This is a genomic window from Methylobacterium sp. 001424705 (genome assembly GCF_059816145.1).
On sequence record NZ_JCBANU010000001.1, the window covers coordinates 1 to 56,794 of the forward strand.

The 56,794-nt window shown below is 67.0% G+C and carries 49 protein-coding genes and 2 tRNA genes (1 of these 51 cut by a window edge); 23 read left to right on the forward strand and 28 right to left on the reverse strand.

Features of this window, described 5'->3' with window-relative positions; genetic code table 11:
• Nucleotides 1–939 precede the first annotated feature (939 nt).
• Together AC6EUL_RS00005 and AC6EUL_RS00010 are read right to left on the reverse strand one after the other, a co-directional pair.
• Nucleotides 940–3,042 (reverse strand): L,D-transpeptidase family protein, encoded by a 2,103-nt coding sequence (locus tag AC6EUL_RS00005; protein ID WP_499868106.1) that lies wholly within the window; start codon nt 3,040–3,042, stop codon nt 940–942.
• A 98-nt stretch (nt 3,043–3,140) separates the two neighbouring features.
• Nucleotides 3,141–4,634 (reverse strand): sigma-54-dependent transcriptional regulator, encoded by a 1,494-nt coding sequence (locus AC6EUL_RS00010; RefSeq protein WP_499868108.1) that lies wholly within the window; start codon nt 4,632–4,634, stop codon nt 3,141–3,143.
• 295 nt (nt 4,635–4,929) lie between these two features.
• On the opposite strand from AC6EUL_RS00010, the gene AC6EUL_RS00015 reads away from it, so the two are divergent.
• The 12 genes from AC6EUL_RS00015 (at nt 4,930) to AC6EUL_RS00070 (ending at nt 18,718) form a co-directional block, all read left to right on the forward strand.
• On the forward strand, nt 4,930–6,807 hold the full coding sequence (locus tag AC6EUL_RS00015) for a M3 family oligoendopeptidase (protein WP_499868109.1): 1,878 nt from the start codon (nt 4,930–4,932) through the stop codon (nt 6,805–6,807).
• 343 nt (nt 6,808–7,150) lie between these two features.
• Complete coding sequence (locus tag AC6EUL_RS00020; protein ID WP_056353534.1) at nt 7,151–8,515, forward strand: ABC1 kinase family protein; 1,365 nt, start codon at nt 7,151–7,153, stop codon at nt 8,513–8,515.
• Between the two features lie 124 nt (nt 8,516–8,639).
• Entirely contained in the window at nt 8,640–8,933 is a 294-nt protein-coding gene (locus tag AC6EUL_RS00025) for an aa3-type cytochrome c oxidase subunit IV (RefSeq protein ID WP_056219345.1), read from the forward strand.
• 69 nt (nt 8,934–9,002) lie between these two features.
• On the forward strand, nt 9,003–10,142 hold the full coding sequence (locus AC6EUL_RS00030) for a Re/Si-specific NAD(P)(+) transhydrogenase subunit alpha (protein WP_056219340.1): 1,140 nt from the start codon (nt 9,003–9,005) through the stop codon (nt 10,140–10,142).
• A 17-nt stretch (nt 10,143–10,159) separates the two neighbouring features.
• Nucleotides 10,160–10,609: a proton-translocating transhydrogenase family protein gene (locus AC6EUL_RS00035; RefSeq protein ID WP_499868112.1), complete on the forward strand. Its 450-nt coding sequence runs from the start codon at nt 10,160–10,162 to the stop codon at nt 10,607–10,609.
• A 3-nt stretch (nt 10,610–10,612) separates the two neighbouring features.
• Nucleotides 10,613–12,013, forward strand: a complete 1,401-nt coding sequence (locus AC6EUL_RS00040; RefSeq protein ID WP_056219333.1) for an NAD(P)(+) transhydrogenase (Re/Si-specific) subunit beta — start codon at nt 10,613–10,615, stop codon at nt 12,011–12,013.
• A gap of 114 nt (nt 12,014–12,127) precedes the next feature.
• Nucleotides 12,128–13,936 (forward strand): single-stranded-DNA-specific exonuclease RecJ, encoded by a 1,809-nt coding sequence (gene recJ, locus AC6EUL_RS00045; RefSeq protein WP_499868114.1) that lies wholly within the window; start codon nt 12,128–12,130, stop codon nt 13,934–13,936.
• Between the two features lie 68 nt (nt 13,937–14,004).
• Nucleotides 14,005–14,088, forward strand: a tRNA-Tyr gene (locus AC6EUL_RS00050).
• A gap of 71 nt (nt 14,089–14,159) precedes the next feature.
• Nucleotides 14,160–14,233, forward strand: a tRNA-Gly gene (locus AC6EUL_RS00055).
• Nucleotides 14,234–14,794: 561 nt separating this feature from the next.
• A complete protein-coding gene (locus tag AC6EUL_RS00060) occupies nt 14,795–16,279 on the forward strand; it encodes a peptidoglycan L,D-endopeptidase MepK (protein WP_499868116.1) in 1,485 nt (494 codons plus the stop codon).
• A gap of 963 nt (nt 16,280–17,242) precedes the next feature.
• Nucleotides 17,243–18,415 (forward strand): YncE family protein, encoded by a 1,173-nt coding sequence (locus tag AC6EUL_RS00065; RefSeq protein ID WP_499868118.1) that lies wholly within the window; start codon nt 17,243–17,245, stop codon nt 18,413–18,415.
• Nucleotides 18,416–18,484: 69 nt separating this feature from the next.
• Entirely contained in the window at nt 18,485–18,718 is a 234-nt protein-coding gene (locus tag AC6EUL_RS00070; protein WP_499868120.1) for a hypothetical protein, read from the forward strand.
• 98 nt (nt 18,719–18,816) lie between these two features.
• Here AC6EUL_RS00070 and AC6EUL_RS00075 read toward each other — a convergent pair whose 3' ends face one another.
• The 5 genes from AC6EUL_RS00075 to AC6EUL_RS00095 form a co-directional block, all read right to left on the reverse strand.
• Entirely contained in the window at nt 18,817–19,290 is a 474-nt protein-coding gene (locus AC6EUL_RS00075) for a Ros/MucR family transcriptional regulator (RefSeq protein WP_056219319.1), read from the reverse strand.
• A 322-nt stretch (nt 19,291–19,612) separates the two neighbouring features.
• The gene (locus AC6EUL_RS00080; protein ID WP_499868593.1) at nt 19,613–20,896 is read right to left on the reverse strand and encodes an NTP/NDP exchange transporter; all 1,284 of its coding nucleotides are present in this window, start codon (nt 20,894–20,896) and stop codon (nt 19,613–19,615) included.
• 80 nt (nt 20,897–20,976) lie between these two features.
• Nucleotides 20,977–21,711, reverse strand: a complete 735-nt coding sequence (locus AC6EUL_RS00085; RefSeq protein ID WP_499868595.1) for an NADPH-dependent F420 reductase — start codon at nt 21,709–21,711, stop codon at nt 20,977–20,979.
• Nucleotides 21,701–22,630 (reverse strand): aldo/keto reductase, encoded by a 930-nt coding sequence (locus tag AC6EUL_RS00090; protein WP_499868122.1) that lies wholly within the window; start codon nt 22,628–22,630, stop codon nt 21,701–21,703. The genes AC6EUL_RS00085 and AC6EUL_RS00090 overlap by 11 nt, the downstream gene beginning before the upstream one ends.
• 157 nt (nt 22,631–22,787) lie before the next feature.
• Complete coding sequence (locus tag AC6EUL_RS00095; RefSeq protein ID WP_499868124.1) at nt 22,788–24,689, reverse strand: sigma-54 interaction domain-containing protein; 1,902 nt, start codon at nt 24,687–24,689, stop codon at nt 22,788–22,790.
• Between the two features lie 174 nt (nt 24,690–24,863).
• Between AC6EUL_RS00095 and AC6EUL_RS00100 the strand changes: the two genes are divergently transcribed.
• Genes AC6EUL_RS00100 through cynS form a run of 4 tightly spaced genes read left to right on the forward strand, consistent with a single transcriptional unit; the run spans nt 24,864 to nt 28,578 of the window.
• Entirely contained in the window at nt 24,864–26,225 is a 1,362-nt protein-coding gene (locus tag AC6EUL_RS00100) for a CmpA/NrtA family ABC transporter substrate-binding protein (RefSeq protein ID WP_499868126.1), read from the forward strand.
• A gap of 3 nt (nt 26,226–26,228) precedes the next feature.
• A complete protein-coding gene (gene ntrB / locus AC6EUL_RS00105; protein WP_499868128.1) occupies nt 26,229–27,068 on the forward strand; it encodes a nitrate ABC transporter permease in 840 nt (279 codons plus the stop codon).
• Between the two features lie 5 nt (nt 27,069–27,073).
• The gene (locus AC6EUL_RS00110; protein ID WP_056353508.1) at nt 27,074–28,054 is read left to right on the forward strand and encodes an ABC transporter ATP-binding protein; all 981 of its coding nucleotides are present in this window, start codon (nt 27,074–27,076) and stop codon (nt 28,052–28,054) included.
• Between the two features lie 35 nt (nt 28,055–28,089).
• Entirely contained in the window at nt 28,090–28,578 is a 489-nt protein-coding gene (gene cynS / locus AC6EUL_RS00115; RefSeq protein WP_056219292.1) for a cyanase, read from the forward strand.
• A 357-nt stretch (nt 28,579–28,935) separates the two neighbouring features.
• On the opposite strand, the gene AC6EUL_RS00120 is transcribed toward cynS, so the two are convergent.
• From AC6EUL_RS00120 to AC6EUL_RS00145, 6 genes are all read right to left on the reverse strand, one after another.
• Entirely contained in the window at nt 28,936–30,045 is a 1,110-nt protein-coding gene (locus AC6EUL_RS00120; RefSeq protein WP_499868132.1) for an aldo/keto reductase, read from the reverse strand.
• A gap of 48 nt (nt 30,046–30,093) precedes the next feature.
• Nucleotides 30,094–30,795: a nickel pincer cofactor biosynthesis protein LarB gene (larB, locus tag AC6EUL_RS00125; RefSeq protein WP_056353501.1), complete on the reverse strand. Its 702-nt coding sequence runs from the start codon at nt 30,793–30,795 to the stop codon at nt 30,094–30,096.
• Nucleotides 30,792–31,619 (reverse strand): ATP-dependent sacrificial sulfur transferase LarE, encoded by an 828-nt coding sequence (gene larE / locus AC6EUL_RS00130; RefSeq protein ID WP_499868133.1) that lies wholly within the window; start codon nt 31,617–31,619, stop codon nt 30,792–30,794. The genes larB and larE overlap by 4 nt, the downstream gene beginning before the upstream one ends.
• Nucleotides 31,616–32,899, reverse strand: a complete 1,284-nt coding sequence (gene larC, locus AC6EUL_RS00135) for a nickel pincer cofactor biosynthesis protein LarC (RefSeq protein ID WP_499868135.1) — start codon at nt 32,897–32,899, stop codon at nt 31,616–31,618. Before larC ends, larE begins: the two co-directional genes overlap by 4 nt.
• A 109-nt stretch (nt 32,900–33,008) precedes the next feature.
• Nucleotides 33,009–33,461, reverse strand: coding sequence for a response regulator (locus AC6EUL_RS00140; protein ID WP_499868137.1), 453 nt, complete (start codon nt 33,459–33,461; stop codon nt 33,009–33,011).
• Nucleotides 33,458–34,549, reverse strand: a complete 1,092-nt coding sequence (locus AC6EUL_RS00145) for a sensor histidine kinase (RefSeq protein ID WP_056353490.1) — start codon at nt 34,547–34,549, stop codon at nt 33,458–33,460. The genes AC6EUL_RS00140 and AC6EUL_RS00145 overlap by 4 nt, the downstream gene beginning before the upstream one ends.
• Before the next feature lie 495 nt (nt 34,550–35,044).
• Here AC6EUL_RS00145 and AC6EUL_RS00150 point away from each other — a divergent pair, with 495 nt between their 5' ends.
• Nucleotides 35,045–35,248 (forward strand): ribosome modulation factor, encoded by a 204-nt coding sequence (locus AC6EUL_RS00150; protein WP_056219272.1) that lies wholly within the window; start codon nt 35,045–35,047, stop codon nt 35,246–35,248.
• 84 nt (nt 35,249–35,332) lie between these two features.
• Here the strand turns inward: AC6EUL_RS00150 and AC6EUL_RS00155 are convergent, their stop codons facing one another.
• Nucleotides 35,333–36,121, reverse strand: coding sequence for a Crp/Fnr family transcriptional regulator (locus AC6EUL_RS00155; protein WP_499868139.1), 789 nt, complete (start codon nt 36,119–36,121; stop codon nt 35,333–35,335).
• Between the two features lie 870 nt (nt 36,122–36,991).
• On the opposite strand from AC6EUL_RS00155, the gene AC6EUL_RS00160 reads away from it, so the two are divergent.
• A complete protein-coding gene (locus AC6EUL_RS00160) occupies nt 36,992–37,465 on the forward strand; it encodes a cupin domain-containing protein (protein ID WP_056219264.1) in 474 nt (157 codons plus the stop codon).
• Nucleotides 37,466–37,479: 14 nt separating this feature from the next.
• Here the strand turns inward: AC6EUL_RS00160 and AC6EUL_RS00165 are convergent, their stop codons facing one another.
• On the reverse strand, nt 37,480–40,935 hold the full coding sequence (locus tag AC6EUL_RS00165) for an SbcC/MukB-like Walker B domain-containing protein (RefSeq protein WP_499868142.1): 3,456 nt from the start codon (nt 40,933–40,935) through the stop codon (nt 37,480–37,482).
• Between the two features lie 379 nt (nt 40,936–41,314).
• On the opposite strand from AC6EUL_RS00165, the gene AC6EUL_RS00170 reads away from it, so the two are divergent.
• Nucleotides 41,315–41,443 (forward strand): hypothetical protein, encoded by a 129-nt coding sequence (locus AC6EUL_RS00170; RefSeq protein ID WP_274534743.1) that lies wholly within the window; start codon nt 41,315–41,317, stop codon nt 41,441–41,443.
• 4 nt (nt 41,444–41,447) lie between these two features.
• Here AC6EUL_RS00170 and AC6EUL_RS00175 read toward each other — a convergent pair whose 3' ends face one another.
• From AC6EUL_RS00175 to AC6EUL_RS00185, 3 genes are all read right to left on the reverse strand, one after another.
• Nucleotides 41,448–42,083, reverse strand: a complete 636-nt coding sequence (locus AC6EUL_RS00175) for a DUF4194 domain-containing protein (protein WP_056219257.1) — start codon at nt 42,081–42,083, stop codon at nt 41,448–41,450.
• Nucleotides 42,084–42,210: 127 nt separating this feature from the next.
• Nucleotides 42,211–42,480 carry a hypothetical protein gene (locus tag AC6EUL_RS00180; RefSeq protein ID WP_056219253.1) on the reverse strand — a complete coding sequence of 90 codons (270 nt, stop codon included), beginning with the start codon at nt 42,478–42,480 and terminating at the stop codon, nt 42,211–42,213.
• Nucleotides 42,481–42,684: 204 nt separating this feature from the next.
• On the reverse strand, nt 42,685–44,073 hold the full coding sequence (locus AC6EUL_RS00185; protein ID WP_056383105.1) for a Wadjet anti-phage system protein JetA family protein: 1,389 nt from the start codon (nt 44,071–44,073) through the stop codon (nt 42,685–42,687).
• A gap of 152 nt (nt 44,074–44,225) precedes the next feature.
• On the opposite strand from AC6EUL_RS00185, the gene AC6EUL_RS00190 reads away from it, so the two are divergent.
• Together AC6EUL_RS00190 and AC6EUL_RS00195 are read left to right on the forward strand one after the other, a co-directional pair.
• Nucleotides 44,226–44,873 carry a PRC-barrel domain-containing protein gene (locus AC6EUL_RS00190; RefSeq protein WP_499868147.1) on the forward strand — a complete coding sequence of 216 codons (648 nt, stop codon included), beginning with the start codon at nt 44,226–44,228 and terminating at the stop codon, nt 44,871–44,873.
• A gap of 14 nt (nt 44,874–44,887) precedes the next feature.
• Nucleotides 44,888–45,133, forward strand: coding sequence for a hypothetical protein (locus AC6EUL_RS00195; protein WP_244472742.1), 246 nt, complete (start codon nt 44,888–44,890; stop codon nt 45,131–45,133).
• A gap of 201 nt (nt 45,134–45,334) precedes the next feature.
• Here AC6EUL_RS00195 and AC6EUL_RS00200 read toward each other — a convergent pair whose 3' ends face one another.
• The 5 genes from AC6EUL_RS00200 to AC6EUL_RS00220 all read right to left on the reverse strand — a co-directional run bounded on the left by AC6EUL_RS00200 (nt 45,335) and on the right by AC6EUL_RS00220 (nt 49,073).
• Nucleotides 45,335–45,682: a hypothetical protein gene (locus AC6EUL_RS00200; RefSeq protein WP_056219241.1), complete on the reverse strand. Its 348-nt coding sequence runs from the start codon at nt 45,680–45,682 to the stop codon at nt 45,335–45,337.
• Nucleotides 45,683–45,824: 142 nt separating this feature from the next.
• Nucleotides 45,825–46,595, reverse strand: a complete 771-nt coding sequence (locus AC6EUL_RS00205) for a polysaccharide lyase family protein (protein WP_056490440.1) — start codon at nt 46,593–46,595, stop codon at nt 45,825–45,827.
• 264 nt (nt 46,596–46,859) lie between these two features.
• Nucleotides 46,860–47,684 carry an ABC transporter substrate-binding protein gene (locus AC6EUL_RS00210; protein WP_056353467.1) on the reverse strand — a complete coding sequence of 275 codons (825 nt, stop codon included), beginning with the start codon at nt 47,682–47,684 and terminating at the stop codon, nt 46,860–46,862.
• Nucleotides 47,657–48,373, reverse strand: a complete 717-nt coding sequence (locus tag AC6EUL_RS00215) for an ABC transporter ATP-binding protein (protein WP_499868151.1) — start codon at nt 48,371–48,373, stop codon at nt 47,657–47,659. Before AC6EUL_RS00215 ends, AC6EUL_RS00210 begins: the two co-directional genes overlap by 28 nt.
• 4 nt (nt 48,374–48,377) lie before the next feature.
• Nucleotides 48,378–49,073, reverse strand: a complete 696-nt coding sequence (locus AC6EUL_RS00220; RefSeq protein ID WP_499868153.1) for an ABC transporter permease — start codon at nt 49,071–49,073, stop codon at nt 48,378–48,380.
• Nucleotides 49,074–49,146: 73 nt separating this feature from the next.
• Between AC6EUL_RS00220 and AC6EUL_RS00225 the strand changes: the two genes are divergently transcribed.
• Nucleotides 49,147–50,139 carry a substrate-binding domain-containing protein gene (locus AC6EUL_RS00225; protein WP_499868155.1) on the forward strand — a complete coding sequence of 331 codons (993 nt, stop codon included), beginning with the start codon at nt 49,147–49,149 and terminating at the stop codon, nt 50,137–50,139.
• On the opposite strand, the gene AC6EUL_RS00230 is transcribed toward AC6EUL_RS00225, so the two are convergent.
• Genes AC6EUL_RS00230 through AC6EUL_RS00245 form a run of 4 tightly spaced genes read right to left on the reverse strand, consistent with a single transcriptional unit; the run spans nt 50,115 to nt 55,043 of the window.
• Entirely contained in the window at nt 50,115–51,368 is a 1,254-nt protein-coding gene (locus AC6EUL_RS00230) for a molybdopterin molybdotransferase MoeA (RefSeq protein ID WP_499868157.1), read from the reverse strand. The genes AC6EUL_RS00225 and AC6EUL_RS00230 overlap by 25 nt on opposite strands.
• Nucleotides 51,356–51,901, reverse strand: a complete 546-nt coding sequence (mobB, locus tag AC6EUL_RS00235; protein WP_499868159.1) for a molybdopterin-guanine dinucleotide biosynthesis protein B — start codon at nt 51,899–51,901, stop codon at nt 51,356–51,358. The genes AC6EUL_RS00230 and mobB overlap by 13 nt, the downstream gene beginning before the upstream one ends.
• The gene (locus AC6EUL_RS00240; RefSeq protein WP_499868161.1) at nt 51,898–53,877 is read right to left on the reverse strand and encodes a molybdopterin biosynthesis protein; all 1,980 of its coding nucleotides are present in this window, start codon (nt 53,875–53,877) and stop codon (nt 51,898–51,900) included. Before AC6EUL_RS00240 ends, mobB begins: the two co-directional genes overlap by 4 nt.
• An 8-nt stretch (nt 53,878–53,885) precedes the next feature.
• Nucleotides 53,886–55,043 carry a molybdopterin-binding protein gene (locus AC6EUL_RS00245; protein ID WP_499868163.1) on the reverse strand — a complete coding sequence of 386 codons (1,158 nt, stop codon included), beginning with the start codon at nt 55,041–55,043 and terminating at the stop codon, nt 53,886–53,888.
• A 232-nt stretch (nt 55,044–55,275) separates the two neighbouring features.
• Here AC6EUL_RS00245 and AC6EUL_RS00250 point away from each other — a divergent pair, with 232 nt between their 5' ends.
• Nucleotides 55,276–56,526 carry a c-type cytochrome gene (locus tag AC6EUL_RS00250; RefSeq protein ID WP_499868598.1) on the forward strand — a complete coding sequence of 417 codons (1,251 nt, stop codon included), beginning with the start codon at nt 55,276–55,278 and terminating at the stop codon, nt 56,524–56,526.
• A 7-nt stretch (nt 56,527–56,533) separates the two neighbouring features.
• On the opposite strand, the gene AC6EUL_RS00255 is transcribed toward AC6EUL_RS00250, so the two are convergent.
• Nucleotides 56,534–56,794: the 3' portion of a GNAT family N-acetyltransferase gene (locus AC6EUL_RS00255; RefSeq protein WP_499868165.1), read on the reverse strand. The gene runs 243 nt beyond the window's last position; the window shows 261 of its 504 coding nt (coding positions 244–504); its start codon lies off the right edge, out of view; it ends in the stop codon at nt 56,534–56,536.

Consider the following 56,794-nt stretch of genomic DNA (forward strand, 5'->3'; position numbering starts at 1 on the left):
CAGAAGTGGTGTCCATCGTGACAGTGCCCTCAGAATAAGCAGACATCGATTCCCATCAGCCCGTGGCGCTGAAGCGATAAAGGCCAAGTCCACCCCGTCCTGCAGCGAACAATGACTACGGAAGGCGCCAATGGCACGAATTAAGCCAAATTACTTGTAAACCATATCCGTGAATTACGACAAACCGAAGGCAGCGGTATGCACGAAAATACAGGTTTGGCAGTATATTTGCCGGCATATTGAAACATATTTCAATTATTCAAAACGGTACTATCTGAAGTAGCCATCCATATTCGAATTTGCGCTCCCTGACCCCTGTACTGCACTAAGGAAGTGCATGTTGACGTCGATGATCCGCCAAATGCCTGGCCCATCAGGGTGGCAAAGCCGATGGTTGCACATGCCATGCAGAGCCCGGCGTCATTCGTGGTCGGTGCCCCCACGGGTCTATGGGCGCCTACTCGTCTCTCAGGCTTACCCACCAGGCCGACTCGACCGCTACTTTCGAGTGTCGTGTTCCTTCGGGATTGGCGCGGGGGGACAGGTCGATGTTCGTCATCTCATGTGACAGGCGACATCTACAGGATCGGTCAGACCTTTCCGAAATCCTGGCGTGCCATTACGGCACACAAGTCAACATTTGCAATCCGGTGCGTTGCTGCGCCGCTAGTTCTACAGGTTGATGCGCAATCGGATCCTGCGCCCTCAAGTGGGCACATCTGAGTGCATCCCCCAACACGTTTTCGAGCCTGCCGGCAGTCCTGAGCCGGCAGCGAACGGATATTTTCGGGCAGGGAAAAGCACGCTCAACTCATGCTTAGGTTGAGCCGAGCGTTATTCGCTTTCCGAACCTTCTTGCTCCCATCCATGAAACTTGGGGGAGAAACCTCCACCGACGATCCGTTCAGTTGGGTCGCTCAGTCGCGCCAAGGTCCAGTGCTACCACCAACCGTTCAGGGGCCGGCCGGCTCGGGGGGTCCATAGGTCGGGTTCGCCAAAACCGGCGGGCGGGCGTTCGGCCGTGGCGCGCAAGGCAGGACCTTCGGAATTCACCTCCCGGATCCGCGACCGCCGCCCTTCGTCCAGGGGTTTGGGTGCCGCCGTCAGGGCGGGCCCAGTTCGCGCCGTCACCGCGGGCTTCTTCTGCGCCGACCGCCGGGCTTCCGGGGTTTTGCCGTCCGCCCCGCGCGCAACCAATAGGTTTCCTGGGCTCAGGCCGAGGGCGATTTTCATACGGGAGTCGTACCCGTAGAGGTCGGGTAGGGTCCGCACCGTGCCGGCCTCGTCCACCGACATCGTGAAATAGGCGAGGTGTACCGGCAGCTTTTCACTCAGGCGGATCTGGCGCTCGCCCTTCCCGATCAGCTTCTTCAAGCGCTCACTCGACCAGGCTTCAGGCAAAACTGCGTCGGCGAACCGGAAGGGATCCTCCACGCGCACACAGCCATGGCTTAGGGCACGGTGAGCGGAGGAAAAGAGGGTTCGGTTCGGCGTATCGTGCAGATAGACGGCGTGGTTGTTCGGGAACATAAACTTGATGAAGCCAAGAGCGTTGCGCTCCCCGGGCGGCTGACGCACCGAGACGTTGCCGTTGCGGTAGACCACTTCGTAGCCCCGACGGGCCGCGTAGTTCGGGTCGCGGGCGAGACCCGGCAGGAACTCGTTCTTCAGGATCGAAGGCGGGACATTCCAAGAGGGATTGACGACGGCGTACTCCATCATCCCCGAGAAGATCGGTGTGGGCGATTCCGTTTTGCCGACGATCACGCGTGCTTCGTCGCGCTGACGCCCATCCCGGACGACCCGTAGGCGGAACTCCGGGATGTTGACCATGACGTAGTCGCGGCCGAGGTCGGAGGGCAACCAGCGCCAGCGCTCCATGTTCACGATGAGCGCGGCCTCCGCGTCGTCGGTGCGGGCTGCGGGCTCGGGCCGGGATAGAGCGGACACGGTTTGCAGGGTCAATGTGCCATTCGGGGCTAGACCTCGCGCGCGTTGGAACGCCGTCACGGCCGCGACCACGCCGGCATCGTAGAATTCTGGATTGCCCGGTCCGGCATCGAGGGTGCCGGCCGTCCGGGTTTCGAGTCCAAATCGCCTACGCAGGGCCGGAACGCGCGGGTCCGTCATGCCGAGCTTGAGCACTGGCCCCGGCGGCAGATGCACACCAGCCGCGGACGGAGTCTGGCCGTTACCTCGCAACACCGCGAGGCGCGCCTTCAGGGAGAGGTAGCCCGACTGAGCTGGATTGTAGCCCTGCAGCAGCGAACCGGCCGACGCGCCGCCGGATGCGATGCGGGCGAGGACGGCATCCGGTGCCGGCAAATCGAGGACCGGCGTGATCAAGCGAGACAGGTTGGCAAGATGGATGCGTCCACCGCGCGCATCCCGTGCATAGAGCACGACGGCGGCCGACAGCTTCAGGTCCGCATCCGCGATCTGCGCTTCGGTGGCGCCCTGCGTTCCAAGAACCGGCACGGGATAGGCGGACGCCGCGAGACCGTCCTCCCCGGCGGAGGCCAGACGAGCGGCCGCGGATTTTGCCGCAGGCGTGAGTGCTCCATCGACGATCCAGACCGGCTTGAAGGCACCCAACGCATAGAACGCCTGAATGGCCTCGCGATCCTTCGTCGAGAGCCGGGAGAGAAGCGGTGTCGGATCGGCAAGCCGGGTGGCGATGGCAGCGGCCTGCGGGTCGGTCGGCAGGGGCGGCGGTGCCGTTGCTTCGCTCGCAGAAGGCGTTCCCGGAATGGACGCGTTCGCGTCCGGTCCCCTCGCCGCAATCGGACCCGCGCTATCGGCAGACGGATCGGGCCTGGCTGCCTCGGGCGCGCCCGGATCGACCGAGGCGTTCCGCGTAACCGGGGTCGCGGAGGCTGCATCCGGAGCCTGTGCGTGTGAAGGCTGGGCCTGCGATTTCTGAGCGTCGGATGCGCGACCCTCTTGCTGCCGCATGTCGGAAACCTGGGCCTGGGCCCCATAGGCTGAGCAGCCCGCCAGCAGTGCGGACAGCGCGACGGAGGCAGAGCGCAAAACGCCCATGATGGCAACTCCTCGGGACCGACCATACCGGCCGATAGCATTAGGATAATCGGACCAGGCGGCCGCGTGCGCAATCGCACGATCGCCGATGAGAGGTCTCAGGCAGCAGCCTCGTCGACCTTGTCCTCTTCCGCGAGACCAAGATCCTTGAGTTTCCGGTAAAGGGTAGATCGGCCAATTCCGAGGCGGCGTGAGACCTCGGACATTCGGCCGCGATAGAATTGGAGTGCGAAGCGAATGATCTCTGCTTCCAAGCCGTCCATCGTCTTCATCTCGCCGGTCTCTTCCGCGACCAGACTCATGGCATGCGGATCGCGCACTTCCACCCGGACGATCTCCCTCACGGGCTGCGGCGCGCCGCCCTGCACCATCGGCTGGATCGGTGCGGCGGGAATCCGGATGTCGAAGCCTTCTACCTGGGCGGCGATCTGCGGGAATTCGGACACCGTGAGTTCGTCGCCATCCGCCAGCACCACCGCGCGGAACAGAGCGTTTTCCAGTTGGCGGACGTTACCCGGCCAGCCGTACCGGGTTACGAGCGCCATCGCCTCGGGTGTGATGGCTCTGACCTTCTTGCCTTCTTCGGCCGCGAAGCGCGCGCAAAAGGAGCGCACCAGATCAGGAATGTCCTCGCGGCGAGCCCGTAACGGCGGCAGCGTCATGGGGAAGACGTTCAGGCGATAATACAGGTCCTCGCGGAATCGGCCCTGCTTGACCAAGTCGAGGAGCGAGCGATTCGTCGCCGAGATCAGACGGATGTCCACCCGTACGCTGCGCTTTCCGCCCACCGGATCGACCTCACCTTCCTGGAGAGCGCGCAAAAGCTTCACCTGTGCATCGAGGGGCAGTTCGCCGATCTCGTCAAGGAAAAGCGTTCCACCCGAGGCTTCGACAAACTTGCCAACATGACGCTCGGTAGCGCCCGTGAAGGCGCCCTTCTCGTGGCCGAACAGGGTGGACTCGACGAGGTTGTCGGGGATCGCGCCACAGTTGACGGTGACAAAGGCCTTGCCGCGTCGATCGCCGGACCCCTGGATCGCCCGTGCCAGCACCTCCTTGCCGACGCCGGACTCCCCTTCGATCAGCACCGGGATGTTCGATTTGGCCGAGCGCTCGGCGAGGCGGATCACGCGATCCATATCCGGGCTCCGCGATGTCAGATCCTTGAAGCTCAGCGCGCCTGAGGCGCGCCGGCGCATGCGGCGGACCTCTTCCTCGAGCTGATCGACCTTCAGAGCGTTCTTGATCGAGACCTGCAGACGCTCGGCACCGGCTGGCTTGACCACGAAATCCGTGGCGCCCGCACGCATCGCCGTGACAACGGCATCGATCGAGCCGTTCGAGGTCTGAACGATTACCGGCACGTCGAGGCCGGTTCTGCGCATCTCGGACATGACGCCCAGTCCATCGAGGCCACCGGGCATGACGAGGTCGAGAAGCACCACATCGATCGCATCGCCGGCGCGCAACGCCTCGAGGCCCTGCTCGCCACTCTCGGCCACCCGCGCCTCGAAGCCGAGGCGCCGAACCATCGTTTCGGCGAGGCGGCGCTGCACGGGATCATCGTCGACGATCAGGACCGTTGTCGACATGGGGCAGCCTCGCTGTTCGCAAGCGGACGGCATCCGGCAACACAAGGGTCGTCCGGGCGTCATCGTCGCTGGCGTGTTTCGTTTCGAACCGCAGGGTGCCCCAAGAGCGTAAAGCCGTGCTTAACGACGATCCGACTTTTGCGGAGCGTAGAGCGTTCGGCACGCCCCCACTTCACACCCACTGACAAACCGTCCCGACCCGCAGGATTCTGATCGACTCGGATTGATCGGACGGCCTTTGCACTCGATATCACCGCGCACGGACCTGACCGGTCCGAGAGGGAACCAGATCATCATGCCGAGCCGAGCCGTCGCCACTGCCAGTCGTTCGGGCATCGTCGCGAATGCGGAAGGGGCCAGCGCTGCCAGAGCCGCCGCGCATGCGGCCGATCTGGGGGCTTTGCCGGAATGGGACCTTACCGACCTGTATGCTGGGATCGATTCTCCCGATTTCTCGGCTGACCTGGTCCGAGCCGAAGCGGATTGTGCCCGGTTCTACGAGCGCTACGCCGGTCGCCTCGCCAAGATGGCGGCCGCGTCGGATGCCTCGGCCCAGCTAGCCGAGGCGGTCGCGACATACGAAGGCATCGAAGATCTGCTCGGACGCCTGATGTCTTTCGCGGGCTTGGTCTATTCCGGCGACACCACCGATGAGCTCAGGGAAAAATTCTACGGAGACACGCAGGAGCGGCTGACGGCGGCCTCCAGCCATCTGTTGTTCTTTGCCCTCGAACTGAACCGAATCTCAGACGAGGCGATGGATCGGGCCATGGCGGATGGGCCGCTCAACCATTACGCGCCTTGGCTGGAAGACTTGCGGCGCGAGAAGCCGTTCCAACTGGACGATCGCACCGAGAAACTTTTCCTGGAGAAGTCCGTCACCGGGCGCTCGGCCTGGAATCGGCTCTTCGACGGTACGATCGCGGCGCTCCGCTTCCCCGTGCAGGGTGAGCAGCTTACCCTGGAGCCGACCCTCAACAAGCTTCAGGATCCGGATGGCGCCATTCGACAGGACGCTGCGGGCGCTCTCAGCGAAGTCTTCCGTGCGAACCTGCGCACCTTTACGCTGATCACCAACACGCTCGCCAAGGACAAGGAAATTTCCGACCGCTGGCGTGGCTTCAAGGACGTCGCGGATGCGCGTCATCTCTCGAATCGCGTCGAGCCCGAGGTGGTCGCCGCGATGGTGGAGGCCGTCCAGGCCGCGTATCCGCGGCTGTCGCACCGCTATTATCGCCTGAAGGCCAAGTGGTTCGGCGTCGAGGCTCTGCCCTATTGGGACCGAAACGCTCCTCTCCCCAAGGTCGATCAGCGCACCATTCCGTGGAGCGAGGCGCGTGACACTGTCCTCGACGCCTACCAGGCGTTCTCTCCGCAGATGGCCGACATCGCCCGGACGTTCTTTGACCGCAACTGGATCGACGCTCCGACTCGACCCGGAAAGGCGCCCGGCGCCTTCGCGCACCCGACCGTGCCCTCGGCCCACCCCTACGTCTTGGTCAACTACCAGGGCAAGCCGCGGGACGTGATGACCCTGGCGCACGAGCTCGGCCACGGCGTGCATCAGGTCCTCGCCGGCCCGAACGGCGCCCTGATGGCGCCTACGCCTCTGACCCTGGCCGAGACTGCCAGCGTCTTCGGTGAGATGCTGACCTTCCGCCGCCTCCTGGCCGCCACCACGAACACGAGTCAGCGCCGCGCCATGCTGGCGGCGAAGGTGGAGGACATGATCAACACGGTCGTGCGCCAGATCGCGTTCTACGCCTTCGAGCGGAAGGTCCACCTCGCCCGGGCACAGGGCGAGCTGACCGCCGAGCAGATCAACGGCCTCTGGATGTCGGTGCAGGCCGAGAGCCTCGGTCCGGCGATCGCGCTTGATGCGGGCTACGAGCCTTTCTGGGCCTACATTCCTCACTTCATCCATTCGCCGTTCTACGTCTATGCCTATGCTTTCGGCGATTGCCTTGTGAACTCGCTCTACGGCGTCTACGCCAAGGCCGAAGACGGGTTCGTGGAGCGCTACTTCGCTCTCCTGTCGGCTGGCGGTGCCAAACCCTACGGAGAACTCCTGGGCCCCTTCAACCTTGACGCCCGCGACCCTGGCTTCTGGCAGATCGGACTGTCGATGATCGAGGGCATGATCGCTGAGTTGGAGGGGATGGAGGCTGCGTAAGCGCTCAGCGATATGAGCGATGAAAGAAGGATGCCTTTCGTTGTTCGCCCTGGACAACGGGGGGTGGTTCGTCGGTGGACCCGGCGCCTCGCTCGTCCCGGGCTGACCAACCCGTCCCGTGGCACCGCGAAGGGCGATCCAAATGAAACATGCCGGAGCTGTAAGGGTAATTCGCGGGCTCGCCACCGGTGAGAGTGACGTCGGCTGACTGACACGCCCAATTCTCGATGATCGGCCCGGCACTGGACTGTCGAGCCGCGACCCATGAGCCCGCTGCCCTGGCGTGATCGATCACTGCGCTTATCTCCGAAGAAAGTTTTTCCCAACGAGTTGATTGATCCCGATGGCCGACACCGATCGTGAAGCCAACCGCTTCTCCGCCCGCGCAAGTCGCTATGCCCGCGTCGGCGCCAATGTCGGAGGGGTGGCGGCGCGCATGGCCGGCGCGAAGCTGTTCGGCGGAAAGGAGGCTCCGACCAATGCGGCAGCCCTCGCGCAAGCTCTTGGCGGTTTGAAGGGCCCGATCATGAAGGTAGCGCAGCTTTTGGCGACGGTGCCGGACCTGTTGCCGCCCGATTACGCCACCGAACTGCAGAAGCTTCAGGCCGATGCGCCTCCGATGGGCGCCGCTTTCGTCAAGCGACGCATGATCGCCGAACTGGGGGCCAATTGGCAGACCCGATTCCGGACCTTCGACCTCAAACCGGCGGCAGCTGCCTCCCTCGGTCAGGTCCACCGCGCCACGGCCCTCGACGGCACGCACCTCGCTTGCAAGCTTCAATACCCGGATATGCAATCGGCCGTAGAGGCCGACCTTAAACAGCTTGAAGTCGCATTTGCCCTGCATCGGCGGATGTCCACGTGGCTCGATACCCGTGAGATCGCAAAAGAAATCGGTGCCCGTGTCCGCGAGGAACTCGACTACGAGCGCGAGGCCAAGCATGCCGTCCTCTACGGCGACGTCCTTCGCGACGTCGATGCGGTCCGCGTGCCTGCCATCCACAAGGATCTCTCGACGAAGCGCCTCCTGACGCTCGGCTGGCTCGATGGGCAGCGCATCCTCGATTTCGCCGAGAGTCCAGTAGACGTCCGCAATCGTCTGGCCCGGTCGATGTTCAAGGCCTGGTGGCATCCGTTCAGCCGTGCCGCCGTCATTCACGGCGACCCACACCTTGGCAATTACACGGTCTTCTCAGAAGGGGGCGAGGCGCGGGGGATCAACCTGCTCGACTACGGCTGCGTCCGCATCTTTCATCCACGCTTCGTCGGCGGTGTCGTCGACCTGTATCGGGGCTTGCTCACCAACGATAACGCACGCATCGTCCATGCCTACGAGACCTGGGGGTTCAAGAATCTCAACAAGGAACTCGTTGAAATCCTGAATATCTGGGCGCGCTTTATCTATGGGCCGATCCTGGAAGATCGCACGCGAACCGTGGCCGACGGGGTCAAGCCCGGCGAGTATGGGCGCCGACAAGCCTTCGAGGTTCATCAGGCTCTGAAGGCACGCGGTCCGGTTACGATCCCGCAGGAATTCGTCTTCATGGACCGGGCGGCGGTAGGCCTCGGCGCCGTCTTCCTGCATCTCCGGTCGGAGCTAAACTATCACCAGTTGTTCGAGGCCGAGATCGACCGTTTCTCCCTCGCGGATCTCGAAGGGCGACAGGGCGAGGCACTGGCAAAGGCAGGACTTGCTTCTCCGGCTTGAAAGCGTGGCCACAAAAAGCCGTTCGAGGCGATTGCCGGGCCCGCATGTCGATTGCGAGCGACCTTGGCTTGCGCTAAATCCCCTTGGAACAAATCAAGATGATGCCCAAGGGGACGCCCACAAGATGGCTGATACCAAGACCGTGTCCGGCGCGCATTACAGCCCGGCGATGGATGAGAAGACCCACGAGCAGACCTATCGCGGCTTCGTTCGATTCGTAGAGATCGGCACCGGTGTCGTGCTGTGTTGGGTTCTGGCCCTGGCGGTCGGCGGTATCCGCGAGGCCTGGCTGACGGCGATCTTCGGTGTGATCCTCTCCGGTATCGCCGGTGCGGTGGGTGCTCTCGCCCCCGCGATCGGCTGGAAGGCCCCCCTGGCGGTCGGCATCCTGCTGGCGCTGTACCTCGCTTTCGCCTGATCCCTCTCCAACCACAACTTGACTGATTTGCGGGTCGCCTTCGGGCCGTCCTTTAAGGAGCATTCCTGCATGCGCATCGCTGTATTATCGGAAACCGATCCCGCGGAGCCGCGGGTCGCGGCGGTGCCAGAGACGGTCAAAAAGTTCATCGGCCTCGGGGCCGACGTCACCGTCCAGTCTGGTGCCGGTCTGAAGGCCGGCGTTCCGGATGCCGATTACGAGGCCGCCGGGGCTTCCATCGCCGGATCGGCCTCCGAGGCCGCCGGGTCCGCAGACCTTGTTCTGAAGGTCCGGCGTCCCTCGGCCGAGGAGATCGCTCTCCTGCCGCGCGGCGCCACGGTCATCGCCATCATGGATCCGTACGGCCACGAGGCCGAACTCGGCGCCATGGCGGAGGCCGGTCTCGACGCCTTCGCTATGGAGCTGATGCCCCGCATCACCCGCGCGCAGGTGATGGACGTGCTGTCGTCCCAGGCCAACCTTGCGGGTTACCGCGCCGTGGTCGACGGCGCGTCCGAATACGGTCGTGCCATGCCCATGATGATGACCGCCGCCGGAACCGTGCCGGCCGCCCGCGTCTTCGTCATGGGCGTCGGCGTTGCCGGCCTCCAGGCTATCGCAACGGCCCGCCGGATGGGCGCGGTGGTCACCGCCACCGACGTGCGCCCGGCCACCAAGGAGCAGGTCGAATCCCTCGGCGCCAAGTTCGTCGCGGTCGAAGATGAGGAGTTCAAGCAGGCCGAGACTTCCGGCGGATACGCCAAGGAGATGTCGACCGAGTACAAGAAGAAGCAGGCCGACCTCGTCACCACCCACATCGCCAAACAGGACATCGTCATTACCACGGCGCTGATTCCGGGCCGGCCGGCGCCGAAGCTTGTCTCGGAGGCGATGGTCGCCTCCATGAAGCCCGGCTCGGTCCTGGTCGACCTCGCAGTCGAGCGCGGCGGCAACGTCGAGGGCGCCAAGCCCGGCGAAGTCGTGGTGACCGACAAGGGGGTGAAGATCGTCGGCCATCTCAACGTGGCCGGCCGCCTCGCGGCGACGGCCTCCAGCCTCTACGCCCGCAACCTCTACGCCTTCGTCGAGACCCTGGTCGACAAGGAGTCCAAGGCCCTGGCGGTGAAGTGGGACGACGAACTCGTCAAGGCGACCAACCTGACCCGTGACGGTCAGGTCTCGCACCCCTCGTTCCAGCCCCAATCCTGATCCCGCCGGAGGATACGATGGCTATGCTTCCCCCCGATCAGGCCGCCGAGCAGGCGCGCGCCGCCGCCGCCGCGGCCCGAACTGCCGCTGACATCGCGCAGCAGCACGCGCTCCAGGCGCAGAAATACGCCGACGGCCTCGGTCACGGCCTCAGCGCCGTGACTCACGGAGCCGTCGACCCGACGGTCTTCCAGCTCGCGATCTTCATCCTGGCAATCTTCGTGGGCTACTATGTTGTCTGGTCAGTTACCCCGGCTCTGCACACGCCGCTGATGTCCGTCACCAACGCGATCTCGTCGGTCATCATCGTCGGCGCCCTGCTCGCCGCCGGCGTGCCTTACGTCGAGCACGGCACCGGATGGGCCCGCTTCTTCGGCTTCGTCGGCATCATCCTCGCCAGCGTGAACATCTTCGGCGGGTTCCTCGTCACTCAGCGCATGCTCGGCATGTACAAGAAGAAGGCCTGAGACATGTCCCAGAACGTCTCATCCCTTCTCTACATCGTCTCCGGCGTCCTGTTCATCATGGCGCTGCGGGGGCTCTCGCACCCGACCACTTCGCGACAGGGCAACCTGTACGGCATGATCGGCATGGGCCTCGCCATGCTCACCACCCTGGTCGGCCATCCGCCAGCCGGGCTCGGCGCCTGGGTCATTGTCATCTTGGGCCTCGCCATCGGCGGCGGTGCCGGCGCAGTCATCGCCAAGCGTGTGCCGATGACGGCGATGCCGCAGCTCGTGGCCGCCTTTCACTCCCTCGTCGGCCTTGCGGCCGTAATGGGCGCGGCGGCAACGCTCTACGCGCCGCAGGCGGTCGGCATCCTCGAGAACGGCCACATTCACAAGGAATCGCTGTTCGAAATGGCGCTCGGCGTCGCCATCGGCGCCATCACCTTCACGGGCTCGGTCATCGCGTTCCTGAAGCTTGATGGCCGTATGTCCGGCAAGCCTATCATGCTGCCGCAGCGGCACCTCATCAACATCGGCCTCGGCGTCGCCCTTGTGGTGCTGATCGCAATCTTCATCGGCAACGAGAGCAAGGCGATCTTCTGGTTGATCGTGCTGCTGTCCTTCGTGCTCGGCGGCCTCCTCATCATTCCGATCGGCGGCGCGGACATGCCCGTCGTCGTCTCGATGCTGAACTCCTACTCGGGCTGGGCCGCGGCTGGTATCGGCTTCACCCTGGGCAACCTCGCGCTCATCATCACGGGTGCGCTGGTCGGATCGTCCGGTGCGATCCTGTCCTATATCATGTGCAAGGCGATGAACCGCTCGTTCGTCTCCGTCATCCTCGGTGGCTTCGGCGGTGACGCCGCAGCAACCGGCGCCGGTGGCGCAGTCGAGACCCGTCCGGTCAAGCAGGGCTCGGCCGACGACGCGGCCTACATCATGAAGAACGCCGAGCGCGTCATCATCGTGCCGGGCTACGGCATGGCTGTAGCCCAGGCCCAGCACAGCCTTCGCGAGATGGTCGATATGCTCAAGAAGGAAGGTGTGGACGTGAAGTACGCGATCCACCCGGTCGCCGGCCGCATGCCCGGTCACATGAACGTGCTGCTCGCCGAAGCGAACGTGCCCTACGACGAAGTCTTCGAACTGGAGGACATCAACGGCGAGTTCCCGCAAGCCGACGTGGCCTTCGTGATTGGTGCCAACGACGTCACCAACCCGGCGGCCAAGACCGACAAAGCCTCGCCGATCTACGGCATGCCGATCCTGGACGTCGAGAAGGCCAAGACCGTCCTGTTCATCAAGCGCGGCATGGGCTCAGGTTACGCCGGCGTCGAGAACGAGGTGTTCTTCCGCGACAACACCATGATGCTGTTCGGTGACGCCAAGAAGGTGGTCGACAACATCCTTAAGAATCTCTGACGCGACCGCGGGCGCTGGCCCGCGGGACCTTCCTCGAGGGGCCGGCGCGTGTTCGCCGGCCCCTTTGTCGTTTGGGATGCAGTCCTGCGTCCCAGATGGCGCTATGATCCCCCCGTGTCAGCCGCCCTCGCCCTCGACGCGCCTCGCGCGTTCCTCGACGTCTCCCACTCGGTTCTCGGCCGGCCCTGGCGCGACCGCTGCGCCGATCCGGCCCTCCAGGCTCACGCGGCGACGATGGTGCAGGCGCATGCCCTGCCCGAGTTGCTGGCCCGGGTCCTGGCCGGGCGCGGCATCCGACCGGCCGAAGCGGAGGCGTATCTGCAGCCGCGAATGCGCGACCTGATGCCGGACCCGAACTGCTTGGTCGATATGGCGACGGCTACCGAGCGGCTCGCGCGCGCTGTTCTGACCGGCGAGCGAGTGGCGGTATTCGGCGACTACGATGTCGACGGTGCATCCAGCGCCTCGCTCCTGGCCGGCTACCTGCGTAGCCTCGGCCTGACCGTCCAAATCCACATTCCTGACCGAATCACCGAAGGCTATGGCCCCAACGTCGCCGCCGTCGAGGCTCTGCGGGAGGCCGGCGCTACGCTGCTGATCACCGTCGATTGCGGCACGAGCGGACACGCGCCCTTGGAGGCCGCAGCGGCAGTCGGCCTCGATGTCGTCGTCCTCGACCATCATGGCGCCCCAGAGCACCTGCCCCCGGCCCGTGCGCTCGTAAACCCGAATCGCCTCGACGACTTGTCGGGGCTCGGCCATCTCTGCGCCGCTGGGGTCGTCTTCCTCACTCTCGTTGCGCTAAACCGGCGACTTCGGCGAGAACCGGAATTCGTCGATCGGCTGCCTGACCTCGCCGAGTCGCTCGACCTCGTTGGCCTGGCCACCGTCGCGGATGTCGTCCCGTTGGTTGGCCTGAATCGCGCCTTCGTCGTGCAAGGCCTTAAGGTGATGCGCGCCCGCGGCCGCATTGGTCTCGCAGCGCTTCTGGATGCTGCGTCTCTGACTGAGCCGCCAGAGGCTTGGCACCTCGGCTACCTTGTCGGCCCGCGCATCAATGCCGGGGGGCGCATCGGGAATGCGGCTCTTGGGGCAACCCTCCTCACCACGGCCGACCCGGCCGAGGCTGCACGGATTGCGGCGGAACTCGATCGGCTCAATCGTGAACGTCAGGTCATCGAGGCGACAGCGGTCGCCGCCGCCGAGTCCGCGATGGACCACGCGCTCAGTCTCGATCCCGAGCAACCGGTGCTGGTGGCCGCGTCCACCGACTGGCATCCCGGCGTCGTCGGGCTCATCGCGGCGCGCTTGAAGGAGCGCTTCGGCCGCCCGGCCTTCGCTTTCGCCCTTCGGCCGGACGGCACCGCAACCGGTTCGGGTCGATCGATCGTCGGTGCGGATTTAGGGCACGCGGTCCGCACGGCGGTCGAGGCAGGGGTTGCCCTGAAGGGTGGAGGCCACGCTATGGCGGCGGGCGTCACGCTGCCTGGTCCGAACATCACGGGTTTTCGCGATCACCTCACGGCTGTTCTATCCGAGACCGTTGCCGAGGCACGGGCTGTCGAAGCGCTTCTGGTGGATGGCGCAATGAGCGCAGGCGGTGTCACCGCCGAACTCGTGCGCACGATTCACCGGGCCGGCCCATTCGGATCCGCGGCCCCGGAGCCGACCTTCGTCCTGCCGCGACACCGCATTGTGGACGCCGCGGTCGTCGGTCATGGGCACGTTCGAGCCCGTCTGCGAAGTCGGGATGGCCAGGCCATCGGCGCCATCGCATTCCGTTCGGCACAGGGTCCTCTCGGACAGGCAATCCTATCCAGCGTCGGCCGAGAGGTGCATGTCGCTGGGACGCTGTCCGTGGATACCTGGCGTGGCGCTGAGCGTGCCCAAATGCGCATCTGCGATCTCGCATATTTCGATTGAGCGATGCGGTTGACTCCCGCCCTGGCGGTCATCATAAGGACGGCGCGCCGTCGAAAGACGGTCGGTTTGGGGGAATGTCCCGAGCGGCAAAGGGGGCGGACTGTAAATCCGCTGCGTAAGCTTCGTAGGTTCGAGTCCTACTTCCCCCACCAAATCTTTACCGAGATCCCGAAACTCTCCGGGATGTCTCTAGCCTCGATGACCTATTACAAAGGTCGGCGATGCGGGTGTAGCTCAATGGTAGAGCAGCAGCCTTCCAAGCTGAATACCCGGGTTCGATTCCCGGTACCCGCTCCATCCGATTTCTGAATCCGACGCTGCTGAAGCGGCATAAAAACTTCTCCATGGTTTGCCGAGGGTCCGAACGAGGCCGATTGATCGGTTGCTTGGTGCGGGTTGGCTCGCGCGACGACGTTTTGCGTTGGCTTTCCAGCGGTTGATATCGACGGATGGGGATGTCCTCTTCTAGCGAACCAAGGGGGCGAAGCGGCGAACCCTCCGTGATGATCTCGACACATCGGCGCGCGGCCGTCGCATCGATCAGCCTTTCGTCGACGTGCCTGCCCAAATCGCGTTCGCCGCACCTGGGCTTTGGTACACCGTGGACACAGACGGGGGTGGAGGAATCGCTTCGTGCAGCGGGAGCGCCTACCTCTGCCCCAGATGAGTTAGGAACAAAATCTGCTCTGTGCGCCCGCGCACACCCTGGCACGATTTCGCCACGGTTCAGACTTAGCCGTTGAACGTAGAGCGGCGAAGTGTCGAGGCCCCGGTAAACCGGACGTTTACGGTTTTCGGCAACCTTGCGTTCACCATGATCCGTGCCCCGCGCGCGAATGGGTAGAGGGTGAAACCACGGTGGGTAAGCTTCTGCGGAACGGCCGGACGACCCATTGCCCCGGCTCTTGGAAGCGGGCCGGACGTCTGACCGTCTTCGGTGCCAGTTTCGGTCTGGCTCTGGCGGGTGGAACCCGTGGCACCCAGGACGCCGTCGCCAACGGTGATACGCGGACTCTTTCTATTTATCACACCCATACCAAGGAAAGCCTGACGGTCACCTTCAAGCGCGACGGACGTTACGACAGGGCGGCTCTGGAGCAATTGAATTGGCTCTTGCGCGACTGGCGATCCGATGAGCCGATCAAGATGGACCCTCGCCTGTTCGACACGGTCTGGGAAGCCTACCGGTCGGTGGGTTCGCAGGAACCGATCAACGTCGTCTCTGCCTATCGCTCGCCCGGCACCAACGCGATGCTGCGCCGGCGATCCAAGATGGTCGCCGAGTACAGTCAGCACATGCTCGGCAAGGCAATGGATTTCTACCTGCCGGATGTGTCGATCGACCAAATCCGGGCCATCGGCATGCGAATGCAGAGGGGCGGCGTCGGTTGGTATCCCCGCTCAGGCTCCCCGTTTGTGCACCTCGACGTTGGCTCGGTCCGCTCATGGCCGCGTATGACGCACGATCAGTTGGCCCGTCTATTTCCGGATGGAAAAACCGTTCACCTGCCCTCGGACAATCGCCCCCTGCCCGGCTACGAAATGGCCCGTTCCGAAATCCTCTCGCGCGGTGGAACCGTTCTTGGAGTCACCGAGGTGGCGCAAATGGACGAGGACGACGGGCCGAGCATCAAGGGGTTCTTTGCCAGCCTCTTCGGCGGCGGCCGCGCGCAAGATACCGCACCGCCCGTGCAGGCAGCGACGAAAGCGTCGGAGCGAGCCCGCACGAGGACGGCAGCCGTGGTGGTCGCCAACGCCGATCCCGAGGACCCGGTCGGTGCGCGCACGGCGCTCGCCTACGCGGCACCCGCCGCGGATGAGGCCCTCAAAAGCAATTTTCTTCGTCGCGACGGCCGTGACGCCCAGAGCCTCCTGACCAGCGAAACGCCGACAACTGCAACGTCACACTCGGATACGGTCGCTTCTGTGGCCCTACCGCTGCCGCCCCGTCGTCCGGCGGAATTTGCAGCGGTGACCGCCGCCCTGACGATGCCTCTACCGCCCCCACGGCCCGTCGTACAGCTTGCCGGCCTCGGCAATGCCGGCATGGCCAATCTCTCCCCGTCGATGCCCCCCCGTGCAGCCCTCGTGCCAGCCAATGCCGATCCGCGAACGCAGCTCCATGCTCTCTTCGTGGCGGCTGCCGCGAATGTCGAGCCCGCGAGTCGTGCGGCGCCGGTGAGGCTTGCCAACGCGAAGGCAAAGCTCGACGGAGCGCCGACCGCGATTGTCTTGCCGCAAGCCGGCGTCGCCACCCGCTTCTCGGCCCGAAGCCCCGGCGACGACCTCGCGGCCTCGCGATTTACTGGCTCGGCCACACGCGTCGTACCCGGCACACGCTGATCGCGACGCGGTCACTTGCCCGTAACGCGACAGATTTGCTTTGCATCCCGCTCGAGGTGGGGGGAACCGCCGACGGTCCTCGGACGCGAGCGCACGAACCGGTAGGTCGCGACGCGGCGGAGTGAGGCTCGGGACTGACCGTGGAGGTCGTCCACCAGAAGCGCGACGGGCGTTCGCATTACGAGAACCAAGAGGGTAGTTCGCTGCCACGGACCATGTCTTCCGCCCGTGAGATATCTGCCCCGAACACAACCTGTGTCTGGGCCGGCATTTTCCTTGCCGACGCCAAATTTTTAAAACGGCCCACCAATCGGAAGCATCGCGACAGACGATCAACCGAACAAATCTTCACCGAACAGCCTGGAGGTAAGTTAAGTTATCATCGAACCCATAGTCCAAAATGAAAGGTGAAACTGAAGTCAGTCTATCAAACTGATTAATCTGAGCGCTTTCATAGGACGATGTTCAAACGCGTAATTTGTAAAAAGATATTTTTTTAAAGACTGGCAGAGCATTCTGCAATTATGAACTGGAATTTCGAGGGGAATCCGGCTCTCGCGATGATTTTTATTGTGTGCGAAAGCCTCGCCGATCCGCCAAATGGGGTATGCCATTCCGAATTCATTTCAAAGACAAGGAGGTGTCTGCGGCGTTGGAAGGATCAGGCAACCTTTCGATGAGGACCGCAATAGCTCAAACACCCAAGGAAGGCGGTTCTTGATGTTCAAGGTAAGTGCAAGTTTCCTGCTGGCAGGTATTGCTCTGGCCGCCGCTGCCCAGGCCTCGCCGCGGCGTCGGAGTGCCTTGGAATGGGCTGGCGGTACGCTGCTCATTGCAGGCCTTGGTCTTCTCGGCGCAGGACTCCGTTTGTTTCGATAACGTGCCGGCCGGCGGGCCCGGTAAGCCGATCGCTCCGGGATGTACCGAACGGGACTCCCGATCCAGCTGCCCTATGTGCAGGACATGACACGCATTCACGTCTGCACGCTCGGGATGGCACTCCTGATCGCCCTTAGCCCGATACGCGCTTTGGCCTCGGGAGACGCACCGGCCTTCCTGCTTGTCGGCCTCGATGGCAAAACGTTCTTCGCGCCGGATGGCAGCCGCAACGGACCGAACGGGAGTGATGCCGTTGGGATCATCGACGCCAGTGATGAGGCACATCCTCGCTTGGTCCATACCCTCACTCTCGACAACTCGGTGTACGGACCGCCGACGAACCTGCGGGTCACGCCGGACGGGCGTCTGGGTTTGGTCGCAAGTTCGGTGCTGATGCACCAGGACGGTACCGCTTGGTACGCTCACGCGGACAATCGCCTGCATGTCATCGATCTGACCGCGACGCCACCGCGCCTCATTGAGACAGTCGAGGTTGGACAGCAACCCTCCGGTATCAGCATTTCGAGGACCGGCGATCTCGCGCTCATCGCCAATCGCGAGGGACGCAGTGTCACCGTTCTCTCAATCCTCGGCTCAAAGGTTCGGCCGCTCGCAACGATCGATGTGGGCGATGAAGCTGCGGCGGTCGCCTTCGCTGCGAATGGACGGCGCGCCTTCGTCGCAAAGAACAAAGCGGCGCGTATTGGCGTCCTGTCGATCAATGGCACTTCGGTGCGCTATGAGCCGGAGTACGATATGCCCGTTGGCGCAGGGGTCTACGGGCTCGATGTGACGCCCGACGGAACGCTCGCGCTCACTGGGAACACCGGACAGGAGCCGAGCGACGGGCACGCCGATACCATCAGTGTCATTCGCGCCGATGGTCGACGCCCGGTCGTCCTCGATCACCTGGGAATCGGCGACACGCCGGAAGCACTGGTGATCGCGCCGGACGGCCGACATGCCGCCGTCTCGATCGTCCGGGGGTCGAGCGCAGCACGTGGAAGCCCGGGCTATACGCCGACTGGCGCTGTCGCGTTGCTGACCCTCTCGTCACAGAGCGTGCAGATGACGTCCCAGGCGGAAGCGGGCGTCGTCACGCAGGGTATCGCATTCAGTCCCTCCGGCGATTACGTTTATGTCTGTAATTACGTCGACCGGAACTTGGGCATCTACCGCATCTCGGGCGATACCCTGATCGATACGGGCAATCGCCTATCGCTTCCCGGCCAACCCGCGTCTCTGGCCGGACGATAGGATCGTCGATGCCGAGGGATTTACGCAAAACCTCACCTCAGCCGCTTCTCCATCGCCCGAGACAAAGCCATGCCTGACGAACCGGCACAGGCCGCTCGAAGCGTTCACTATGTGGGGTTTCGCGATGATCGCTATTGGAACGCGTACCGTCTCTTCGGCGGTCCCCGGATCATCCACCGGCGCTGGGACTTCTACGCCACGCGCGACGTCGGTCCCAACGATATCGTAATCTTCGCGCAAGGTGACGACACCCAGCCGATCACCGATCGGAACGCGACGGACGTCGATGAACGTTGGCTCTAGAACCCGTCGAATACCCAGCCACGGGGTTGATGCAACGACCGCCGAGGTCACGCGCCGTCAAGGGGGAGCGTAACCTCGACAAGGCGCGAGGCGGTGACTTACGCAGCCTGTTTGCGGCCCTTGGTCTTCGGCGGGACCTCTTCGTCTTCGTTGCGGTTCGCAACCTGACCGAGGCCGATTGACTTCGCGAGTTCCGAACGCATGGCCGCGTAGGACGGGGCGACCATCGGGTAATCGGCCGGGAGGCCGTAACGCTGCCGGTAGCTGTGGGGATCAAGGCCGTGGCTGCTGAGGTGACGCTTCAGCGTCTTGTAGCTCTTGCCGTCGAGAAAGCTGATGATGCCGTCCGGCATCACGGATTTGCGGATCTGGGCGGGCGTCGGCTTTTCGGGCGCAACCTCCTCGGCGGTCTGGGCGGCACCGGTGACGAGGCCGTTGAGCGCGGCGTGCACATTGCGGATCAGATCCGGTAGATCGGTGGTCCGGACTGGATTGTTCGATACATACGCCGCGACGATGTCGGCGGCGAGATCGACGAAGTCGGTCGTTTGAATTTCGGTGCTTTCGGACATGCGTAGTTTTCTTTTCCCTGTGCCCCCAAGGCAGCAGATCGCCCATTCGTAGACATTTATCAAGCGCCCGAGGCCAAATTCGGCGATGAACATGCCTGACATGCGCATCACAGATAAGAGATGTCCACAACAGAGACGCTGCACGCGGAATCGTACTCGCGATTATTGCTTGTCTGCTCGGGCACGTCCGCCGGCACAACCATCGGGCCGCGGTGGATAGGGCGAGCGTTGTCCATACTGCCCGATCCGATGTGGAATCGCAGCGATTTCCGGTTTGGCACGTGACGCCGCCACGCGCAGAACTCCTTGGCATCAGGGCCTGCTACCGGCCGGTTGGGGTCTGATCCTGCACGATGCTGTCCTGTCGCGCCTGACGCTCCCCTTGCCGACGCCCGAGCCAGAGACTGTTCAGAAGCCATGCCACGGACAGCGGGACCGCCGTCACGGCGACAGCGGTCGAACCGAGCCCCAGAGCGGCGATCCCGGCGAATGACCAGGCCCCGACCTGATCACCGACGCGATACACCACCGTGTCGATGAAGTTCTTCGCCTTATAGCGATCCTCTCGCGGTACGACCGTGAACAGCACCTCACGGATAGGCCGTGCGATGGCGAAGTTTCCGGCGCGTCGCAGAACCTGGAAGAGCACAATGGCGGTGATCGTCGGCGAAACGGCCAGGGCCGCGAAACCCAGGATGCTGGCCGCTGGCAGGACGGCCAGTGCCGGCCCCACACCGATCCGGCGCACGATCCGTCCGGTCAGGAAGAACTGCACGCCAAGAGTGAGCGCGTTCACCAGCAGATCCACGCTTGCGAAGAAGGCCGTCTGCGCTCCTCGATCGGGAAAGCTGCGCTTCGCGATGCCGGCTTGTTCGAAATACAGGAACGTCGATGTGATCGAGAACAGCAACAGGAACAGACTGATATTCAGAAGGTAGGGTGACCGGAGCGTCCGCGTGATACCTGCGAAGGCGCTGCCACCGATGGCCTCGGCGGCCGGTGCATCACCGGCGGTCGGTGCCTGACGCAGGCGGTCCGACAAACGGGCGAGTCCGCGCATGCTGAAGACCGCCGCCTCGAGAAGGACTGCCGCGCCGGTCAGGAGGGCCCAGGTCGGCACGTCGCGAGCGAGGATGGCGGTCGTCGCCGAGCCCGCGATGGCGCCAAGGGTCGCCCCGGCTGCGATGAAACCGAACAGCCGCTTACCCTGCTCCGTCGAGAAGACATCGACGATGGTAGCCCAGAAGACCGAGACGACGAACAGGTTGAAGATCGACAACCATATGAAGAACGCACGGCCGATCCAGATATTCCCTTCTGGACCCGCGAGGTACAGAGTAGCGGCGAAGACGAGAATGTTGGCCGCGAAGAACCGATAGGTGAGCGGTACGAACCGCGCCCGCGGCAGCGTTTTCACGAGCCAGGCGAAGGGCAGGTTAAGAGCCAGCATCCCCACCAAAGTGCCCGTGAAGAGCCAGGGCAGATTCTCGATGCCGCCCGCCAAGCCCATCTGGTCGCGGATGGGACGGAGCACATAATAGGCCGCCAGGATCGAGAAGATGTACGCCCACGACCAGGCAACCGCCGGTGCCTCGCCCGGCCGCATATCGACGAGGCGCCCAAGCCAAGCAGCGGCCTGCTGACCCGCCGGCACTTTGGATGATGCGCCGGCGGACGTTTCACCACTCAAGGTGTGACACCCAGGCGCGTGCGCAGGTCCGGAGCGGTGAGTTCGAGCCCGAAGCCGGGCGAGCCCATGGCGAAGCTGTCCGCCGTCCTGAGAGGTCCGACGACCACCGGATCGAAGCCCGCATCGGTGACGAGCTTCGACACTTCCGCGACGGACTGAGGGTCGTCACCTGCGAGGGGGATCGCCATCCGGCCCCCTTCGCGGTGAGCGTTCTTGGCGAACACCTTGTAATTCGCCGCGTTGAAGGCACGAACGATGTGGGCGCCAATCAGGTACTTGGCCGAAACGGCTGCGATGCCGCTCGCCTGGACCTCGCCGTAGACCTCGCCGTCGCGGGCTTGGGTGGCGTTACCGGCATCGATGACGATTTTGCCCTTCAGGGCGGCACCGTGATCCTGCGCGATCTGTGGATACGCCTTGTAGGGAACCGCCACCAGCACGACGTCGCCGAAGGCGATCGCTTCGGCCGGAGTCCCGGCGCGGGCCTTGGGTCCCAGCCCGTCGACGAGGCCCTTCAGGTCTTCTGGGTGCCGGGACGACAGCATTACGGGATGGCCGGCCCTAGCCCACATGCCGCCGAGTGTGCCGCCGATATTGCCGGCACCGATGATCCCGATGCGCATCGGCTCCGATTCGGTCTGCGCCCAGGCGGAGCCGACTAGAGCGAAGGCGACGGCAGCGCCGGAGACGCGCGCGAGAATCGAGCGGCGTGTCACGAACTCAAAGTGCATCGACGAGGGCCTCCATGCGGGTGCGTTGCGCGGCATCGGGCAGACGGCCCCGTGCGGCGCCGAGGTTGTCCTCGACATAGGCCACCTTGGCCATGCCGGGGATCGGGCAAGTCACCGCTTGGTGCGCGAGGACGTATTTCAGGAAGAATTGGGGCCAGCTCGCGCAGTCGAACTCCGCAGCCCAGGGTGGCAGCGCGCGCCCTTGCACGGCCTTGAACAGGCGATCGCGCCCGAAGGGAACGTTGACCATCACGGCGGTCCCGCGCTCCTTTGCCAGGGGCAGGATGCGCGCGGCAGCGCTGCGATCGTCGAGGGCGTAGTTCACCTGGATGAAGTCCAGGGTCTCGCGCGTCATCAGCGCTTCGAGATCCGCAAGCTGACTGTCGCGCCAGACCGTTGCGCCGAGATACCGGATCTTCCCCTGCGCCTTCAGATCGCGAAGGGTCGCGAGATTTGCATCCGGATCGATGAGGTTGTGGACCGCGATGAGGTCGATCACCGATGTCTTCATGCGCTGGAAGGATCGCGCGATCTCCGCCGCGCCGGCCTCCCGGCCCGGCGTCCCGACCTTGCTGCACAGGAACACCTTCTCGCGCAGGCCATCCTGGCTGAGGATCAGTCCAAGCACGTCCTCGGCGGTGCCGTAGCTCGGCGCGGTATCGATGACCGTTCCACCGAGCGCAACGAACCGCTGGACCGCCTCGCGCAACGGCGCGATCTTCTCCGGCGTCGGTTCGACCTCGTAGCGACGCGACGTACCGATGCCGATCACCGGCAGGGTTTCGCCGGATGAAGGAATTGGGCGGCGGAGTAATCCGGAGAATTGCGCCGTCTCGGCCATCGCCCTGCGCTTCAGCGGACCTGCCGACAGAGGCAGAAGAGCGGCGCCGGCGATGACGGCGCGTCGATTGGGATGCATCGGGGCACGAACTCCAGCGAGGCGAGCGTCCGGACCATCTAGGGCCCGGTGCCGGACTTCGACATATCCACTGGCGCACGGATCGTGCCTGCGACGGCCGGTGGCGAAGGACGGCGTATCCGTCACGGGCCGGAGCAGCGGGCGATGCAGGGCGGCGTCAACGTCGCGCACGGAAGGTCCGTGCATCGACCTCCAGCGCCTTCATCCGCGAGGCCAGGGTGGTCGGCCGCAGGCCGAGCAGTTCGGCGGCGCCCCCCGGGCCGAAAACCTTGCCGCCGGCCAGGGTCAGGGCTCCCTCGATCTCGGAGCGGTCGCGGGCGCGCCGCTCAAGCTCCGTCAACGGGTTCAGGATCGGCAAGGCCGTGGCGACGGCGTCACGGCCGCGCGGCGGTAAATCAACATCCGGCAAGTCGAGATGGAGCCGCCCACGCACCGCGAGGATCGCCCCCCGCTCGATCACGTTCTCCAGTTCGCGGACGTTTCCCGGCCACGGATAGCGGCTGAGGCGGCGCGCGTCGCCTTCCGTGAGCCGCGGCTCGGCGATGTTGAGCCGCCGCGCCGCGCCCTTGAGGAAGTGCTGGGCGATCAACGGAATGTCCTCGGGCCGCTCGCGCAAGGGACTCGCGGCGATCGGAAAAACGTTGAGGCGGAAATACAGGTCCTCGCGGAAGCGACCGCGCCGCACCTCCTCCCGCAGGTCGCGATTGGTGGCCGCGATCAGCCGGACGTCGACCGCGCGGGTGCGCTCCTCTCCCACCCGCTCGAAGGAGCGCTCCTGCAGCACCCGCAGTAGCTTGCCCTGGAGGTCCAGGGGAATTTCACCGACCTCGTCAAGGAACAGCGTGCCGCCATCGGCGAGTTCGAAGCGCCCGACCCGGTCGCGGACGGCCCCGGTGAAGGCGCCCTTCGCGTGGCCGAAGAACTCGCTTTCGAACAGCTCTCGGGGCACGGCGGCGCAGTTCACCCGGATCAGGGGGCGATCGGAGCGGCGGCTGGCCTCGTGGATCGCTCGCGCGATCAGCTCCTTGCCGGTGCCGGATTCACCAGTGACCAGCACGGTCGCGTCGGTGCCCGCCACCACGTCGATCTGGCGAAGGGTCGCTTCGATGGCGGGTGAGCGGCCGATGATGCCCTGGTGATGGCTTTCGAGGCGAATTTCTTCCTTAAGGTAGGCGTTCTCGAGTTCCAGGCGCTCACGCAGGGAATCCACCTCGGCGAGCGCCTGACGCAGCCGCTCGTCGGCCTCGCGCCGGGGGCCGACGTCGCGGAAGACGATGACGGCGCCGAGGAGTTGGCCTCGGTCGCGGATCGGCGTCGATGTGTATTCCACGGGGAACGCGCGTCCGTCACGCCGCCAGAACACCTCGGTGTCGACCTGATGCACGACACCGTCGCGAAACGCCGCGTAGATCGGGCAATCGTGGTGGTGATAGTGCGCCCCGTCCGGATGCGTGTGATGCACCGTGGCGTGCATGTCCCGCCCGACGAGGTCGGCGGCGGTCCAGCCCAGCATGCGCTCGGCGGCTGGGTTGACGAAGGTCGTCACCCCCTCCGCGTTGACGCCGTAGATGCCCTCCCCGGCCGCCCGCAGGATGAGCTGGTTCTCGCGTTCGAGATCACGGAAGACCCGCTCCATCCGCTGCCACTCGGAGAGGCCGGCCCGCATATGGGCATCGGCCTGCGCATCCACCTGGCGCCGACGGCGCGCGTCGAGGTCGGCCAGGGTCACCAGCATCAGCGGTGGGTGGCTGAGCAGGAGCGAACCAGCATATTCGAGGCGCAGGGCCTTGTCCGCACCATGCCGCGGCGTCAGGGCGTGGGTCCACCAATGGCCCTTGGCCTGGACCGCCTGCGTGAACACGATCAGCGTCGGGAGTTGGCCCGGATGCAGGACGCTGGCCGGCAGGCCGCGCAGCACGGTGTCGGGATATCCGAGCAGATCGGCGGCCGCCGGGTTGGCATCCACGACGCGATCCCGATCCGGGTCGAGGACCAGCATCGCCTCGCGGCTTTCGCGAAACGCAATGCCGAGATCGAGCGGAGCGGGCGGAATCGTCATCTACCCTTATGTCGTTACGAGATCTCGTTGCGCAACCACGATCTTTCGTGAACCACGAGATTTCGTGTTCAGGCCCTACGAGGTCAAGCACTTGCTTTCACTAAACAAACAGTCGTTTTCGATCCTGGCATGGGGGTTGCTCATAAGTGTGCAGTTTCCAGTGGCGAGGCGACCATGGCCCTGTTCGACAATCCCTTCGATGCCACCCGGCGCCTTGGCCGAGGCGGCTGCTCCTGCGGCGCTCACCGTTCGCAGGGTGAACACGATGCGGCCCAGCCGACGGGCGACGCGGCCCTGCAGCGGGTGGTCGACGGGACGGTGATGCGGGCGCTGTTTCCCCACGATGCGGAGCGGCGGGCGTTCCTGCGCAGCGTCGGAGCCGCGACAGCCTTGGCGGCCGTCAGCCAGTTCCTGCCCACCCGCCTGATCGCCGAGGCCTTTGCCGAGGGCGCCAAGCCCGAAAAGACCGACCTGAAGATCGGCTTCATCCCGATCACCTGCGCCACGCCGATCATCATGGCGAAACCCATGGGCTTCTACGAGAAGCAGGGCCTGAACGTCGACGTGGTGAAGACGGCCGGCTGGGCGGTGATCCGCGACAAGACCCTGAACCGCGAATACGACGCCGCCCACATGCTGGCGCCGATGCCGATCGCGATCTCGCTGGGCGTCGGTTCGAACCCGCAACCCTACACGATGCCGGCGGTGGAGAACGTGAACGGCCAGGCGATCACGCTCGCCATGAAGCACAAGGACCGGCGCGACCCGAAGGACTGGAAGGGCTTCAAGCTCGCGGTGCCGTTCGACTATTCGATGCACAACTACCTGCTGCGCTACTACCTCGCGGAGGCCGGCATCGATCCCGACACGGACGTGCAGATCCGCGCCGTGCCGCCGCCCGACATGGTCGCGAACCTGCGGGCCGACAACATCGACGGGTTCCTGGCCCCCGATCCCGTGAACCAGCGCGCGGTCTATGACGGCGTCGGCTTCATCCACATCCTGTCGAAGGAGATCTGGGACCGGCACCCCTGCTGCGCCTTCGCCGCCTCGCAGGACTTCATTACCCAGACGCCCAACACCTACGCGGCCCTGCTGCGGGCCATCATCGAGGCCACCACCTACGCCTCCAAGCCGGAAAACCGGAAGGAGATCGCCGCCCAGATCGCCCCGGCGAATTACCTGAACCAGCCCGTCACGGTGGTGGAGCAGGTTCTCACCGGCACCTTCGCGGACGGCCTCGGCAACGTGCGCAAGGTGCCCGACCGCGTCGATTTCGATGCCTTCCCGTGGCAGTCCTTCGCCGTCTGGATCCTGACGCAGATGCAGCGCTGGGGTCAGATCAAGGGCGATGTCGACTACGCGGCGGTGGCCGCCAAGGTCTATCTCGCCACCGATGCCGCCCGGCTGATGAAGCAGAACGGGCTTACCCCGCCCGAGACCACCAGCAAGACCTTCGCGGTCATGGGCAAGACCTTCGATCCGGCCAAGCCGAAGGAATATCTCGCGTCCTTCAAGATCAAGCGGGCGGGTTGAGCCATGGCCACCAGCCTGTCCCTCCGCGCCGGCCTCGTCTCGCTGGGCCTGCTGCTGGCGTTCCTGCTCTTATGGCAGATCGCGGTCAGCGGCACGGGCAAGACCGAGGCGATGGACCCGGAATACGCCGCCCTGATGGGCGCCAGCGCCACCACCGGCAAGTCGGCGATGCCGGGGCCCCTCGATGTCGGGGCGACGATGTGGAAGCACCTCAAGGACCCGTTCTACGACCGGGGGCCGAATGACAAGGGGCTGGGCATCCAGCTCGCCTACTCGATCGGCCGTGTGGCGCTGGGCTACGGGCTCGCCGTGATCGTGGCGATCCCGATCGGCTTCCTCATCGGCATGTCGCCCCTGATGGGCCGGGCCCTCGATCCCTTCATCCAGCTCCTGAAGCCGGTCTCGCCTTTGGCCTGGATGCCGCTCGCCCTCTATACGATCAAGGATTCCGGGCTCTCGGCGATCTTCGTGATCTTCATCTGCTCGCTCTGGCCCATGCTGATCAACACCGCCTTCGGCGTCGCCGGGACCCGCCGGGAATGGCTGAACGTCGCCCGCACCCTGGAGGTCGGACCTTTCCGCCGGGCGGTCACGGTGATCCTCCCAGCAGCCGCCCCCACCATCCTCACCGGCATGCGCATCTCCATCGGCATTGCCTGGCTCGTCATCGTGGCGGCCGAGATGCTCGTGGGCGGCACCGGCATCGGCTACTTCGTCTGGAACGAGTGGAACAACCTCTCGATCACCAACGTGATCACCTCGATCCTGGTGATCGGCCTCGTTGGCATGATCCTCGACCAGTTGCTGGCGCAGGCACAACGCCTCGTCACCTTCCCGGAGTGAGCGCCATGACCGCCCTCCTCCCGTTCCGCTCCAAATCCTCGGACAAGACCGGAGACGCCCGCATGTCGTCCCAGACCATGCCGTCCTCGGAAAAATTCATCTCGATCGAGGGCATCGCCCGGCGCTATCCGGCGCCGGGCGGCAAGAACACCACCGTGTTCGAGAACCTGTGGCTGCCCATGCGCCGGGGCGAGTTCGTCTGCATGATCGGCCATTCCGGCTGCGGCAAGACCACGGTCCTGAACATTCTGGCCGGGCTGGAGGCGCCGAGCGAGGGCGTCGTCATTGCCGACGGGCAGGCCATCGAGGGGACCAGCCTCGATCGGGCGGTGATCTTCCAGGGCCACGCGCTCCTGCCCTGGCGTACGGTGCTGGGCAATGTCGCCTACGCGGTCGCGTCGCGCTGGCGCCAGGCGCCCCGGGCCGAGGTCGAGGCCAGGGCCCGCAAGGCCATCTCGACGGTGGGGCTCGCCGGGTCCGAGCACAAGCGGCCGTCGGAACTGTCGGGGGGGATGAAGCAGCGGGTCGGCATCGCGCGCGCTTTGGCCATCGAGCCCAAGATCCTGCTCATGGACGAGCCCTTCTCGGCCCTCGACGCGCTCACCCGGGGCACGTTGCAGGACGAGGTCCGGCGGATTTGCGTCGAGACCGGACAGACCGTGTTCATGATCACCCACGACGTCGACGAGTCGATCTACCTGGCCGACCGCATCGTGCTGATGACCAACGGCCCCCAGGCCAAGGTGGCGGAGATCGTCGAGAATCCGCTGCCGAAGGTCCGCGACCGCACGCAGTTGCATCATGCGCCCGGCTACTACGCGCTGCGCAACCACCTGATGGACTTCCTCGTCAGCCGCTCGAAGACGCTCCGGGACGCGATGCCGGCCGGTTACGACCAGCGCCACCCGCCCGTGATCCGCCCGAGCCTCAGCGAGGCCGATGCCACCGCCCTGTCGGCGGACGCGCCCCCCGCCCGGCGCGCCTGACCTTCCCTCACCCACTCGCCACGGAGACCCAAGCCATGAAGCGCGAAGACCTCACCGAGAAGCTGCTCGACATCAAGCGCGAGAAGGGCTGGACCTGGAAGTACATCCAGGATGAGATCGGCGGCATCTCGCCGATCCTCATCACCGCCGCCTGCATGGGCCAGATGAAGCTGCCCAAGGCCCAGGCCGCCAAGGCCGCTGCCTTGTTCGGCCTCAGCCAGTCAGAGGAGCGCATGCTGAACGAGGCGCCGTTCCGCGGCTCGATCGCGCAGATGCCGCCCACGGACCCGCTGATCTACCGCTTCTACGAGCTGGTGATGGTCTACGGCACCACCTGGAAGGAGCTGATCCAGGAAGAGTTCGGCGACGGCATCATGTCGGCCATCGATTTCAACATGACCATGGAACGCGAGCCCAACAACAAGGGCGACCGGGTCAAGATGAATCTCTCGGGCAAGTTCCTGCCGTACAAGTACTACGGCAACGAGGAAGGGGTCCCGGATTACGGCTTTAAGGAAGGCTGATTGGAGCGAGGCCGCTCGGCCAGCGGGTGAGCGGCCTCGACGCATCGTTCTGTACTTCGGCTTTCATCAAGCCATCGCGGATCCCCGTGGGGCGTGACGGCACGGCCATCCGTGAAAGGCAGGCGATCGCAAGCCTGACAGCTTCTTCATTCCGGGGCGCCGCAGGCGCACCCGGACCCGAAGGTGCGCGACCGGAGGCGTGCAATCCAGAACCGCCGACGCGTGGAAGGTCTGCGCCTCCTGCGTGTCTGGATCCCGGGCTCCGCAGCGCGGACCCGGGATGACGTGGTGCTGCAGGCAACCTGGTTGGAAGTCTCGGACCAGGACGGTCCCACAACGCCCGGGTGCCGTCCGGTCTCATTCCATCGTGGGCGCGAGCTTCTTGACGCTTTCCACGTCCTCGCCGAGCCAGGCCGCGTTCTTGGCCGTGCCGTCGAAGGTGGCGGAAGTCTTGAACAGCTCGTACTTGCCCTGGAGCGCGTAGGGCTTGCTGCGCTCAAGAAGCTCGGCGACGGTCGCCTTGTCCATGGGCTTGAAGGTCTTCACCGCCTCGAAGGCCTGGTCGAGGTCGCGCTGGCTCTCGATGCCGGTGATCACCACGGTGGTCGGCAGGTTCAGGGAGAAGTGCAGGTATTCCAGCGGCTTGATCGGCGCGTCGCTCTTTAGGATGACGCCGTCGCCGAAGGTTTTCATGCCGAGGGCCGCAATTCCGTGCTGGACCAGGTAGGGCAGCACGAGATGCCCGAACGAGCGGAAATGCGCGTCCATCACGTTGAGAGGCATCTGCACGGAATCGAACTGGAATCCGCGCTCCTCGGCGACTTCGAGCATCTGAAGGTGGATGCGCGGGTCCTTGTGGCCGGTGAACCCGATGTAGCGCAGCTTGCCGGCCTTCTTGGCCTCCACGAAGGCCTCCATGGCGCCGCCCTCGGCGAAGACCCGGTCCGGATCGTCGAAGCGCAGAATTTCATGGTGCTGCACGAGGTCGATGCGATCGGTGCGCAGGCGCTTGAGGGATTCGTCGATCTGACGCATCGCCTCCTGCTTCGTGCGACCGTCCATCTTGGACATCAGGAAGACCTTGTCGCGGTAGCCGCCCTGTGAGAGGGCGACCCCCATGCGCAGTTCCGAACGGCCGCCGTTGTAGTCCCAGCAATTGTCCATGAACGTGATGCCGCGTTCGATGCCGGCATGGATGAGGCGGGTCGCCTCGTCGTCGGAGACCGCGTTCTTGCCGAGGTGGAAGCCGCCCATCCCGATTGCCGAGATCTTCTCGTCGTGGCGACCAAAGGACCGGTACAGCATCTCGCCCCGGCGCTCGCCGGGATCGCTGAGCAGAGGCAGGTCGGCCGGGTCCTTCGGCCGGGTGTTGGGCAGGCCGGGGGCGGTCACGGCCGCGCTGGCACTGCTGGTGGCGGCGAGTCCGGCGCCGGCTGCGGCGCCCTGGAGAAAGCTGCGGCGTTCCATGTCTGCTCTCCGGTGTGAAGGGGGATGTTGCGGGATGCGTGCGGCATGTCAGGCCGCCGTCCCCTCGACGCGATTGGCTTCCGAGAGGGTGCGGGCGGCCTGGAGCAGGCGCATCGCCGCGCAGGCGGCCCCGTAGCCGTTGTCGATGTTGACGACGGTGATGCCGGGGGCGCAGCTCGCCAGGATGGCGTCGAGGGCCGTACGGCCGCCCTCGGCCACCCCGTATCCGACAGAGGTCGGCACCGCGATCAGGGCGCTGGCAACGAGGCCGCCGACGACGCTCGGCAGGGCCGCGTCCATGCCGGCGGCCACGATGAGAATCGGATGAGCGCGAATTTCGTCGAGCCGGGTGGTCAAGCGCCAGAGCCCGGCGACCCCGACATCGGCGAAAAGGGTCGTGGCATGCCCTTGATAGGCCAAGGTCCGCACGGCCTCCCGAGCGACCGGAACGTCGGAGGTCCCGGCTGCGACGATGCCGATCCGGGCCGGCCCGGTGAGCGGCCGGGCTCGCCCGAAGATCGCCGTGCGCGACACCGCGCAGTAATCGATCCGGTCCCGGTGATGCCCGGCAAGGGCCGCGTGCTTGTCGGCGTCGAGGCGCGTCAGCAGCAGCGGCGCGCCGCGCGCCGTGGCGGCGTCCAGGATCGCGTCGATCTGCACCGGGGACTTGCCGGCCGCGTAGATCGCCTCCTCAAGGCCGATCCGCTCGGGTCGGGCGAAATCGAGGACGAACTCGTCGGAGACGCTCATCGGGCCGCTCCCGTCAGGAAGGCGCTGCCAGTGCGATAGGTCGTGAACCGCACCGGAGTCTCCGGCAGGTTTGCCGGGGCACCCGCGCGGATCTGCGCCGCCAGCGCGGTCTGGCGTGTGCCGTCCAGGGCAGCGAGGCTGACGGGGTCGAGCTCCACCACGATCCCGGCGGCCCGGACGCGGCAGCGCACGGCACGGCGCGGTCCGATCCCCGCCTCGAGGCTGCGACTCACCAGGCCCTCGACGGCGTGGATGAAGGCGAGGGTCTCGGGCTCGATTCGGATCCCGGTCTCGACGCGGCTCGACAGGCAGGGCGCCGCCGGAAGCTCCGCCACCGATCCGAGATCGAGCGCTCGGGCGAGCGATCGCACCGTGGCCTTGTCCAAGCCGGCCTCGACGTAGGGATGGCGGACGCCGTGCTCGCGCGCCGCGTCGAGGCCCGGGCGGTACTCGCCGAGATCGTCGAGGTTGGCGCCCGACACCATAATCCGGTCGGTGACCTGACGAATCGTGCCGTAGAGGTTGGTCTTGCAGAAGAAGCAGCGATTGACCGGATTGGCCAGGTAGTTCGGGTCGGCGAACTCGCCGGCCTCGACCACGCGCAGGGACCAGCCCGCCCGCGCCGCCTCGTTCCGGACCCGCTGCGTCGCCTCGACGGGCACCGCCGGCGAAGCCGCGTGGACCATCAGCGCCCGGTCGGCCCCGAGCAGGCGGTGGGCGGTCTCGGCGAGGGTCAGGCTGTCGACACCGCCGCTGACCGCGACCGCGAGAGGTCCGATCGCCAGGATGACGTCGTTCAGACGTTGCAAGACCTCGGGGCTCATGCCGCGCCTCCCGCCTCGTCATCCGCCTGGAGCGCCAGGCCCTCGGCGGCGCGGCGCAGGCCGGCACGGGTGGCGTGGGTCTCCTGCGCGATTGCGTCGTCGGCCTCCGCCTTGGCGGTGCGTCCACCCGGCCGGTCGACCACCTTCACCCGCATGGTCTGACCCTCCACCGTGACCGTGTGCATCCGCCGCGGCAGGGCTGCGCCGGAGACGATGCGATGTCGCAGGCCGATCGTGGTGGTTTCGCGGAAGCAGGCCGCGATCGCCTCGTCCAGCGCGCTGGCTCGGGCGAGCGCCCGCACATGGGTCATCATCCGTCCCTTCTTGCCGAAGACCGGCATCTGGACGACGTCGAAGATGTCGGGGTGCCTGCGCAGGCGATCGAGGCCCATGCCGAGGTCTTCCGCCGATTGATCGTCCACCTCAAACTCGATCACGCCGAGGTCGCGGTGCTCGCCACTCCCGTTCGACGTCGCCGCCTCGTACGCCACCGCGCGCAGGCAGTTGCTCAGGCCCGGCAGGACCTTCGTGCCGAAGCCGATGCCCGACCCCTTCAGGATCCGCGGCGCCGCAGGAATCGGCGGTGCGATGTCCCGCAGGTAGCGCAGGATCGCGGCCCCCGTCGGGGTGACGCGCTCACCCGGCACACCGTCGTCCAGGGTCTCGAAGCCCTCGACGAGGAGACTCGTGGCCGGGGCCGGCACGGGCAGCGGCCCGTGCTGGGTCTGGACCCGGCCCGAGCCGAGGGGCAGGGCCGACACGCTCCAGGCCTCCGCATCCAGGGCCGCGATCAGGTGGGCAGCCGCCACGATGTCGGCGATCGAATCCCAGGCGCCGACCTCGTGGAACGCCACCGCCTCGACGGCGATGCCATGGACCCGCGCCTCGGCCTCGGCCAGACGGGTGAAGATACCGATCGCGTGGGCGCTGACGGTGGACTCGAGCGGACAGGCCTGCAGGTCCGCGCGAATCTGCGACCAGTGGCGATGCCCGTGACCGGCTCCGCCGGCGGGATCGTGTCGGTGGCCATGCTCATGCGCGTGATGGCGATGCGTGTGACCGGGAGCGACGCCGTCCCGATGCTCCGCACTGCGCGCGACGACGAAGCGGCGCCCGGCGAGGATGCCGTCGTTGTGTCCGACGAGTTCGCACGAGACCCCCGGCAAGGCGGCTCGGATGCTCCCCAGCACGCCGGCTTCCCGGTCGGGAAAGAGATCGAGAAGGGCGGCGGCGAACATGTCGCCGGCGACGCCGCCAAGGGCGTCCAGATGAATCTGCATGCGCGTCGTGTTCGTTGTCCCGTCACCGCGAGGAGCGAACGCGACATCGTTCGGAAAGGTCCGGCGGCAAGCGCCTCGGCTCGGAGACCGAAGGCCGCAGCGACGGTGCTCAGTCCGCCCGGATCTGGAGCGGGCCGACGATCTTCGCCCAGAACGAGCACCCGCACGGCAGCGGCTGCACGGTCCCTGCGGAGGACGGGGTTTCGCAGGTGAGCAGGTGCCGGAGCAGCCGCTCCATCTGCGCCACCTGATAGGGCTTCTGCATCACCGGGATGGCCTTGTAGGCGGGCTCGATGCCGGAGAGACCGTAGCCCGTCGCGAAGATGAAGGGGATGCCGCGCTCGAACAGGGCGTCGGCCACGGGATAGCTGCAGGTTTCCCCGAGATTCACGTCGAGGATCGCCATGTCGAGGTCCGCCCCGCGGGCCAGGGCGATCGCCTTGTCGAGGCGCATGGCGACCTCGACCTCACAACCCAGATCGAGGAGCATGTCCTCGCCGAGCATGGCAACAAGGCTCTCGTCTTCCACCAGTAGAACGCGCCGTCCCTGAAGGCCGCTCATCGGGCGGTCCGTCCGGTCACCCGTTCCTGCCCATGCCACCCGAGGGCGGTCAGCGGGATCCGGAGACGGCAGGTCACGCCTGTCGGCGCGAAGGTCAGGTCCGCGCTGCCGTCGAATTCCATCGGCAGTTGGCGCTCGATGAGCCGGCTGCCAAATCCCTTCCGCGTGGGCTCCGCGACCGGCGGCCCGCCCGTCTCGGTCCAGACGAGTTCGAGGCGCTCGCCCGACTCCCCCGGCTCCAGGGTCCAGGATACGCCGACCCGGCCTTCCGGGACGGACAGCGCGCCGTACTTGGCCGCGTTCGTCATGAGCTCGTGCAGCGCCATCGCGAGGGTTACGGCGACCTTCGGATGCAGGCGGGTGTCCGGGCCGACGAGGTCGAAGCGCGCCGTATCGACCTCGGCCAGAGCATGCGGTGCGAGGGCGCCCTCGACGACGCTGCGCAGGCTCGCGCTCTCCCAGTTCTCGGCCGTGAGCACGTTGTGCGTGTTCGACAGAGCGACCATCCGCGCATCGAAGGTCTGGCGCACGGCGGCGTCGGTGTTGCCCCTGAAGGTCTGCGCAGCGATCGACTGAACGGTCGCCAGCGTATTCTTGACCCGGTGGTTGAGCTCATTGGTGAGCAGGCGCTGACGCTCGGCGGCCGCCTTCTCCTCGGTGATGTCACGCACCTCGATGATCGTGCCGATGATGCGGGTTTCGTCGTCGCGGATGGGACTGGCGGTGAATCCGACCGGGTAGAAATGTCCGTCCTTATGAACGAACACCTCCTCGCCGCGCTCCTGGTTGTTCTCCGGAAAGGCGCGGTCGATGGCGCATTCCGCGAGCGGGAACGGGCGGCCATCCGGGTAGGTGTGATGGACGATGTCGTGCAGCGGGCAATCGCGCGCGAGCACCTCGGTCAAGCTGAAACCGGTGAGCAGTTCGGCGGCACGGTTCATGTAGACGCAGTGCTGGCGGTCATCCATCAGGAAGATGGCCACCGAGGCATTGTTCAGGACCGCGTTGAGTCGCCGCTCCGTTTCGTACAGCTGCGAACCGCGCCGCAGGGTCGTCAGGGTGGTCGTGGTCGTATCGAACGTCTGCATCGGTCCAAAACTCGGCACGAACGATCGTTTCCCGGAACGGACAGCGATGCCGCTGGCCAGTGAACAACGAAAAGGCGGTGCAGGGTCATCCATCGGCCAGGGCCGACACACTGCAGGCACAGGTCTAACGTCAGCGCCTATCGCAATCCATGGTCCGCGCAATGGTTCCGACGCCTTCGCCGTCATGCTCGACAGCGGGTGAGCGACGCGCCGACGGGCGTGGGATAGGGAGGCGTCACGCGGCAGAATCCGCGATGGACACGGCTTCGAGCTGCTTCGCAACCCCTACGCGGTCGAGGATCTATTCCGGAACCTCCGACGCGCGGTGGCGCATGCCGCGAATCATCGGCGCCACGGGTGAGAGCGCTCTCGTGATCGGACGCGGATGAACCGGAGCGGCCGGCTCCGGGTTGACGCGCAACAGGGCCGTGCGACCGACGAACGCCATGGGACGTCCTCCCCCCGGCGTGCGGCCCAACCATTGGGATACGAAAAATGAGCGACGGTGCGACCGCCAGCGACAGCCCCTTCATCAAGGGCCGCAATGCCCGCCTCTACGGCAGGCAGCGCGAAAGTTGCCCCTATGCCGAGGGAAGCGAGGACCGAGCCGCCTGGATGCAGGCGTTCGACGAGGCCTCCGACGATCGTCCGGAAAGCGAAACCGGTACGATCGATCCCCAATCGTCCGTCAAAGCCTGAGCCGGGCCTATCACCCGGTGCTCTAAGAACCGGCGGCTCGGCACCCGAGCCTCGAACCGAGGCAGACCGACGCCTCGGTTCGAGTCATCTATCCAGACTCCGGCGACCGAGTTGCAGGTAGCTCGGGTTGAATTCGGCCAATTCGCTGAGGGTGGCCCAGTCGAGGATGGTCAGCCGCTTGCCGGACAAGGCGATGAGCCGCTGGCGGCGTAGGGCCTGCAGGGAACGGTTGACGTGCACGTTCGACAACCCGACGGTGACAGCGATGTCGCTCTGCGTGAACGGTAGTTCGTAGGTCATCCCCCGAGTCAGTCCCACCGCGTTGAGGCGCAGGTGCAGTTCGCAGAACAGATGCGCGATGCGCTCGACGGCCGTCCGGCATCCGATGTTGACGATCCACTCGCGGAGCGTGGCCTCGTTGACGAGGATGCTCATCCGGAGGGCCTGCCGGATGGCCGGGTGTTGCCGCAGGATCGCCTGCAGGGCATCCGCGTTCACGCGCGCCACACGGCAGGGTGAGAGCGTGCTCACGGCGTGATCCATCCGATTGATGAGGCCGGCTTCCAGGTTGCAATGGTCACCGGGGACCAGGAAGGCGGTGATCTGCCGTGCACCGTTCTGACGGAACTGGTTGCGACAGGCGAACCCCTTCACCACGATCAGAACGCCGTCGGCGGGCTCTCCCTCGCGCAGGATGTCGGTATGAGCGGGGTAGTCCCGCGCGGTCGTCGCCAGACGTGACAGTGCATTCCGATCCTCCGTCGACAAGTCCTGGAACGCTTCGAGCTTCTGTATCAGCGCAGACGCGGGCGACTTCATCATGGGGACGAGGACGCGATCGCCGGACGTTTGACTGCTGAGGGCCTGTCCCATGTCACACACTCCCGATCGCAAATTCGTCGTGGGCACTCACGACGTCCCAGGGGATCGTGGGCTTCGCGAGCCAAGCCGCGTCGCCGAAGCCCCGCGTGATCGGATCCTCGCGATGGCAGGTCGTTGGCAGAACGAAGGTCACACTGTGCCTGGGGAAACACCGAAAGGGCCTTGAGCGGTCGCCATCCTGACGCCGTGGCTCGATGACGGGCGGATCGACGCGTTGGCGCCTCCGAAGCGCCTCGGTCGCCGCCGCCGTCGTCAGCGGGCCGGCAACGCGAGAACCGGCCTTCCGGAGGATTTCGTACAAGTCGAGGGGGAGAATCGTGTCGCTTTCGGCGACCGGCCCCCGTGATGTTCCGGCTTCTTCCATCACTCGACCCTGTTTTCGAGACGGAGCCAGATCCCATCAGACCCGGAACACAAATAAGCCCCTTATCCATTATCGATGCAAGTGCAGTATCGATGCAAGTGCAGTTGCCGATTTCGATCCGCAAGATTCCATGCGTCAACTGTGTGTGCGCTACGAAACAATCATTTGTTAGACGTAGAGATCTGTCCAAAATCTATTACACGTGAAGGTGTCGCGCTGACGTGATGGATCAGCCAGCGGATATGCAACTTGAGATAGATGCACAACCGCGGCTGTTCCGTGGGCCGGAAATTCAGCGAGCGCCATCGCTCCGCGCCATGGCGCTCACCGACAAATCATCCACTAGTATCGATGAAAAACGACATGTTGGTTTATGCATTCTGCACTTAAGGATCCATTCAGTGTTCTGTTCAAATCAAGCGCCGAAAGTCGATGATTGCATTGCGGTTCACATGCGGACCCATGACTTTCGGTCGGAGAGGGTCAGAGGATCTCGAATGGAAATTGCACGCCTGCTTCACACCTTCGCGGGTCCCGTGATGGCCCTCGTCGGCACGCTGCCGTCGTGGCGGCGGCCCGCCGCACCTCCCCCGGTGCTGGAGGGACCGGTCGAGCGGACCTACGACTTCCCGGCGCTTCAGCCGCGGGAATCCGCGTATTGGCCTGAGCGCTCACACATCCTGTCGGGCAAGCCGGAGCAGACGGCGACCTACGTCTACAGAAGTCCCGACGGCCTGTTCGCCGCCGGCATCTGGACCTGCCAGCCCGGCAAGTTCCGCATCGACTTCGGCCGGGCGGAGTTCATCCAACTGATCGCGGGCGTGGTGACGGTGACGGACGCGGAGGGCGTCGCGAAGACCTACCGGGCCGGCGATGCCTTCGTCACGCCGGCGGGCTTCTCCGGCACCTGGGACGTGATCGAACCGGTCAAGAAGCACTTCACCTGGTACGGTCCCGAGCCGGTCTGGTAGGGCGGCCTCGCGCCCTACTCGGCGGCGTCGGTGATCCGGAAGCCTTCGATGCCCTGGCGCTCGGGATTGATCGCCGCCAGGGCGCGCTTGGCAGCTTCCAGGGGGTGTTCGGCCTCGATTCGCACGGAGGAGAGATCCGGGCTCTTGTAGACGGTAACGATGGTATCCATCACCTCGGTCAAGGTCGTCCGCTTATCTTCCGGGGCCGCGATCAGCAGTTGCAGCCCCCACGCCTGATAGAGATCGACCAGGGCCTGACTGTTGCGCACGTCGAGCTTGGAGAACGCCTCGTCGAGAAGGCAGAGGCCGAGGCCGGGGTTCTCGTCGCCGGGTCGGTCGCCCGGATAATACGCCGAGGCGAGCGACGCCGCGATGGCGACGTAGAAGGGCGCCTGCGCTTCGCCGCCCGAACCTCGCAGCGCGCGGTTCGACATCGTGGTGCGGTTTCCCGCCCGATCCCGCATACCGATCTCGTAGACGAAGTAGTTCCGGTAGTCCGCGAGGCGCGCGGCGCTCTCCTCACCGGCGATCAGGGCGGTGATCTCGTCGATCGCCGCCGCGAGCGGACCATCAGGAATCGCGCCGCCCTCGTCCGGCAGGATTGCCTGGGCCGCATCCGGCGAGCGGGCGACCTCTGTCGCCAGGGCATGGACGGCGGCGTAGCGCCGATCCACCTCGGCCTCGAAGGCATAGGTCTGCCCCGTGAAGGTCTGGCTCGACAGGCGCTCGTTGAGGGCCTCAAGCCGGGCGCGTACGCGCTCGAACTTGTCCGCGAGCCGAGTCAACAGGTCTTCGATCATCAGGCGGCGCATCTCGCTCTCCGCCCGCCGCGCCTGGTCCCGGTAGCGCCGCAGTTCGTGGCTCGCCACCTCGTCATGGGCCCGCTTCGCCCAGCCGTAGCCGAAGGAGGCCGGCACGTCGCCCGCCCCCAGCGGATTTTCCACCCGCCACTGCACGCAGTACTCGGCGAGGTCGCGCTCGGCCGCCCTGCCCTGCGTTCGCGCCGTCTCCGCCGCTTCACGGGCTCGCGCACGCCCGGTATTGGCATGGCTCGCCAGCGCCTTGGCGTCGAGATCCGCACGCTCGGCACGCAGCGTCGCGAGCGCCTTCGGGTCGAAGGCGTCCGGACGCACGAGCCGGATGCGCATGCTGTCGCCGCCTGCCCAGCGCTGATACGCGGTCCGGCGCGCCTGGAGCGCAGCACGGGCGGCCTCGCGGCTCGCCGCAACCTTGGCCTTCAGGCCGGCCTCCTCGCCCAGCAGCAGGTCTCGCTTCGGCTCCAGCACCTGGACAAGCTCGGTGAGATAGGCCGAACGCTCCTTGGCGAGCTCCGCGAGCTCGGCCTCCAGGACGCCGGTCTCGGCCCGCTCGACGCTCTCCCGCTCCGTGGTCAGGCTGCGGCGTCGGCCCTCGATCGCGTCCGCCTCGGCGCGCAATTCAGCGAGATCCAGGTTCGTTTCGGACAGGCGGCGCGCGAGGGCGGCCCCGATCCGGGCCGCTTCCCGCAGGACATCGGCCTCTGCCCGGGCCCGGCGCGCCTCGGAGACCGCTTGCTCCCAATCCTGGCGGCTCTCTGCGGTCGGACCCCGGTGGCCCCGGGTCATCATGAGCTGGACCGGGCGCACCACCGAATAAGCCATGCCCGAGGTCGAGCGCCCGCTCGGGGCCACGGCCCGGCTCATATGCGCGAGGGCCGCGTCGTTCGGGGCGAGATCGTAGCCGCCGAGGCGCGCCCCGAGGAAGGCCTGCGCGTGGGGATCGGCCGTCTCGATCAGTGCGAGCGGACCCTCGTCGTCGCGCCCGCCGCGCCGCCGGGCCGTATCGGTCGTCTTTACGAGGAGACAGCGGTAGAACTGGCTCTTGCGCGCTTCGAGATGCGCGAACGCTTCGTTGAGGCGGTCCGGTTGCACGACCAGCGCCTCGCGGGCGCCGCCAAGGAGGCCCTCGAGGGCCTGCCCCCATTTTGGATCGATGATCTCGGCCAGCTCGCAGATCGGTGTCGCCACGATGCCGAGGCGGGACAGCTCTTCGCGGAACGCCGCCACGTCCGAGGACAGACGCGGCGCCGCCCCCCGCCCCGCGCTCGGTGCCGGCGCGCGGGACTGCGCCTCGTTCTCGAGGGCGCGGGCGCGCAGCGCCGCGTCCTCCGCCGCCCGCTCGAGGGGCGCGGCGATCGGGGGCATTCCAGCCAGTCCGGCGAGCAACGCGGCGAGCGGACCGTCCGACCTCAGGGTTTCTTCCGGATTGGCCTCGCGGCGAAGACCCGATCGGGCGCAGGCCTCCACCAGGCGGGCGGCTTCGGGCGAGACCGTGCGAATCGTGCCGACGATCACCGCGAGCTTGCCGGTGTCGAGGACGATTCCGACCAGGTCGGCGACCCGGGCGGCCAGGTCCCGCCGGTCGCGGGCCAGCATGGCGAGGCCGGCATTCGAGGCGGCGAGGCGCCCCTCGGCGGCGGTGCCGGCGAGCAGCGCCTTCTTACCCGCGATCTCGCCGTCGATTTCGCGCACGAAGCCCTGGCTGGTGGCGACGCTCTCGCGCGCGATGCGCAGGCGCTCGGCGACGTCCTTGAGGGTCTGGCGGGCGGTCACGGTGTCGATGATGCGCCGACGCAGGTCCGCATCAGCGGCGCGCAGGTCTCCGAGAACCGAGGCGAGGCTCGCCTCGGCCCAGGTCTCGTAGCGCCCGACGATCCGGGCGAGGTGGGCGAGGCGCCGCTCCAACTCGTCGATGGTCTCGAGGAGGCGCCGCCAGGTCTCCACCGATTGCCGGATGCGGGCGACGTCCAGGGGCTCGGGTTCGAGCACGAAGGACCGGACGAAGGCCGACGAATCGAAGATCGGCTTGAACGCCACGGCGTTGGAGAAGGTGCGCAGGAAGTGGCGCGGCTCCGGCACCGCTGCGCCCTCGCGAAGGGTTCCGAGGAGTTCGGCGGTGAAGCGCTCGCCGGACGCTCGGTACTCGTCGAAGGTGGTCCCGCGGGTGCGCAGGTCCTTGGCGATCTCGGCCCAGGGCGCGACGAAGCTTCCGCCCGGCGTCTCACGGACGTAGTCGGCGACCTCGAAGCGGTGGCCGACATGGACGAAGCGGGACAGGGTCGTCTCGCGGCTGTCTTCCGCCCGGGCCGCCAGGGCGAGCCCGGCGGAGACGACGCGCCCCGTGGTCTCGTTCTCGAAGACCAGGACGATCAGTGTCTCGCAGGCTTCACGGGTGGGGCGTCCGCCCTCGGCCGGATCGCTGATCCAGCCGAGGCAGTAATCCCGCACGGTCCGGGCGCTGCGTCCCGAGGCCGAAGCGTTGAGGGCGAGGCGGCTGGCATTGTTGCCCGCCAGCACCGTGCCGACCGCATCGAAGATGGTCGACTTGCCGGCCCCCGTAGGTCCCACCAGCGCAGCCGCGCCCCGGATCCGAATTTGCTCGCGGCGGATCAGGTACCAGTTCGAGAGGACGATATCGGTAAGGCGGTACACGGCCGGCGCTGACGATCCCGAGTTCGAGAAGACACCCCTCGCATGAACGCTGAGCGCCCGGGATGCAAGCCGGCGGGGCCGCCGGCCTGGGGACGCGGCACCGCTGGGCGAGAGTCGGGACGATCCCACGCTCCCCGCGCCGCGTCGCGTCGTGGGTGGCTGCGGAGTGGGGACTGGCGAGGGAGGCGATTAATGCGGCAATCTCCTCCAAGGCGATGTTGCGCTGACTCAGCGAGAGGGGGCGGTGGACCCGGAAGAACCCAGCGTCCAGGACATCGGCCGGCGCCGTTCGGTCCTCCGAGCGGATCGTCGTTACCGCTCGATCGCGCCTGTTCCGGGCGCATCCCGCGATGGTCGCGCCGCCGGGCGACCGGAACCGATGCTCGAAGGCTGGAAGCCAGGGGATTGCGAGGACAAGAACGCCCTCGACGCGGTGGGCGATCGACTCTCACCGCGGATGCGCAGCCTCCTCGATTTCCTCGGCAAGCGCGTGCGGATCGACGCCTGAGACCTCACGCCTCCTCGTCGCCGCGCGCAGCCCCCCAGGCTCGGACCTGATCCATCCAGGCGTCCGGCGACAACACCGCGATCCCGGGCATCACCATCAAGGGTGTGATCTTCTCGACCTTGTCGCGTTCGCCCAGGCGCAGGGCCCCCTTGCGCGCGAACAGACGGAGGATCTCGGTGAGTCGAGCCTCTTCCGGCGGATCGCTACGCGTAGCGGTGCGGATCGATTCGACGATGTCGTCGGTCGTGCATTCCACGACACCCTCGGTGGTCACCCGGTGGGCACGCAGGCCTTCCTCGTAGGCGAGACGCAGGGCGAGCAAGACCAGAGTCTCGTCCTTGCGCAGGCGCTCGGCCTGGGCATCGTGACGGACGCCCTCGGGCGGAACCCGCAGGCACACCATCTGATCGCGATGCATCACGTCGAACTGGTAGCCGAGGCACGCGAAGTAGGCTTGGAAGAAGGGCGCGTAGTGCCGTGCGAGCTCATACGAGCGCCCGATGCCCGGTGTTCCGGCATAGACGCATTGGCTCTTCAGGAGGACCTGAAGCGCCCGGGTCAACTCCTCTTCCGAAGGCGCGCGGGCTCCGGGCGGCGGCAAGTCCTCACCGTCGACGATGGCGCGAAACGATTCGAGCATGGCTGGCCTCGCGGTCGCGGGATCTGCCCGCGCCGGCCGGTGTCTCTAGCGCCTCGCGGCGACGCGCGCCAACGGTGGTGGCCGCGAGCGGGTCCGCGAGAGTGCGACGCCAGTTCCGCGATGTCGCTCAGGCCGCGACGGCCGGCGTCGCACGGAAGAGCGAGAGGCAGGCCGTGTCGCGGTGCATGCTGAGGATCGAAGCGCGGTCGAGCGAGGGATTCGCCGCGAGAACGCGCTGGACCTCGGAAACGATCGCCTCGTAGCGGGCCGGATCGTAGTTCGGCTCCAGCGGGCTGACCGCAATGTAGGTCTCGACCACCAGGACCCGCTCACAGCGCTCCCGGCCGACTTCCGCGGCAATCCAGGCGGACTTGATCAGGCATTTGGCGCTGGTCATGGACGAACGCTCCCGCAGTCTTCTCGAATTTCGCGTCGCATCGCGCGAATGAAATCCAGCGGAGCATGAACCCCTCACAGTATTTTGCCAAGGCCCGGGATTAAACCGGGATCATCAATTCAACCGATCGCGACGAACGCCGTCGCGCAGAGAATTCGGCCGTGAAGGCAGCATAGCCGCGACCGGACACGGACGGCCCCGGATCTAGCGGCGCAGCGCCGGCGCCCGCTCCAGCAGGAAGTCCGGGCAATCGAGCCAGCCATTCGACACCCGACCCTCCATCCGCGAAAGCCGATAGCGGCCCCGCAGGCTCCCGTCGAACAGGACGTCGATCTCCCGCAGGCGCTGGAACACGACGAAATCGTCGACGTCGGCGATCCGGATCTGGGAGCCCCGGATGGTGCGCTCCGGCCCGAGCCGTGCCTCGATGAAGGCCACGATCCGCTCGGGCGTGACCGCGACGCGCTCCCGGAACGCGTCCTTGGCGGCGATGAAGGCTTCGATGACGGGATCGATCTCGATCTCGGGCAACGGCTCGGATTCGATCGCCGCCCGGCGCAGGCGCGGTGCGTAACAATGCGGCTCGCCGATCGGGGGACGGAACAGCGAGACCTGGGGATCGGGCAGGCCGGCGAGGTCGTCATCGCCACCAGCCACCGCGCGCAGGGCCGCGGCCGTGCGCTCGATCCGGTCGGAATCCCGATGGTCCAGGTAGCGCAGCGTGGCGGCGATCCGGCGCTCGAGCCGGGCGACGATGTCGGCGACCACGTCGAGGTGGCGATCGAGACCCTCGAAGATCGCCAGGATCTCGGCCAGATCGCCGCGGACGGCGCGCTCGGCCGTCTCCCGGTCGGGCGCCCGCCCCTCCCGGAGACCCGCATCGGTCAGGGCGCGCAGGGTTAGGGGATCGCGCAGGGCACGGCCGGCCTCGCGCACGATTCCCGACCGGAAGCGAAAAGGATTGAAGCGGGTGTGCAGCGTCCGGTAATCGCTGACGAGGTGGCGCGCGACGAACTCCTCGAAGTAGAGGCGCAGGGCGACGCCCTGATCCGCCTCGCGCAGGATGCGCTCCTCGCTCTTGCGCATCGATCCAGCCAGGCTGCGCAGATGACTGAGGAAGGTACGGGCCGACTTGGCCGCGTTGACCAGGGCCTCGGACCTCTCGGCGGGGTTGGCGATCGCGCTTTCCAGGCTGCCCAGCACGTCGAGGACGGCACCGCCGTAGGAGCGCCGCTCGCCCCTGTCGAGCCGCGCCAGTTCCTCGATGACCATCCGGGCCTCGGGGTCGAACTCGACCACCGGAACATAGCGCTCCCGCCGCTCCACCAGCCAGCCGGCATCGAGAAGGCGGCGATAGACGACCGAGCGGCGCTCGCTCGGTTCCACCGTGCCGGAGGCGTCGTCGTCGATCTCCCGGTCCACGAAATCGGCGGCGAAGTCACCGATCGCCGTCAGAAGTTCGCTCTTGCGCAGGGGTTCGGCGGTGTCCCCGAAGACCCGACCGTGCAGGTGCAGCAGGAGCGCCGCATTGAAGGCCCGGCTCGGCGAGGCGAGCGGCTTGAACAGGTCGTCGGAGAGGTGTGTGAACAGCATGGCGAAGCCGGCAGAGATCAGCCCTGCCCGGCGCGGAGAGTCAAATCGCCGGAGGGGTGGCGCGCGGATCGCCCTGAACTCAGGACGTGAACCGCGCGTTGTCCACCGGTCGTTCGCGTTCTGCGAAGCCAGTTGTTTTCGTGGAGTTTGCGATGTCTGTCCGCCGCCGGAGCACCCTGCTCCTCGCCCTGTCCGTTCTCGCTCTGCCGCTGGCGTCCGGGGGGCCGGTCCATGCACAACCGGCCTCGGACGGAACCGGCGCCGGGTTCGCCCAGCCGCAGCCGGGGGCGATGCGGGGATCCAAGATGATCGGCCTTCCGGTGGTGGGCATGGACCATGTGCGGGTCGGATCGATCGAGGACGTTCTCATCGGCGACGCCGGGAAGGTCGAGGCGGTGGTGATCGGCGTCGGCGGCTTCCTCGGAATCGGCGAGAAGCTGGTGGCAATTCCCTTCGACTCGCTCGCGTGGAACATGAAGGACGTTCCCCTCACGCGTGGGCCGACCTCGGTGGTCACGCCCGAGACGAAGCCCAGCACCGAGGCCGCAGCCCGCGTACAGCCCGAGACCATGCCGGGGGCCGACACGACGCGCGAGGTCCTGGGCGCCGTCCAGAACAAGCACACCGATCAGGTCACGGCGACCACCGGCACGGTCGACGAAAACCGGAAGGCGCCCGCCGATCGCGCCACGGTGCTGGCCGGCGGTGTGCCCGTCGAGGCCGAGATCCGCATGACCAAGGCACAGCTCAACGCGGCGCCGGCCTTCCAGTACGGAGCGGCCCGCCAGGCCGACAAGTAGCCGTGGAGACCACGATGACGATGACCCGAACTCTCACCACGAGTGCCTTCCTGTGGACGGCAACGCTCGGAAGTGCGCTCGCTCAGCAGACCAATCCGGCCCCACCGATCCCGGAGACGGGACCCGCCGGCTCGAATTCCGCCGCCGCCAACGCGGCGGCGACGGATTTCAACTGGATCTGGCTGAGCCTCGCCATCGCGGTCGTCGCGCTGGCAGTCTGGTACGTCGCCCGGCGCCGGCAATCGGGAAACATCCGCTGAGAGCACAACGCCCGTCGATCCGATCGGCAATTCGTGAACGCCGTTTCCACGAGAGGGCAACGGCGTTCATCGAACCGACAGCTCACGACGCAGATGCTCTGCCCATTCAGCCGGGCCCGAGGGGCTCAGAAATCGGACGAGGTTCACCACATGACCCAATCCAAATTCACCCTCGCCACCTTATCACTTTTTCTCTCAGCCTCAGCGGTGCTGCCGGCCCTTGCGCAGTCTGACGCAGCGATTCAGCGCCGCGACAACGGGCGAGCGGCTGCGGAGCGCCGCGATCTGAACCGCGCTGAGCAATCGAGCGCCGATGATCGCAGGTCCGTCGGGACGGACCGGGCCAGGGAATATCATGATGGCGCAGTCTTGCGCCGAGACGAACGGCGCGGAGACCGAGCCGCCATCGCGCGGGATCAGGCGGCCGTCAACCAGGACGGGGCAGGTCTGCGCAGAGACAATCACGCTGCGGCTGTCGGTCGGAGTGCCGTGAACCGAGATCGTGCCAGGGCCGATCACGGCGCCGCCGTCGTCCGTCGCGATCGGCACTGATTAGATGAGAGCGCCGGGCAATCGCAGGATTGCCCGGCAGATCGATTCGGGAAACCGTCCTGCGGCACCGTTCGGACCGCAGGCGTGACGAGGTGCGGCCCGGAGGACTCGTCGTTCGTACGAGCGGCGGGTCCAGCGACTACTCAGCGACGCCTTCCACGACGTCCACGAAGCGCGCGCTCAGGCCCTCACACCCGGGGCACCACGGCGAGCGGTAGAGGCCGTAGGCGAAGAAGCACCCGGCGAAGTTGGCGTAGCCCGTCGGGCCGGCGTAATCGACGATGAGCTTGTCATCGACTCTCACCTTCAGCAGGCCCTCGCCGCCGGCCCCATCCGCGAAGTCAATGGCGACCGCATAGGAGCGATCCCGCTGCAACGGGACGACGGCCTCCGGTCCCAGATCGACGTGACGGCCTTGTTCCTGAGATCCGGCCGTGGGGAAGGTGGCGAGATCGACGTAGAGGACTTCCTCTCGAGCGTGAGGGGCCTGCGGCCTGACCCCGATCGAGAAGGGCGGATTTCGCCAGCGCTCGCCCGGGCTCGGGCGTGCGTTGTATTGGCTGACGATGCACCAATCGTGCGTCATCAGCAGGCCCGGGAGAACGTTGATCGTGAAACTGGCCCGCATCGTTTTTCCGGGTGGATGAACATCGCGTCGACTTGCGTCGAAGACCGCCATCGCCCGGGCCGGCGCGTCCCGCAGCCGGCCCGCGTAATGACGCGCCTCATTCGCGGAAAGGTCACCCTTCTGGATGCTGAAGGTTCGCACCCTTCGGCCATCAGACAACTCGTCCCTGCACGCCCCTCGGGTGACAGGGAGGTCGAACCGCCATGCCGGCAGGATGAACCGGACCCCGTGACCGTCTTCCAGGATCTCCTCGCCGTCGGTGTGCTCGATGAACTCGGTCATGATTCACCGATAGGCCCTGGAGCGAGATGGCGGCAAGGCACTCGACGTGGCGCCGTCCGCATGCCCGCATCGCATCCCGATCGGTGTCAGGGCGCGCACCCTGCGCGACGCATTCTCGTCGCGCATCGCCGCAGCCGGCAGGCTTGCGGGAGCCGGCGTCACCCGTCTCGAAGAAAAGATCCATGAACGATTGCCCCGCCCGGAGGGCAGCTCGACCCGACGCTTTCCCCGATGATCCGGCTTCCCCGTACGAAAGCTTCGGCCCTACTTGCTCGCGTTGGGGAAGAACAGCTCCTTGCCCTCGATCTTGTAGCTCGCGATCGCCGCCTGCCCCTCTTGTGAGATCAGCCAGTCGATGAAGGCTTGGCCCTCCTTCGCCTTCACGTTCGGATGCTTGGCCGGGTTCACCAGCATCACCCCATAGGGATTGAACAGGCGCTTGTCGCCCTCGACGAGAATGGTGAGATCGCCGCGATTCTTGAACGCGAGCCAGGTCCCGCGGTCGGCCAGGAGGTAAGCGTTCAGGGCCGAAGCGGTGTTGAGGGCCGGTCCCATGCCCTGGCCGATGTCGCGGTACCAGTCGCCCTTGATGTCCGCGAGATCGACGCCGGCTTCCTTCCAGGTCCGCAACTCCGCACTGTGGGTGCCGGACCGGTCGCCGCGCGAGACGAACGGAGCCTTGGCCACCGCGAGCTTGCCGAAAGCCGCGACCGCGTCGCCCCCACGGACACCGGCCGGGTCGGATTTCGGTCCGATCAGGACGAAGTCGTTGTACATCACGTCCCAGCGCTTCGTGGCGAAGCCCTCGGCCAGGAACTTCTCCTCGGCCGGGCGATCATGCACCAGAACCACGTCGGCATCGCCCCGGCGGGCCGCGTCGAGGGCCTGTCCGGTGCCGAGGGCCACGACCTTCACGGCGATGCCGGACTTCGCCTCGAAGAGCGGCAGCAGGTGCTTGAACAGGCCCGATTGCTCGGTGGACGTGGTGGAGGCAACGACGATGGAAGCCGGTTCGGCTCGGACGCCGGATGCGGCACCGAGCGCGAACAGGAGGCCGAAGGTCAGGAGGCCGCGGCGAAGGATGTCCAAGGAAGTTCTCCGGTGATGTAGGCCCGCGTTTCGGGGGCCCGGGGCGAGGTGAGAAGCGAGCGGGTCGGACCCTGCTCGACGGCCCGCCCTCGGGCGAGCACGACGACGTCGGCGGCGAGCCGCGTGACCTGTCCAAGATTGTGGGAGACGAGCACCACCTTCGTGCCCTGCCGGGCGATCTCGGCGATCAGGCCCTCGACGAGTTCGGTGGCGCCTGGATCGAGATTGGCGGTCGGCTCGTCGGCGAGGAGGAGATCGGGTTCGACCGCCCAGGCCCGCGCGAGGGCGAGGCGCTGCTGCTCGCCGCCGGAGAGGCGGGTCGCCGGCGCCGAAGCCCGGTCGCCGAGGCCGACGCGCGCCAGGGCAGCGTGGGCGCGCCGCGTCCGCTCGGTCCGCGACAGGCCCAGGGGCGTCAGCGCGAGGGCGACATTGGCGAGCGCGCTGGCCCGCAGGAGAGCCGGGCGCTGGAAGACGAAGGCGCGCCGCACAGGGCCGGCGCCGACGATCCGCACCGACCCGGCATCGGGTGCGAGCAGGCCGTCGATGACGCGCAGCGTGGCGCTCTTGCCGGCGCCGTTCGGCCCGATCAGCGCCGTGATGCCGGCGGCGGAAATCCCGGCGCTCAGGCCATCCAGGATAGTGGTGCCGTTCCGGGCGAGCGCGAGGTCGCTGAGTTCGATCGCGGGCATCGGCTCAGCCGTAGGCGCGCGCGGCGTGGGCGCGCAGGCTCGCCGCCAACGCGTTGATCAGGATGACGAGCCCGATCAGCACCAGCCCCAGCGCGAGCGCCAGACTGAGGTCGCCCTTCTGGGTCTCCAGAGAGATCGCCGTGGTCATCGTGCGGGTGTGACCATCGATGTTGCCCCCGACCACGAGGACGGCGCCGATCTCCGAGATCGCGCGCCCGAAGGCGGCCAGGGCCGTCGTCACGAGGGAGAAGCGCGTATCGTGGATCAGCGCGAGCGCCCGGCGCGGGGCCGACAATCCGAGCGAACGCAGTTGCTCACCGAGATGCGCCTCAGCATCGGCGACCACCTGCCGAGTGAGCGCCGCGACGAGAGGCGTCGCCAGTACGGCCTGGGCAGCCACCATCGCGCCCGGGGTAAACAGGAGACCGAGCGACCCCAGCGGGCCGGAGCGCGACAGCACGAGGTAGAGCACCAACCCGACGATCACCGGGGGGAGCCCCATGAAGGCGTTCAGCAGCCCGACCAGGACCGATCGCCCCGGAAACATGGCGACCGCCAGAAGGGCCCCCACCGGGATCCCGATGCCGAGCCCGATGCCCACGGCGGTGAGGCTGACACGCAGGGAAAGCCACGCGATCACGAGGACATCGCGGTCGAGGGTCGCCAGACGCGAGATCGTCTCCTGAAAGGTCTGAAGCATCGTCACCGGGCTGCACGGGGCCTCGCGGGATGATACGGGGGAGCGGGAAAGATCAATAGGAAAGACTTTGCCGATGCGCGTATCGACGCCTCTCACGCTGCAGGCCGATGGCGATTGGAACGGTCTCGCGCTGCGGCCGACCTTCGCCCTGCTGCACGCGCTTTCCACCTCCACCTCGCTGCTCGTCGCCGCGCGAAGACTCGGAATTTCCTATCGTTCGGCCTGGAGCCGGGTCTCGGACCTCGAAGCCGCCCTCGGACAGCCGGTGGCGATCAAGACCAAGGGGCACGGCACGGTGCTCACACCGTATGGCCGTACGCTCCACGCGACGCTGTCAGGGATGTACGATCGGCTCGGCCCCCTTCTCGCCGCCGAGGCGGACCGGATGACGGAGGCCTTGCGCGGGCTGGAGGCCCGTCAATTGCCCCCCCTGAGGCTCGCGGCGAGCCACGATCCGCTGCTTCTGGGTGTCGTCGAAGCCCGGGCAAACGTCGAGCTCGCGATCGCCGGAAGCCTCGACGCCCTGTCGCATCTTCGTACCGGGAGCGCGGATGCGGCGGGCTTCCACTACGGCTCCGAAGGTCCGGCCCCGGATCCCTTCGGTGCCGTGTTCCGCGATCCGGACCTCCGCGTCCGGCCGTTGTTCCGGCGTCAGCAGGGCCTGATGCTTCCACCCGGCAACCCGCACGGGGTCACCGGCGTCCGCGACATCGCCCGCCTGGACCTGCGCTTCGTGAACCGCCAGCGGGGTGCCGGGACGCGCATCTGGTTCGAACGTCTCTGCGCCGAGGCCGGTCTGGAGAGCCGCGCGATCCGGGGGTCGCAGACCGAGGAATTCACCCATCAGGCCGTCGCCGCGCTCATCGCCACCGGCACCGCGGATGTCGGCATGGGGACACCCGCGATCGCCGAGCGCTTCGGCCTCGCTTTCCAGTCACTGGGCTGGGAAACCTACTTCCTGGCCGCCCGCACCACCGTTGACGAGACGTTGTTAACGCAATTGACGGAGGCCGCCGGACGAGCGGCGTCCGTCACCCTCGGCTACCAGAGCACGGCGTGCGGATAGAAGGTGAGGATGTCGCCCGCGGCCACGGCCGTCACCGTTTCGTCGAGTTCGACGAGGCCGTCGCTCTCCGTCAGCGACGAGAGCACACCGGCACCTTCGCGGGGGTACTTCACGGCCTCCAGGACGGCATCGGGCCCGAGGGCGACGCTGACGCGGACGAATTCGCGCCGGCCCGCCTTCTTGCGATAGGCGAAGGCGGCCCGGACGGGCTGGCCGAGGGGTGCAACGTCGTTTGCGCCGCCCAGGCGCGCGAGGAGTGGGCGCACCACGAACAGGAGCGTGACGTAGACGGCACCGGGATTGCCCGGCAGCCCGACGAACGGCGTACCGTCGACAACGCCCATCGCGACCGGACGGCCGGGCTTGATCGCAAGGCGCCAGAACATCAGCGCGCCGACCGCCTCGACGGCGGCCTTCACGTGGTCTTCCTCACCGGTGGAGACACCGCCCGAGGTCAGGATCAGGTCATGATCCCGGGCCGCTTGCCGCAGGCGCGCCGCGAGGGCATCGGGTTCATCGCGCAGGATGCCGAGATCCGCGACCTCGGCTCCGAGGCGGGCGAGCAGGGTCGAGAGCATCACGCGGTTCGAATCGTGGATCGCGCCGGAGGGAAGCGGCGCGCCCGGCTCTGTAAGTTCGTCGCCGGTGGAGAACAGGGCGACCCGCAGGCGCGTGCGCACGGCGATTCGGTCATGGCCGGAAGCGGCCGCGAGGGCGAGATCCTGTGGCCGCAGGCGCCGCCCAGCCGGGATCGCGCAGGCCCCGCGGGCGATGTCCTCACCGGCGTCTCGAGCGTTGGCGCCGCGTTTCAGCCCGGGGGGCAGCACGACGACGTCGCCCTCGCGGCGCACGTCCTCCTGCATGAACACCGTGTCGGCCCCGGGCGGCATCGGAGCCCCGGTGAAGATCCGGATCGCGCCGCCAGCGCCCGAGATTTCCTCCGCGGCCGTCCCCGCAGGGAGCCGACCGCGGACCGGGAGCCGCGTCTCGCCCTCCAGGCTGAGGTCACCGTGGCGGATCGCGTAGCCGTCGACGGCGGAATTCGGGAATGGAGGCACGTCATGGAGCGCCAGGACGGGCTCGGCCGCCACGCGTCCATCGGCCAGCCCGAGCGGCAGCCACTCGGTCCCGGCCAGGATCGGCAGGCGCTCGCCGATCAGCGCCACGGCGTCCTCGATGCGCATCAGCGCACCGCCGAACGCGAAGCAGTCGTCGGTCAGCTGGGCCATGGCCCCTCCAGGTGCGCCAGCGCCGTCTCCAGCGGTTCCGACAGGGCGAGGACGAGGTCGGCGATTCGTGCGATGGCGTCGAGATCGACGACCGGCACCGGAGCATCCGTGAAGGGCTGGTCGCTCGCAACCGCCACGATCCGGGGATCGTTGGGGTAGATCGGCGGCTTGCCGTTGGCGGCGCGGTGGACCTCGAGCTTGGCATGCGCGTCGCGCTTGAAGCCCTCGACGATGACAAGATCGCAGGGCGAGAGCCGGCGCAGGAGCTCGCCGAGCCGCGCTTCCCGCTCGGCGCCGATCTCGTGAACCTGGACCCAGCGCCGCGACGACGACACGATGACCTCTGACGCCCCGGCCTCGCGGTGGACGTAGGAATCCTTGCCGGGATGATCGACGTCGAAGGCGTGGTGCGCGTGCTTGATCGTCGCGACCTTCACGCCGCGCGCCGCCAGCAGCGGGATCAGCCGGGATAGGAGCGTGGTCTTGCCCGCGCCGCTCCAGCCTGCGAGGCCGATGACCCGGGCGGGATTCACGGCGCCTCCGCGGGCGAGAACCCGGCTTCGCTGAGGAGGGCGCGGGTCTCGGGATCGCGCAGGCAGGCGAGGAAGGCGGCGAGTGCCGGCCGTTCGCGGTGCTCGGCGCGGTAGGCGAAATCGTAGCGCTCATCGGCGAGCGGCAGGAAACCGAGGCCGTAGGCCCGCGCCACGGTGGCGATGGCGACGCCCCAATCGGCCCGCCCCTGGGCCACTGCCGCCGCCACGGCGTTGTGCGAGCGCGGCTGGTTCCAGAACCCGGGCGGACGGGCGCCCTTCAGGAGGCCGTCGACCAGGGCGCGGGTGCCCGAGCCGGTATTCCGGTTGACCATCACGATCTCAGGTTCGGCCAAGGCCGCGGCGACAGCCTCGTCCGGCAAGCAGCCCTCGAACAGGGGATGGCCGGGCTTGAAGACAACGCCCTGCAGGCGTCCCCAGCCTTCGGCCAACTCCAGTCCGGGCCCGAGGAACGGCCGGTTGTAGATGCCCGTCTCGGTGTCGAGGAGATGCATCGCGGCGAGGTCGCACTCCCCCCGGGCCAGGGCGGCGAGCCCCCCGGCCGAGCCGACCCAGATGGGCCGTGCACGAAGTCCGTGCTCCGCGAGTCGCCCGATCACACGGTCGAGTCCGACGCAGTGACTGCCGATGATCGTCAGATCCGGCGGTCGGACGCCGGCACCGAGCCGGGTGACCGACACGGTTTCCCCGGCCTCCAGGCCGGCCCGGGCGGCGGGAACCGCGAAGAAGCCGTCGGCCTGCGAGAAGGCCGTCACCGAGCCGGATCCCTTGGGCAGCGGCAGGGCGCGCAGGCCGCCCTCCGTCTCGGCCAGGGCGGTCATCACGAATTCCGTGCGCCCGCGCTCGGAGGGCACGCGCTGAGGCAGGATCGCCGGGACAAAGGTGTCCTCCCGCGGCGCCAGGCCGGCCATCGCCCGCACCAGCGGCACCACGACGTCGTGGAACGTGAACATCGCCGACGTCGGAAAGCCCGGCAGGACGACCACGGGCGTCTGTCCCGCGACCGCGAGGCAGAGGGGCTTCCCAGGTTTCAGGGCGACCCCGTGCACGAGGATGCCGGGTTCGCCGAGGCGCTGAAGGATGCGGTGCGAGACGTCGCCGGCCCCCTTCGAGGTCCCCCCCGACAGGACGACGATGTCGCTGTCGGCGATGGCGGTGCGGAGGGCCGCATCCAGGGCGGCCTCGTCGTCGCGAACGATACCGAGTGGCCAAACGGTGCCGCCATTCTCGCTGACGGTCGCGGCCACGATCGGCCCGTTGGAATCGTAGATCGCCCCGGGCTTCATCGCCTGGCCCGGCGCCACCAGTTCGTCGCCGGTCGAGAGAATCGCGACCCGGGGCCGGCGGACGACGTCGATGGCGGCGAGGCCGCAGGCGGCCAGCATGCCGATCTCGCGCGCGGTGATCGGCATTCCCTTGCGCAGGACCGTCTCGCCCGAGGCCATGTCGGCCCCGGCATAGCCGATGAACTGGCCCGGCCGGGCCGGACGGACGAGGTCGATCGCGAGGCTGTCGGGGCGGAACTCGGTCTGTTCGACCATCACGACGGCATCGGCGCCGCGCGGGACGACTCCGCCGGTGGCGATCGGCGTCGCGGTGCCGGTGGCCACGGCCATGACCGGCGCGACCCCACAGGCGAGGATCTCGCGGTTCAGGATCAGGCGCCGCGGCCGCGCCTCGTCCGCGCCCTCGGTATCCGCAGCGCGCAGGGCGAAACCGTCCACGAGGGCGCGATCGAAGGGCGGCACGTCGATGGGTGAGGCGACGTCGTGGGCCAGGACGCGCCCGAGTGCGTCGACGAGGGACACGGTCTCGGCCGCGAGGGCCGCGTGCGGCACCGCCGAGCGGAAGCGCGCGAGGGCCTCTTCCCGGCTGACCACCGTGAGGAATTGCTCCTGGCGCGCGGCCTGCGCCAGCCGGTCCAGGAAGGCGTCTTCCGCGGCGGTGTCGGTGGGCACGGCGTCGCTCACAGCGCGAGCCCCGGGACGACGCGGCCGGCCGGATATCCTTCCGATTCCGGTCCGACGAGGATCGCCGCATCGGCGTGGATCAAGCTGGCCAGCGCAAGATCGCTGCCGCCCAGCGGCAGAAGGCCGTCAGGCATCCGGCGGGCGAAGACGATCTCGCTCATGCCGATGGTGGAGGCGATCTTGCCCAGAAGCGGTGCGCCGCTTCCCGCCGGAGCCCGAGCTCCGGACAGACTCGCGATCAGCGGGCGCGCGAGGGCGACGAAGGCGCCGAGCGCCGCGTCGGGGCGCCCCGGCAGCAGAATGACAGGCCGTCCTCCCACGTCGCCGAAGCCCGCGGTGTCCCCCGGCTGGAGGGCGATGCCATGCGCCCGCACCGTTCCAGCCAGGGCCAGTCCGGCGGAGGCGTGGTCGTTGTGTCCGAAGCCCGTCCCGCCGATCGTCAGAACGGCGTCACCGTCCTGTGTTCTGAGCACATCCGCGATCGCGTCCGGAGAGTTGGCGGCCACGATGTTGGCCACCAACGCGCCCGCCGCGGTGATCCAATGCGCCAGGAGGGGGGAGAGGGTGTCGGCCTCGGGCGCTCCCGCGACGATCAGGGTCAGACGGGGACGGCGTAGGGCGAGACTCGCGAAGCCGGCCGCCTGTAGGGCAAGCCGGTGCAGGGCCGTCACCCGCTGACCGGTGGCGAGGAGCAGGGTGCCGGGCGAGGCTTCGGCACCGGCCGTACGCACGCCCTCCCCCATCGGGACATCGGCCACGATGGACGATCCCTCGATGGCTTCGGGGGGCAGGATCGTGTCGGCATCCTCCGGCAACCGCGCGCCGGCCTCGACCCAGGGCGGGCGGCCCACGACGAGAATCGGCGCGAAGGGCGAGGCGCCGACGACGTCCGCGCCGCGCACGGCCCAACCGTCCCGCAGGGCCGTCGCAAATTCCGGAATGGCCCGCGGCGCATGGCAATCGACGGCGCCGGTCCCGCCGAGGCCCTCGGCGAGCGGCACCGCCTCCGGTGCGACCGGGACAAGGCGCTCCGTCAAGAGACGAACGGCCTGCGTCAGTGGCATGAGGGCCGAGGATGCGGTCCGGCGCGGACCGGGTGCCGCTGCGGGCGAGCCGGCCTCCGGTTCGAGGGCGCTGCGGTCGGATGCGATCATGCGTCGAGCGATGCGCCATCGCCGAGCGATGATCAAGCGCCCCCCGGGTCTCCCGCGTCACCGGGTCCCGTCTCCATGCAGCGACATCTCTCTGGCGGATCGTCTAAATTTGCGCGCCGGGCCGGTATCCCGGCGTTTCCTCGCGGGGGATGCAGTGCAGGTATTCGGCAAAGCCTTGGTCGATCGTGTCCCGTCCCGGCGGGCACTCGCCCTCTGCGTTCTCGCCTCCGTCCTGTCAGGATCACCCGCGGCTGCCCAGTTGCGCGGCCACGGCGGCCCGGTTCGGGCGCTGGCGGTCGCGCCGGGGGGTGCCCTCGCGATCTCGGGCGGCTTCGATCAGGCCGCGATCCTGTGGGCGATCGACAGCGGCAGCGCGCTCACCGTCCTGCGCTTCCATGACGGGGCCGTAAACGCGGTCGCCGCCTTGTCCGAGGGTGGCTTCGTCACGGCCTCGGAAGATGGCCGTATCGCGCTCTGGCGCGCCGGCCAACCCGAGCCGGAGCGGGTCTTCACTGAACATGCGGGGCCGGTGGCGGCGCTGGCGGTCTCGCCTGACGGATCGCTGCTGGCCTCGGCCGCCTGGGACGGAACCGCCCGGATCCGCCCGATCGCCGGCGGCCCGGCCCGCGTGCTCGCGGGGCACCAGGGCAACGTGAACGCTGTCGGCTTCCTGCCGGATCGGCGGCCGGTCACCGCCGGCTACGACGCCACCGTGCGGATCTGGCCGCGGGCCGACGACCCCGCGGGCGTGCCCATCGTGATCACGCTGCCCACCATCCTGAACGCGCTGGCAGTGACGCCGGACGGCGAAATCGCAGTCGCGGGCGGGGACGCGGTCGTACGCCTGTTGCACCCGGACGGATCGGTCCGCGCCTCGGTCGATGTCGGGCCGAACCCGGTCATCGCGCTCGCGCCCTCCCCCGATGGCCGCCAGATCGCCGCTGCCACCGCCGGCGGCGCGGTCGCGGTGATCGACCGGGAATCGGGTACGATCCTGCACCGCCTCGTCGGGCCGGGCCTGCCAGTATGGTCCATCGCGTGGCGCCCGGACGGACGCGAACTGCTCACGGGCGGCAGCGACCGGTTGATCCGGCGCTGGGATGCCATGAGCGGCGAACCGATCGGTCCCCTGGCGATGCCGCGTCCGTCGGATGCCCTGGCCGCGTATCACGGGGACCGGGGCGCCGAGGTGTTCCAGGCCTGCGTCGCGTGTCACGCTCTCACCCCGGAGGACGGCCCCCGCGCCGGCCCCACGCTCGCCGGCATCATCGGCCGGCGCATCGCCACAGTGCCGGGCTACCGCTATTCCGACGCCCTGAGGGGCATGGACATCATCTGGGACGCGCGCACCATCGCTCGGCTCTTCGAGGTCGGCCCGACCCGCTACACACCGGGGACGCGGATGCCGGAGCAGACGATCAACCGGGCGGAAGACCGGGAGGCACTCGTGAAGTTCTTGGAGAGCGCGACGGCGACGCGCTGAATCTAGCTCACAGCGTCCGGATCATGTAACGGGCCTCGCCGCCGTAGCTGGCGAGCGTCCTCGCCGTAGCGTCGCCCGGCGCGCAGCTTCGAAAGCCGTGGCGCTCCCAGAACCGCACGGTCCCGTTGACCGCCACCAGGGCCAGGTCGTGCAGCCCGGCCTCCCGAATCCGGCCGATCAGGAGCGCCAGACCCGCTCCGGCCTGCCCGGCACCGGCGAGCGCCGGTTCGATACCGAGGTCATGCAGGTAGGCAGCGCCCTCCGCCGA

Bases quoted from the DNA above. Each gene is read 5' to 3' on its own strand.
- AC6EUL_RS00170 (WP_274534743.1), top strand. From the start codon at position 41,315: ATGCTCGAAGGCTGGAAGCCAGGGGATTGCGAGGACAAGAACGCCCTC.
- larB (WP_056353501.1), bottom strand. From the start codon at position 30,795: ATGAGCGTCTCCGACGAGTTCGTCCTCGATTTCGCCCGACCCGAGCGG.
- AC6EUL_RS00010 (WP_499868108.1), bottom strand. From the start codon at position 4,634: ATGTCGACAACGGTCCTGATCGTCGACGATGATCCCGTGCAGCGCCGC.
- AC6EUL_RS00065 (WP_499868118.1), top strand. From the start codon at position 17,243: ATGACACGCATTCACGTCTGCACGCTCGGGATGGCACTCCTGATCGCC.
- AC6EUL_RS00090 (WP_499868122.1), bottom strand. From the start codon at position 22,630: ATGCATCCCAATCGACGCGCCGTCATCGCCGGCGCCGCTCTTCTGCCT.
- cynS (WP_056219292.1), top strand. From the start codon at position 28,090: ATGAAGCGCGAAGACCTCACCGAGAAGCTGCTCGACATCAAGCGCGAG.
- AC6EUL_RS00220 (WP_499868153.1), bottom strand. From the start codon at position 49,073: ATGCTTCAGACCTTTCAGGAGACGATCTCGCGTCTGGCGACCCTCGAC.
- AC6EUL_RS00245 (WP_499868163.1), bottom strand. From the start codon at position 55,043: ATGATCGCATCCGACCGCAGCGCCCTCGAACCGGAGGCCGGCTCGCCC.
- larE (WP_499868133.1), bottom strand. From the start codon at position 31,619: ATGAGCCCCGAGGTCTTGCAACGTCTGAACGACGTCATCCTGGCGATC.
- AC6EUL_RS00160 (WP_056219264.1), top strand. From the start codon at position 36,992: ATGGAAATTGCACGCCTGCTTCACACCTTCGCGGGTCCCGTGATGGCC.
- AC6EUL_RS00195 (WP_244472742.1), top strand. From the start codon at position 44,888: ATGACGATGACCCGAACTCTCACCACGAGTGCCTTCCTGTGGACGGCA.
- AC6EUL_RS00150 (WP_056219272.1), top strand. From the start codon at position 35,045: ATGAGCGACGGTGCGACCGCCAGCGACAGCCCCTTCATCAAGGGCCGC.
- AC6EUL_RS00095 (WP_499868124.1), bottom strand. From the start codon at position 24,689: ATGACGATTCCGCCCGCTCCGCTCGATCTCGGCATTGCGTTTCGCGAA.
- AC6EUL_RS00070 (WP_499868120.1), top strand. From the start codon at position 18,485: ATGCCTGACGAACCGGCACAGGCCGCTCGAAGCGTTCACTATGTGGGG.
- AC6EUL_RS00035 (WP_499868112.1), top strand. From the start codon at position 10,160: ATGGCTATGCTTCCCCCCGATCAGGCCGCCGAGCAGGCGCGCGCCGCC.
- AC6EUL_RS00080 (WP_499868593.1), bottom strand. From the start codon at position 20,896: ATGCGGCCGGGCGAGGCACCGGCGGTTGCCTGGTCGTGGGCGTACATC.
- AC6EUL_RS00120 (WP_499868132.1), bottom strand. From the start codon at position 30,045: ATGGAACGCCGCAGCTTTCTCCAGGGCGCCGCAGCCGGCGCCGGACTC.
- ntrB (WP_499868128.1), top strand. From the start codon at position 26,229: ATGGCCACCAGCCTGTCCCTCCGCGCCGGCCTCGTCTCGCTGGGCCTG.
- AC6EUL_RS00190 (WP_499868147.1), top strand. From the start codon at position 44,226: ATGTCTGTCCGCCGCCGGAGCACCCTGCTCCTCGCCCTGTCCGTTCTC.
- AC6EUL_RS00015 (WP_499868109.1), top strand. From the start codon at position 4,930: ATGCCGAGCCGAGCCGTCGCCACTGCCAGTCGTTCGGGCATCGTCGCG.
- AC6EUL_RS00025 (WP_056219345.1), top strand. From the start codon at position 8,640: ATGGCTGATACCAAGACCGTGTCCGGCGCGCATTACAGCCCGGCGATG.
- AC6EUL_RS00145 (WP_056353490.1), bottom strand. From the start codon at position 34,549: ATGCAGACGTTCGATACGACCACGACCACCCTGACGACCCTGCGGCGC.
- AC6EUL_RS00075 (WP_056219319.1), bottom strand. From the start codon at position 19,290: ATGTCCGAAAGCACCGAAATTCAAACGACCGACTTCGTCGATCTCGCC.
- AC6EUL_RS00230 (WP_499868157.1), bottom strand. From the start codon at position 51,368: ATGGCCCAGCTGACCGACGACTGCTTCGCGTTCGGCGGTGCGCTGATG.
- AC6EUL_RS00175 (WP_056219257.1), bottom strand. From the start codon at position 42,083: ATGCTCGAATCGTTTCGCGCCATCGTCGACGGTGAGGACTTGCCGCCG.
- AC6EUL_RS00155 (WP_499868139.1), bottom strand. From the start codon at position 36,121: ATGGGACAGGCCCTCAGCAGTCAAACGTCCGGCGATCGCGTCCTCGTC.
- AC6EUL_RS00205 (WP_056490440.1), bottom strand. From the start codon at position 46,595: ATGACCGAGTTCATCGAGCACACCGACGGCGAGGAGATCCTGGAAGAC.
- AC6EUL_RS00225 (WP_499868155.1), top strand. From the start codon at position 49,147: ATGCGCGTATCGACGCCTCTCACGCTGCAGGCCGATGGCGATTGGAAC.
- AC6EUL_RS00100 (WP_499868126.1), top strand. From the start codon at position 24,864: ATGGCCCTGTTCGACAATCCCTTCGATGCCACCCGGCGCCTTGGCCGA.
- AC6EUL_RS00020 (WP_056353534.1), top strand. From the start codon at position 7,151: ATGGCCGACACCGATCGTGAAGCCAACCGCTTCTCCGCCCGCGCAAGT.
- larC (WP_499868135.1), bottom strand. From the start codon at position 32,899: ATGCAGATTCATCTGGACGCCCTTGGCGGCGTCGCCGGCGACATGTTC.
- AC6EUL_RS00040 (WP_056219333.1), top strand. From the start codon at position 10,613: ATGTCCCAGAACGTCTCATCCCTTCTCTACATCGTCTCCGGCGTCCTG.
- AC6EUL_RS00085 (WP_499868595.1), bottom strand. From the start codon at position 21,711: ATGCACTTTGAGTTCGTGACACGCCGCTCGATTCTCGCGCGCGTCTCC.
- AC6EUL_RS00005 (WP_499868106.1), bottom strand. From the start codon at position 3,042: ATGGGCGTTTTGCGCTCTGCCTCCGTCGCGCTGTCCGCACTGCTGGCG.
- AC6EUL_RS00215 (WP_499868151.1), bottom strand. From the start codon at position 48,373: ATGCCCGCGATCGAACTCAGCGACCTCGCGCTCGCCCGGAACGGCACC.
- AC6EUL_RS00140 (WP_499868137.1), bottom strand. From the start codon at position 33,461: ATGAGCGGCCTTCAGGGACGGCGCGTTCTACTGGTGGAAGACGAGAGC.
- AC6EUL_RS00180 (WP_056219253.1), bottom strand. From the start codon at position 42,480: ATGACCAGCGCCAAATGCCTGATCAAGTCCGCCTGGATTGCCGCGGAA.
- AC6EUL_RS00185 (WP_056383105.1), bottom strand. From the start codon at position 44,073: ATGCTGTTCACACACCTCTCCGACGACCTGTTCAAGCCGCTCGCCTCG.
- AC6EUL_RS00110 (WP_056353508.1), top strand. From the start codon at position 27,074: ATGACCGCCCTCCTCCCGTTCCGCTCCAAATCCTCGGACAAGACCGGA.
- AC6EUL_RS00030 (WP_056219340.1), top strand. From the start codon at position 9,003: ATGCGCATCGCTGTATTATCGGAAACCGATCCCGCGGAGCCGCGGGTC.